This window comes from Rhodococcus sp. BP-261 (genome assembly GCF_019835205.1).
GTDB lineage: Bacteria > Actinomycetota > Actinomycetes > Mycobacteriales > Mycobacteriaceae > Rhodococcoides > Rhodococcoides kyotonensis_B.
On sequence record NZ_JABUCO010000003.1, the window covers coordinates 1 to 57671 of the forward strand.

Here is a 57671-nt window from a genome sequence, read left to right on the forward strand (position 1 = left end):
ACTTCACCGAACTGCCCCGTATCCGTTCCGAGCGTCCCGCGTTCGAGCTGCACTACCCACACATGGTCGAACGCATGCGCTCCGAAGCCCACGTCGGACCCGGCAGCCACGGCGGACACACCACCGAAGTACTCGAACAGTCCCGCCGTGCACCTCTGAGCACCAGCGACCACGAACACTCCGGCGACCCCGACGCGTAGTTCGCAGCTCTCTCAGATCGTTCTCAGCAGCGAAAGCAATACTCGACCGATGTCCGACTCCCCCGCGCCGAGGCTGTCGGCATGCCGATAGCCCGACGCGGGCGGTCGCCGCATTTCTCTCTGCACAGTCGGATTCGCCTGCTGATCATGAGCGTGGCCGCGTTGGCGGTCGCCGTCAGCGCGCTCGCGATCTATGCCGTCACCGAACAAGCCCTGCGCGCTCAGGTCGCCGATCGGGTCAGTCGCAACGCGGACGCGCTGATCGCCAGCGCAACATCGGGCGTGACGGCCACGCTGTTCGGTTTCGGCGTCGGTAGTTCCGATGGACCGGCGATCAAGGTCGCCCTCGTCTCCGTGGACGGCGAACTGATCACCTTCACCGCCGAGTCCCGTCCGTTCACCGGAACGAGCGGTGTCCTCGACCCACCCGAACAAGCGGTGGCCGACGGCAATGCCGAGACGTCGCTCCGCGAAGTGCGCGGCTACATGATCTCCGCGAAACGAACGGTGTCGGGAGAGACCGTGATGGTGGCCGAATCTCTGGACACCAACGCGCCCTTACTGGGCAAGCTGACGCTCGCACTCGTGATGATCGGCGCATTCCTCGTCGCGCTCGCCGGCATCGCGGGCGCGGCCGTCGCGCGCACGGGTCTGCGTCCGGTCAAACGACTGCGCAACGCAACCGAACGCATCGCCCGAACCGGCTCGCTGGAGCCGATCGCAGTGACGGGCGACGACGAACTCGCCTCGCTCGCCACGAGTTTCAACGAGATGCTGCTCGCGCTCGACAAATCGGGTGCCCGGCAGAACAAATTGATCACCGACGCGGCCGAAGAGCTGATGGAACCGCTGAACACTCTGCGGTCCAGGATCGACATCCTGATGTCCGTCGACACACAGAACCCTCCCCTCACCCCGGCCGAACACGACGAACTGCGCGCGGGAGTCATGGCCGAGATGGACGTCATCATCCGACTCGTCCAGGAACTCGTCGACCAGGCCCGAGAGGTTCCCGAGTCAACGAATGCGTGACTCTTTCTCGACCCGGTGGACGTCGACGTCTCCGAGAACACCGTCGGTGATCGTCGCCGTCATATAGGTGCAGTAGGGCTGACGACGACGGTCGGTCGGCGAGCCTGGATTGAGCAAACGCAGACCGGTATCCGCCACCGTGTCCCACGGAATGTGGCTGTGCCCGAACACGAGTACATCGGTATCCGGATACAGCGCAGCCATTCGTTTCTCGCGTCCCGCTGCCGCACCGGTCTCGTGGACGACCGTCAACCGCAGCCCGTCGAGTGTCACGTCGGCCCGTTCGGGCATGACGGCCCGCAAGTCGTCACCGTCGTTGTTTCCCCAACACGCGATCAGTCGCTTCGATCGGGCGGAGAGATCGTCGAACAATCCGATTTCGACCCAGTCACCTGCGTGGATGACGACATCGGCGTCGTCGACGGCTGCCCACACCTGCTCGGGCAACGCCCGGGCTCGCTTGGGAACGTGCGTGTCGGCCAACAGAAGTAACTTCACGACGACCAGTGTGCCCGTCAGCGCGCGTAGACCGCAGTTCTGTTGCCGTCGATCGTGTGCACGCGGACCGACGTGTCGAAGACGTCACTCAGAATGTGATCCTGCATCATCTCGTCCGAGGTACCGCCCGTCACGATGATTCCGTCACGCAGTGCAATGATGCGATCGGAATAGGCCGCAGCGAAGTTGATGTCGTGGACGATGAGCACGATGGTCTTGCCGAGTTCGTCCGCTGCTCTGCGCAGCTGCTTCATCATCAGGACCGAGTGCTTCATGTCGAGGTTGTTCAGCGGCTCGTCGAGCAGCACGTAATCGGTGTCCTGCGCCAGCACCATCGCGACGAATGCTCGCTGACGCTGACCTCCGGACAGCTGGTCCAGAAACCGGTGTGCCAATCCGTCCAGTTCGAGGAACGCGAGCGCCCTGTCGACATGTTCGGTGTCGGCTGGGCCGAGCCTCCCCTTCGAGTGCGGGAACCGACCGAATCCGACGAGTTCACGCACCGTCAGACGCGCGGTGATGTGGTTGTCCTGCCGCAGGATCGACAGGTGCCTGGCCAGATCCGCCGATCTGGTCGTTCGAATGTCCATGCCTCCGACCGTGACCGTCCCCGATGTGGGGTCGAGCAGCCGACCGATGACTGTGAGCAACGTGGACTTGCCCGCGCCGTTGGGGCCGATCAGCGATGTGATGCCCCCTTTCGCGATGGTGCCGGTGACGGGCCCCAGCACACGGTGGTCCTGATACGACATGGCAACGTCGACGAATTCGATCACAGCTTGCCCTTACGAAGTATGACGGCGAGAAACAGTGCGCCGCCGACGAATTCGATGATGACCGTCAGGAATCCACCGGCGTAGAAGATATGTTGCATGACGAATTGGCCCAGCACGAGCGTCAGCAAGCCGAGCAGGAAGGCCATCGGCATGACATACACGTGCTTGTAGCTACCGGCGAACTGATACGCCAGCGTTGCGACGACGAAGCCGTAGAACGTCATCGGGCCCACCAACGCCGTCGAGAATGCGACCATCACCGCGATCAGAATCAGCATCAGCGTCAGTTCGCGTTTGTGCGAAACCCCGATGCCCATCGCCGCTTCCCGGCCCAACAGCAACGCGTCGAGATGATGTCTGCGCTTCCACAGAATCAGACCGATCACGATGCAGACGCCGAAGGCCAGCGGAAGGTAGTCCCCCTTGACCGCGCTCAGCCGACCGAACAGCTTGACCGACAACATGTCGTACTCGGTCGGAGACAGCAGACGCTGGAGGAACGTCGAAATGCTGTCGAACGCAAGGCCGATGACGACCCCCACGAGCAGCATCAGGAACAGGCTCCCGAGTTTGCCCGAGAACATCCAGCGGTACAAGATCGTCGCGAAGACGACCATGAGCGCCGTCTGGGCAAGAAGTTTCGGAATGCCCTCGGTGTTCGCTATGACCGTGCCGCCGAAGACGAACACCATCAGCGTCTGCATCAGCGTGTACATCGAATCGAAGCCGATGATCGACGGCGTCAGAATTCGGTTGTCGGTCACCGTGTGAAAAACCACGGTGCCGACTCCCTGCGTGAACGCGGCAATCACCATGGCGCCCAACATGTTCAACCGTCGTGGAAACGCGAATGCGAAGGACCCACGGACGAACAGAAAGAGAAAGCAAGCGATAAGGGCGACCAGAACCACCGACACCAGCACGAGCCGGACACCGGGACTGAGGTACGGGCGCGGTATTCGCCGTCGCACCGGCGCGCGACGCGACGCGACGCGAGATTCAAGCACTGACATAGCGACGCTGCCTCACTATCAACAGAACGAACACGACCGCACCGACGACACCCAGAATCACCGAGGCCGGAATCTCCATGGGCTCGACGACGATTCGTCCGACGATGTCGCACGCCAACAGCAAACCGGCCCCGATGAAGGCAACCCACGGCAGATTCTTGTGCACGTCGTCGCCGAGGATCATGGACACGAGATTCGGCACGATCAATCCGAGGAACGGTATGAAACCGACGACGACGCTCGTGACGCCCGTGGCGACGGCGACCATCGTGACGCCGACGAACACGATCTGTTCGTAGCGTAGACCCACCGACGTCGCGAGGTCCTTGCCCAGACCGGCGACCGTGAACCTGTTGGCCAGCACGTACGCCAGGACTGCGATGACCAGGACAGCCCATAGTGGTTCGTAGAAACCGCGCACGACACTGCTGAATCCGCCGGACCGCCATGCGGACATCGATTGCAGCAGATCGAAGGTTCCCGCAAGGAACGTCGTCACGGCGCCGACGACGGCCCCGAGCATGATTCCGACGAGGGGAACGACCAACGACGACCGTACCGATACCTGACGAAGCACGCCGACGAAGATCATCGTGCCGACGAATGCGAAGCCCGTGGCAACGATCATCTTGACCATCGGGGTAGCGCCCGGCAGCACGATGAACGTGAACAGTACTCCGAGTCCGGCCCATTGAGCCGTGCCTGCCGTGGTCGGTTCGACGAACTTGTTCTGCGTGATCATCTGCATGATCACGCCGGAGATGCTCATCGCCATCGCCGCGAAGATCAGTGCGAGAGTACGGGGTACACGCGATATGAGGAACATGTTGCGCGCCTCGGGATCGTCGAGCAACGTCCGAAGGGTGATGTCGTAGCCGCCGACGAACAGCGAGAGGACGGCGAGACCGAGAACGGTCACGACGATCGCGGTGAGAAGCAGTGTTCGATGCTTGGTCATGGAGATACCCGTGTGCCGCGGCTTTCGACGGAAAGCCGCGGCACAGCCGGCCGACGAATCAGGCGGCGTTCGCGAACGCGGTCGAGATTCCCTCGAACGCCTCGGTGTACGCCTGGATGCCCTCGCGGGTGTAGAAGTACGGGTCGAGGTAGATGATCTGATCCTGCGTCGTGAACGTGGTGTTCGCGAAGGCCTCCTGTGCTGCGAACACAGCCCCAGCCGGGGACGCACCCTCTTCGCCTGCGGCGGCGTCGCGGTCGAGCACGATGACCCAGTCGGGGTTGGCCTGCGCGATGGTCTCCGGCGCCAGACCCGAATCCCCGTGCACGTCACCGGCTTCTCCGGCGAAGACGTCTCGCAGGTTCAGCGGCTCGAGAAGACGGCCGATGCGCTGGGCACCATTGTCGATCTTGCCGCCGTTGACGTTGGCGAGGAACACAGTCTGCCCGGTGGTCTGGGCGGCAGCGTCGGCCTCGGCTGCGTCGAGGGCCGCGATGATGTCGGCGGCCTGATCCTCCTTGCCGAAGATGGTGCCGAGCTTCTCGGTCTGCGCCTTCAGCGACTCGACGTAGTTCTCGTCGGTCGGCGAGATGTCGATCGTCGGGGCGATTTGGCTGAGCTCGTCGGTGTACTCCTGGAAGCGGTAGCCGCCGATGATCAGGTCGGGTTCGGCTTCGCTGACGACCTCCAGGTTGGGCTCGCGGTGCGTACCGACGTCGAGAATGGCGTCGTTCGAGATCCACTCCTCGAAGCCCTCGTCCGGCATCAACGGCTTGGGGAGCGCGACCGGCTCGATCCCGAACGCCTGCAGCGTTTCGAACGACGTGTTGTCGAGCGCGGCCACACGCACTGGGTTGGCCGGAATCTCGACAGGACCGTTGGCGGTCTCGACGCTGACCGTGTCCGAGGACGAAGCGCTGTCGGCGTCGGTCGACGATTCGCTGCACGCCGACAGAACGAGCATCGACGCAGCGGCGCCGGCCATGAGCAGCATCGACGTACGAGAGATCTTCACGCGTTTCCTCACCAAGGTTTGTTTACGAAGTCTTTAGTCGACGAGAAAAGTAATGGTTTAGGTGAGGCTATGCAAATCATAACGGGGTGACGCCGATCACTGAAAATCTCTGGACTTGGAACGGACACGGAGGTCCATCAGCTGCAGATGATCGGCCACGACGGTGACTGCGCCCTCGGCGTTCTGGACCTTGCCGCGCACGAGCAGAGCCGGTGCCGTGAGGGCCAGTTTGCGGAACTTGGCCCACAGTCCCACCGAGCAGACGACGTTGACCATGCCCGTCTCGTCCTCGATGTTGAGGAACGTGACACCCCCTGCCGTCGCCGGCCGCTGACGATGCGTCACCGCGCCGCCGACGAGAACACGATCTCCGTCGGGCACCTGCAGCAATCCGTTGGCCGGGACGACACCCATGTCGTCGAGTTTCTCCCGGAAGAACTGTGTCGGGTAGGAATCGGGCGAGACACCGGTCGCCCAGACGTCGGCCGACGCGATGTCCAGGTCGCTCATGCCCGGAAGCATCGGTGCCCGCGTCGACGCGCCGAGACCCGGTAGCAGATGCGACCTTTCCCCCGCGGCCGCACCCGCCGCCCACAGAGCCTCTCTTCTGGTGATGCCGAAACATCCGAGAGCGCCTGCAGTGGCAAGAGATTCGGCTTGCGACGTCGACAGTTCCACTCGTCCGGTCAGATCGAGGAACGACGCGAACGGGCCGTGCAGGACGCGAGATTCGACGATGCGTTCGGCGAGGTCCTGCCCGATGTGCCTCACGTCGGCGAGGCCCATTCGGATTTCGAGGCCGGAGCCGGTGAGATCGGCGTACCACGAACTGGCGTTGACGTCGGGACCGTGCACCTGGACTCCGTGACGACGCGCATCGGCAACGAGGGACTGCGGCGAATAGAAGCCCATCGGCTGCGCGCGGAGCAGACCCGCGCAGAACGCCGCGGGATGATGCAGCTTGAACCACGACGAGTAGAACACCAGCGACGCGAAACTCTGCGAATGACTTTCGGGGAAACCGAAATTGGCGAATGCGGCAAGCTTCTCGTAGATCCGGTCCGCGACGTCGCCGGTGATACCGTGCAGGTTCTGCATGCCGTCGTAGAACCGATCACGCAGCTGGTTCATCTTCTCCGGAGACCGTTTGGACCCCATGGCACGACGCAACTGATCCGCCTCGGCAGGACTGAATCCTGCGACGTCGATGGCCATCTGCATCAATTGTTCCTGGAACAGCGGCACCCCGAGAGTGCGTTCGAGCGCCTTCTTGAGCGACGGGTGATCGAACGTGACGGGTTCGAGTCCGTTGCGGCGCTTGATGTACGGGTGCACCGAACCACCCTGGATGGGGCCGGGCCTGATCAGCGCGACCTCGACCACGAGGTCGTAGAACTCGGACGGCTTCAGCCTGGGCAGCGTCGCCATCTGCGCGCGGGATTCGACCTGGAACACACCGACCGAATCCGCGCGTTGCAGCATGTCGTAGACAGCCTTCTCGCTCAGATCGATGTCGGCGAGATCGACATGGAGGTCCTTGTGCTCGGCCACGAGGTCGATCATGTAGTGCAACGCCGACAGCATGCCGAGCCCCAGCATGTCGAACTTGACCAATCCGACTGCGGCACAGTCGTCCTTGTCCCACTGCAGCACACTGCGATCGGCCATGGTCGCCCATTCCACCGGACACACGTCGGCGATGGGGCGATCACAGATGACCATGCCGCCCGAGTGAATTCCGAGATGCCGCGGAAACCCCTCGATCTGTTGCGCCAACTCGAGGACGGACGCAGGAATCTCACTGTCCTCCTGATCCCCCACCTTGGACCATCGGGTGACCTGCTTGCTCCAGGCATCCTGTTGTCCTTGCGAAAACCCCAACGCGCGAGCCATGTCTCGCACCGAGGACTTTCCTCGATAGGTGATCACATTGGCGACCTGCGCCGCGTACGTGCGGCCGTACTTCTCGTAGACGTGCTGAATGGCCTCCTCACGCCGGTCCGATTCGATGTCGATGTCGATGTCGGGCGGGCCGTCCCGTTCCGGTGCGAGAAAACGTTCGAACAGCAGCTTGTTCGCCACCGGATCCACGTTGGTGATGCCGATGGCGTAACACACCGCAGAGTTTGCCGCGGAACCTCTTCCCTGACACAGGATGTCGTGTGTCTTGCAGAAGTCGACGATGTCGTGCACGACAAGGAAGTAGCCGGGAAACTGCAGCCGTTCGATGATGTCGAGTTCGTACTCGATCTGCGCGTAGGCGGACGGATGCTGTTGCCGCGTACCGTACCTGCGGGCAGCGCCGTCGAACGACAGTGCCCGTAGATAGCTGATTTCGGTATGCCCCGGTGGCACGTCGAACGGCGGGAGCTTCGGCGCGATCAGACGAAGATCGAACACACACTCGCGCCCGAGTTCGACCGCGCCACGCACGGCGCCGGGGTGATGCGCGAACAACCGTGCCATCTCCGCCCCGGATCGCAGATGCGTGCCCCCGGTCGGAGCGAGCCACCCGGACGCATCGTCGAGACTGCTGCGGGCGCGAACCGCGGCCATCGCCATCGCGAGTCGGCCGCTGTCGGGTGTCGCATAGTGAGCAGCCGTCGTCGCGACGATCGGGAGCTCGTATCCACGTGCCAGTTGTGCGAGGGCGTCGTTGCGCTCGTCGTCCTCCGCAATGCCGTGATGGGTGAGCTCGACACTGACACGGTCCGCACCGAACCGGTCGACGAGGTCGGCCAACGCCGCGTCGGCTGCCGACAGGCCCCCGGTATCCAGGGCTCGTCGAACATGACCCTTGCGGCACCCGGTGAGAATCTGCCAATGCCCGCCCGCGGCGTCGGACAAGCCGTCGATGTCGTACTGCGGTTTGCCTTTGACGCCACCGCGCAGATGCGCCGCCGCGATCTCGCGCGACAGCCGTCGATACCCTTCCTGTCCCCTGGCCAGGACCAACAGATGGGAACCGTCCGGATCCAGCTCTCCCGCGCGAGACCGCGCCGTGCCCAGGGACAGCTCGGCCCCGAAGATCGTCCCGATACCGAGCGCTTTGGCTGCCCCGGCGAAACGCACCACACCGTAGAAACCGTCGTGATCGGTGATCGCGATGGCCTCCAGGCCCAGCCGCACCGCCTCTTCGACCATCACCTCCGGCTGGCTCGCGCCGTCGAGGAAACTGAAAGCAGAGTGAGCGTGCAGTTCCGCGTACGCCGTCGTCGACACCGCCGGACGTGTCACCTCGTTCTCGTATGCTTCGCGTTTACGCGACCACGCCGGACTGTCGCCGCCGTCGCCGACGACCTCGGGCACCGGCCGCGCCGGGCGGCCCGACAGCACACGTTCCATCTCCGACCACGTGGGTGGGCCGTCGTTCCAACCCATGTGCACCTCCGGTCAGTGTTCGAACGTATGTTCCCATTACACCTCGAGCCACCGACACGAATCAATCGTCGGCTCGCGACACCGATAGGCTCGCCCGGAACACATGCGCGGCCCCCTTCGATCAGATCCGGAGATCTCGAGTGACACGTTGGGCTTCATTCGTCGTGGCCAGGAAGCGATGGGTGCTCACCATCGCCGTCGTCCTCGTCGCACTCGGTGGCATCTGGGGACTCGGGGTGTTCGGCAAGCTCAGCGAAGGCGGCTTCATCGATCCCGGTAGCGAAGCAGCCCAGGTGAGCTCGCTCGTCTCGGGACTCGGACAACAGACACCCGACATCGTGGCCATCTACACCCCGCCCGAGGGCAAGACCATCGACGACATCGGCCCCGAGGTCGAGGCCGTGTTGAACGACTTCCAGAGCAAGTACACCGTTCAGAACGTCACGTCGTACTGGACGGCGGAGAACCCGGCAGCCAAAGAGCTTCTGGTCTCGAACGACGGAACGAAGGCACTCGCCACCGTCACGCTCGGCTCGAACTCGGGTGTCACGTTCTCGACGTTCGGTCAGCTTCCGCCGCAGCTCGAAGTGCCAGGGGTGACCTCGCAGTTCGCCGGGGGTTCGGTCGTCGGCGTCTCGTTCAGCACGACGCTGCAGAGCGATCTGGTTCGCTCCGAGGCCATCGCAATCCCGATCACGCTCGTCCTGCTGATCGTGATCTTCGGCGGTGTCGTCGCCGCGGCGGTCCCGGTGTTCGTCGGCATTCTCAGCGTCGTCACCGCTCTGACGATTCTGCACGTGCTGACGACGATCACCGAGGTGAGCTCGTTCTCGATCAACGTCGCATCGCTGCTCGGTCTCGGTCTCGCCATCGACTACGGCCTGTTCATCGTCAGCAGATTTCGAGAAGAGATGCGCGACGGCAAGACCCCGGCCGACGCGACCGTGCGCACCGTTCTGACCGCGGGACGAACGATCGTCTTCTCCGGTCTGCTCCTGATCTGCGCGTTCGCAGGCATGCTGGTGTTCCCGCAACCGGTCGTCAAATCGCTCGGCTTCGGCGCGATGGCCGCCGTCGCGGGCGCCGCAGTTCTGTCGCTGACGGCCGTGCCCGCCCTGCTCGCGATCCTCGGGCCGCGAATCAACTCGTTGACGTGGAGCAAGACCGCCTCCGATCGGGGCGACGCACGCGCACAGAAGTTCTGGGGAGGCGTCGTCACCCGGGTGATGCGCAAGCCCGGCATCGTCGCGACCGTCATCGTCGCCGGACTGCTCGTGTTGTCCGCGCCGATCCTGAAGGTGACGCTCGGCGAGGTCGACTACACCGCGCTGCCCGAACACGACCCGGCACGCGTCGCCGTCGAAACCCTCAGCAGCGAGTTCCCGTCCACCGGCGAAGGCGCCGTCGTCGTCCTTCGTGGCACCGACGGCACGAAACCGCAGGGCTCACCGATCGCCGAGGTCACCCGCGAAGCCGGTGAGGTCGACGGTATCGGCAACGTCCAGTTCCGTGGATCGACCGACGACGTCGTCGTTCTCCAGGCAACGTACAGCGAACCGGCGGACGGACGGACCGAAGCCGAATCGCAGAGCGCTGCAGTGCAAGGACTGCGCGACATCACACCGCCGGAGGGCACCGAGATCCTGGTCGGCGGCAACAGGGCCTTGACCGACGACGGGAACGCCGCGATCGCGACGTGGTTACCCGCGATGATCGCGATCATGGTGATCTCCACCCTGATCCTGTTGTTCCTCGCCTTCGGCTCGATCGTGCTGCCGATCAAGGCCGTGCTCATGGCCGGACTCAGCCTCGGCGCGACGTTCGGAGTGCTGACCTGGGTGTTCCAGGAAGGACATGGTGCCGAAGTACTCGGGGTGACGCCCGCACCGCTCGAAGCGACCTTCGTCGTCCTCATCCTCGCCGTCGTGTTCGGTCTCTCCACCGACTACGAGGTGTTCCTGATGTCGCGGATGGTCGAAGCACGAGCAGCAGGTGCGACGACCGAGGAAGCCGTCGTCCTCGGCGCCCAACGCACTGGACGCATCGTCACCGCGGCCGCTCTGATTCTCATCGTCGTGACCGGAGCGTTCACGATCTCCGAACTGTCGATCATGCGATTCCTCGGCCTCGGCATGATCGTCGCGCTGATCGTCGACGCCACCATCATCCGCATGCTCCTCGTGCCGTCCCTCGTCAAGCTCATGGGCGAGGCCAACTGGTGGGCGCCTGCGTGGATGAAGAAGGTGCACGACAAGGTGGGGATCGGGCACTGAGCCGCCCCATCACGGACCGAATGTCACACGCGGTCACGTGGAGTGAGCACGGGGCGCCCTCGCCCCGTCCCGGCCGCGCGGCGGGTCGGAGCGAGGGCGTCCCTCGGTCACTTCACGTAACCGAGGGTGACATTCGGTCACTCGGGGCGGGACGAACCGAACTGGCCACAGAACTTACTTCGGAGTAAGTTGACGCCCATGGCGAACTACATCGTTACCGGCGGTACGGGATTCCTCGGGCAGAACGTGCTGCCACTGCTGCTTGAACGTGACCCGTCGGCGCAGATTCATGTACTCGTTCGCCAGCAGTCCCTCGCGAAGCTCGAGCAGCAGATCGCCGCACTCGACGGCAAGGACCGCATCCACCCACTGGTCGGCGACCTCACCGAGCCCGCACTCGGCCTGCAGACCACACCTGCGAACATCGACCACATCGTGCATCTCGGGGCGATCTACGACATGACCGCCGGCGACGAACAGGCCGCCACCAATGTCGACGGCACCCGTTCGGTCGTGGAACTCGCGGTACGCACCGGCGCCCGGCTTCACCACATGTCGTCGATCGCCGTCGCGGGCGATTACACGGGCACGTTCACCGAGGACGACTTCGACAAAGGACAGGGCTTCCCGACGGCGTATCACCGCACGAAGTTCGAATCGGAAGCGCTCGTTCGCGAATCGGCGACGGACTGGCGCGTCTACCGTCCGTCGGCGGTCGTCGGACGCTCGGACACCGGCGCCATCGACAAGGTCGACGGCCCCTACTTCTTCTTCCCCCTGTTCGCCGAACTGGCGAAGCTTCCCGACGCGTTGCCGGTCACCGTTCCGGACATCGGCGCCACGAATCTGGTGCCGGTCGATTACGTCGCGTCGGCGATCGTCGAGCTGATTCATCGCAACCCGTTGGAGCAGAAAGTCTTTCATCTGGTGAACCCCGAGCCCCAGTCGATGGTCGAGGTCTACCGGGCATTCGGCCGTGCCGCGGGATCGAAGGCGAAGGTCGTCGGACTACCGGGTCTCGTCGCTGCACCTGTCGTGTCCCCGCGGTTCGACGTCGTGAAGACCGGCCGCGACGCGCTCGTGTCCCGACTCGGCGTGCCGCCGGTGATGCTGGACCATCTGACACTGCCGACGACATTCGATTCGTCGGCGACACGAAACAGACTGCGCGACAGTGGCATTACTCCACCTCCCCTGGCCGAGTACGCCGACGCACTGTGGACCTACTGGCAGAAAAATCTCGATCCGAACCGGGCTCGTCGTCAGGATTCGCGCGGACCGCTGGTCGGACGCCACATCGTCATCACCGGCGGCTCGTCGGGTATCGGTCGGGCAAGTGCGGAAGCTGCAGCCCGCAAGGGTGCGACGGTCATCCTGCTCGCCCGGGGAGCCGAGCAGTTGGCATCGGTCGTGGAGGACATTCGCGGACAGGGCGGTGACGCCTACGGCTACCCGTGTGACGTCACCGATTCGGAATCGGTCGACCAGACCGTCAAAGCCATTCTGAGCGAACACGATCACGTCGACATGCTCGTCAACAACGCGGGCCGGTCGATCCGTCGCTCGCTGTACCGCTCGACCGATCGGCTGCACGATTTCGAGCGGACCATGGCCGTCAACTACTTCGGCGCGGTTCGGCTCGTGCTTGCACTGCTTCCCCAGATGCGCGAGCGTCGCTTCGGTCACGTCGTCAACATCAGTAGCGCTGCGGTGCAAGGACATACGCCGAGGTTTGCCGCCTACGTCGCCAGCAAAGCCGCTCTCGACGGGTTCGCCGATGTCGCCGCAGCCGAAACGCTCTCGGACGGCATCACGTTCACGACCATCCACATGCCTCTCGTCGCAACGCCGATGATCGCGCCGACCGGAGACAAGAACGTCGGCCCGGTCGTGTCACCGGAGAAGGCTGCAGCCATGGTGATTCGAGCGCTCGTCGACAGACCGAAGCGCATCGACACCCCGCTCGGAACACTGGGGCAGTTCAGCAGCATCTTCGTTCCGAAGCGCAAGGACCGGACGATGCATCAGTTCTACCGTCGATACCCGGACTCCGCCGCGGCGAAGGGCGAGACGACCGAGACCCCGCCGACGCTCGCCGGCTACGAGCAACGCGCGCAATACGATTCGTCCACCGCAGCCGCGCAGGTGGCGAAACTGGCCCGTCGGCTCGGACGTCTGGTGCCCGGCGCGAACTGGTGAGTGCGCTCAGCGTCGAAGCGCGCGCGACCACACTCCGGTGAACCCAGCGCTCAGGTAGGCCAAGCATCCGAGCGCCAGAACCCATTTGCTCACGCTCACCACGGTCGTCGCACGAACGACCTTGTCGGTGATGTGCTCGGGATGATCGAGCAGATGCAGTCCGACGACGTTCTCGATGTAGTCACCGGCAGCGGAGATCACCGGCGTCGTCGCGAGAATCCGCGCGGTCCGCGGATCGAGTTCGGTGAGCTCACCGAGTCGTGCGGCGCCGGCGCGCAGCGCCAGTGCGTAGAGCGCCGGATGCACCATGTCCGGGTAGTAGTGGCTACGGAAACGGGCGGTCGTGGTCGTGTCCATCGAGTCGAGAATCTGCCGATAACGATCGGCCGACCAGGCCGTCTGAACCTCCAGAACGTGCGGCCCCGCCGGACCGAGCAACCTCACGATGTTCGCCTGCGATGCAGCGAACACGGCCGACCAGCCGATGAGTCGCACATCTCGTCTCCCCAGTCCCATACGCAGATCGTAAAGGGTCGTGTGTCAGTTCCGATGTCGCATCAGAAATGGCATCACAGCTGCTTCGAACTCCGCGTACTTGTCGCGGTGGATGCTGTGTCCCGTCCTGAACGACACGACCGAACAGTCCGGAATCTCGCCGGCCAACAGATCGAGACGCGTGTCGTCCATCATTCCGCCTGGGCCTCCGCGTAGCACCAGCGTCGCCGCGGTGATGTCGGCCAGCTTCTTCCACCATTCGGAGTTGGGGCGACGAAACTGCGCGAGTGCGGGCCCGGTCATCGACCGGTCGAACACGAAGACGGCACGGGGATGGCGAAGGATACTTGTTGCCGCATGCCAGAGTTCGGTGATCGACGGAAGGCGGCCGGTGAGTGTCGGCTCGGCGTCGCCCTGCCGAATGGGAATCGGCATCTCCTCGATGACCAACGACCGAACCGAGCTCGGACGCTCCTGCGCGACCAGCGTCACTGCGTATCCGCCGAGCGAATGTCCCACCAGATCCACCTCGGTCAACCCCAGATGATCGAGGACGGCGACGATGTCGCGACCGAACGACGCGAACGAATAGTCGTCGGTGTGGGAACTTCGGCCGTGGCCACGCAGATCGACGGTGACGACGCGTCGCCCGGCGGCGACCAGCGCCGTCGCGAATCGATCCCATGTGCCGCTGTCACCGCCCATTCCGTGCACCAGCACGACCGGGATGGGCTCGGTGCCGCCGAAGTCTCGGTAGGCGATGTCGACTCCCCCCACATCCAGATGGGCGACGCGCACTCTGTCGGGCTTCAGACCGATCTCCTCCTCATTCGTAGATTCCCTCGACGTGCCATCCTTCCGAGTCGTACGCCAACAGAAGTACCCGGTTCTCGTCGATGTGCACTTGGACCCGCGCGCCGCGGTGACCGACTGCAGGATCCCACCACCGTTCGTCGACCGACCACGGCCCGGCCCATCCCGTCACCGCCCACTTCTTGCTCCCCCATCGCAGGACTGCGGGCGCACGGTCGAAGTCGCCTCGTTCCGAGGTGTGCACCGACGATCCGAGTGCATCTTCGAGCAACACCTCGGGACGTGACTCCATCACCGCCGCGGGCGCCGGCTGCGGCAGCTTCCCCGGCCACGGCGCCGACGGATCGCGCAGCGGAACGAGCTCGTCGCCCAACGAACGAAGCGTCACCTGTTCGACGGGACCACGCCCACCGCTGAGCACACCGATCTTCACCGCGTCACCGCCGAGAAGTCCTTGCACCCGCACCAGAGCGCGACGCGCCCGTTCGTCCTCGTCGCCGACGCTTCCCCACAACCCCAACTGGAGTTCGCCTGCCGCGACGACCTCGACGGGTTCGAGCCGAAGCGTCGTGATGCCCGCGGTCGGCTTGTTCTCACTGCGCCCGGTGAGCCATCCGTCGAGCTGCCACCGCACGCGATCGGCCGTGCCCTCGGGGGTCAACGGCTCGGCACAACGCCAGATGCGCGACAGGTTCTCGCCGTTCCCGGTCGATGCATGAACGAGCAACCGCGTACAGGCAACCCCGGCCGCCGCCAGCTTGGTGTGCAGCTTCATGGCCATGCCTCGACCGGCGAACGCTGCGGCGTCGACGCGGTCGATCGGCGGATCACACGAGTGCTCCACGTTCAGGTCCGGCGGCAGCGCACGAGCGGACGGCGGACGTTCCGGTTCGCCTCGGGCACTGCGATGCGCCAACACGGCATCGGTCCCGAACCGGGACGCGACGTCACCGGGCGTGAGTGCGGCGAACGCCCCGATCGTGCGGAGGCCGAGGCGTCGCAGCAGATCGATCAACTCACCTCGCTCCTGCGCGGCGAGACTCGGCTCTGCGGCGAGTTCGGCGACCGGCAGCGCGGACAGGAACTGCGCACCCCCACCGCGCGGAACGACAGCCGCGTGACGTGCAGCGATGACGGCCGTCGTCAATTCGTCGGCAATGCCGATCTGGCACTCCACCCCGGCGCTCGACGCCTGGTCGATGAGCCGTTCGGCGGCAGCGTGTTCCGAGCCGAAGTACCGACTCACTCCGCGAGCACCGAGTATCAGCAACCCGGGACGCAGAATTTCCACACCGGGTGCGACGGCGTCGATGGCAGCCGCGACAGGTTCGAACAGACGCCCGTCGCGATCCGGATCCGCCGTCGCGACGTGGACGTCGGGGCACCGCGCCTGAGCCTCCCGTTTGCGCAGTCCCCGGCGAACGCCCTCGGTGCGGGCCGTCGCCGAACACGCGATCACCCGGTTGGCCGACGTGACCGCCACCGGATGCGTCGCGGGAAGATCCGCGACGGCGGCAGCGGCCACCGCAGGCCAGTCCGGACACCACAGCGCAAGAACGCGGCTCATGCCAGTACCGCGAGATCGTCGGCATCCGAATCCACTGCCGCACGACGAATCTCAGGTGCGACGGTCCACTGCACCCGCCCCTGCTCGGACCGGAGATCGACACGCGTGGTGCGCGGACGCATCGCCTTGCCCTGCGCCCGCACTTCCAACTGCAGGGTGCGCAGCCGTCCACGTCCCGATCGCGCGCCGGTGCCGACGCCGCCGTAACTCCGCACGACCGCGTCGAGACGCAGTTCGATGCCGTCCCACTGCCCGTCCGTCACCAGCAGCGTCGCCCCTTTGCTTCGGGCGCGCGCCACGACGGCACGGGCACGTGACGGCGGCACCGACCGCCCACCGAGACCGAGTACGACGAGGTCGAGCCCGTCGAGCAGGATCGCGGCCACCTCGACCGGGTCCTCGCCCGGATCGGGAACGACGGCCAGCCGATGCAGCTCGGCACCCATCTCGGCAGCCGCGAGCAGACCGAACCGTGGCTGGCCGATCACCGCGACGTGCTTGCCCGACGCAGTGACCGCAGCCACCATGCCGAGCAGCAACGAACCGGCTCCCGACACCGCGGCCACCGACCCCTGCACCAAACCGCCGTGCGGAAGGATCGACGCGAGAGCATCGGGTACGGCCAGCACCGGCTTGCGAGGAACTTCCGGCTGCGATGGGTGTCGATGTCGGACCATGGGTGCAGGATGGGATCCGTCACTCCGAGATGCGGGAGCCGAAATCTGGACCGGGTCCGCGCGCGTCTCACCACGCGCAGGGACCGACGCCATGCGTCGTCTCAGGTACTCGACTCGCTCCGGCAACGACATGTCTGCCAGAGCTGGGTCACCAGCTGGATCACCGGCAGGAACGGACATGCTTCACTCCCCGAAAATAGACGAACCCACGACACTCGAGCCGGTTCGAAAGGCACGGGGAAGTCTTGCCTTTCGAACAGACTTTCGAACTGCTATCCAGTAAAGCCGGTGCATCGCCACTCGTCAAGACGGCCCCGTATCCGCAGGTAGAGGCGTCGATACGACCCGCCGAGACACCTCGTCGGCACAGAGTGCAGCAGTCAACTAACCTATGGTCGTGACAGAGCAGAAGCGCGCCGCCCGGGTCGTGGGACCCGACTATCTCCTCGCCGGTCGATACCGTCTCGCCTACAAACTCGGCGGTGGTGGAATGGGTGCGGTGTGGCTCGCGCAGGACACACTCATGGGCCGCAAGGTCGCCGTCAAACAGGTCACGTCGACCGTCGGACTGAGCGACAAAGCCGCACGCGAGATCCGCAACCGCGCGATGCGTGAGGGCCGCATCGCCGCACGCCTGTCGAGTGCACATGCCATCGCGATGCACGACGTCGCGATCGAGGACGGCGAACCGTGGCTCGTCATGGAGTACATGCCGTCACGCAGCCTCGCGCAGGCGCTCAACACCGTCGATACGCTGCCGCCGTACGAGGTCGCGCAGATCGGCGCGCAGATCGCCGACGCCCTGACCGAGGCACACGAGGCAGGCATCGTGCACCGCGACATCAAGCCGGGCAACATTCTGATCGCCGATCGCGGGCGCGAACTCGGCGTCGTCAAGATCAGCGACTTCGGTATCTCCCGCGCGAAGGGCGACGTCGAGGAATCCGACTCCTCCGTCATCACCGGAACGCCCGCGTACTTCGCCCCCGAGGTCGCACGCGGACAGGATCCGACGGAGGCCAGCGACGTCTTCTCGCTCGGCGCGACGCTGTACACCGCCATCGAGGGCAAGCCTCCGTTCGACATCGATCAGGATTCCATCGCGTTGCTCCACCGCGTCGCGAAGGGGCAGATCATTCCGCCCACGAAGTCGGGCGATCTGACGAATGCGTTGCTGCACATGCTCGAACCGGATCCGGCTCGGCGCCCGACGATGGCGCAGGCGCGTGACGAGATCATCGTCGCGGCGATCAGCAGCCGGGGAAGTATCGCCCAGATGCGGGGCGTGCCACTGACTTCGGCCGACGGCACCGTGCCGCGGTGGGCACACCGGTCGACGCCTGTCGCCGACACGCGTCGTGCATCGCGCGAATTCGGAAGCACCATCGCAGGATTGCCCGCGGTGCGCTCGGACGGTCTCACCGACTCGCCCAAACCCTATGCGCCGCCGCCCTTCGACCCGCCCAAGAAGAAGAATCCTCTCGATCTCGTCCTCGACTGGATCGACGACGTCGTCGGTGACAAGACCGACATCGAACCGGGAATCATCCTCGCCGGCGCCGTCGCCCTGGTCGTCGTGATCCTCGTTCTGCTCGTCGTTCTGCTGTGATCACGCCCGTCGAGGGCACTCCGGTCAGTCGATGCGACGCTTGTGCGCCCACCGGGTGAGCGCATTTCGGTTGGACTGCTGAGTCTTTCGCAGCACGTTCGACGCGTGGGTCTCGACGGTCTTGACCGAGATGAAGAGATCCTCGGCGATTTCGCGATAGGTGTATCCGCGCGCGAGCAGCCGTAGGACCTCGAGTTCGCGAGGCGTCAGCGAATCGAGTTCGGGGTCGAGCGGAGGTTCGGGTGCAGCGGACTTGCCCGTGAACGAATCCAGCACGAACCCGGCGAGGCGAGGCGAGAACACCGCATCTCCCCCGGCGACGCGTCGGACACCGTCGGCGAGTTCGGAACCGGAGATCGTCTTGGTGACGTAGCCTCGCGCACCCGCTCGAATGACGGCGATGACGTCCTCCGCGGCGTCGGACACCGACAACGCCAGGCACACCGGGCCGTCCGAGATGCGACCCAACACCGCGACGCCCCCACCGTCGGGCATATGCACGTCGAGCAGCACGACATCCGGCTTGGTCGACTCGATCCCGGCTACCGCGTCGGCGACGCCACCTGCCTCACCGACGACCTCGATGTCGGTCTCCCGACCCAATTCCGCGCGTACACCCGAACGAAAAACTGCGTGGTCGTCGACGAGAAAGACACGAAAAGGGTCGGTCACCTGTGCTGCTCCTGCGGTCGAGGTTCTGTCGTCTCGGTTCGATTGTGCTTGGAAGTGTCCTTGCTCGCAGAATCCCGGCCACTACCGCCCCGTGGCATCATGATTCGAACTTCGGTGCCCTTGCCGACGCCGGAGCGCACCGACACCTCTCCTCCTCGCCGTTCGATCCTGCCGCGAATCGATTTGGCGAGGCCGCGGCGATCCTCGGGCACCTGGGACTCGTCGAACCCTGTACCGCGGTCGCGGACGAACACGGTGACCTTGTCGTCCTCGGTCTCGGCGAACAGGTCGACGTTGGTCTCACCCGAATGCTTGGCTGCATTGACGAGCGCCTCACGGGTGGCACCGAGTACCGCGGTGAAGGTCTCGCGCGTCAGACCCGCGCTCGAATCGTCCAGCGCCAACTGCACGTCACCGACGGTGATGGGGCGTACGGTGATGCCGTGCTGGTCCTCGACCTCACCCGAGATGGTCTTCAGTGCTTCGGCAAGCGACGAGTGATCGGGATCGCCGTCCTCGAACAGCCACTTGCGCAGTTCACGTTCCTGGCTGCGCGCCAACCGCATGACCTCACCGGGCTGATCCGACTGCTTCTGAATCAACGCCAGTGTCTGCAGAACCGAGTCGTGCAGATGCGATGCGATCTCCTCGCGCTCGTCGTTGCGGATACGCGCGGAACGTTCGGCGTTCAACGCGCGCCACATGCGCAACCACACGGGAACCGTTAACAATGCGGCGCCCACCAACGTGACGATGACCGCCAGCAGCGACGAGCGCAACGACGCAAGATCCACCCTGGCCAGCACGACGACGCCGAGCCCCAACACGATGAGCGTCGCCCCGCCGACGACGCGTGCCCACCCGAGCACCGTCGGCTTCTTCGCCAGGCCGAGAACAGAACGCGGTCCGTCCGAGTCGAACTCACGCCAGACCAGTGCCGCTCCGACGACCACGACGACGATCGGTACCAATGCCGACGCTGCCGTGCCGTCGAGCAACCAGGCCACCGCTGCCGCCAGTCCGAGACCGACGGCCGCGAGACCGAGTGCCCGTTGACGCTCGACGCTGGTCGGCCGATCGACGTCGTCTCCCGCGGGGCTGAAGATCCACAGCAGTCCGTACGCGAAGATTCCCGCGCCTGCCATGATGGCCAGCAGCACGAACGCGACACGCACCTTGAAGACGTCGACGCCCAGATGGTCGGACAGCCCACCCGCGACTCCACCCACGATGCGTCCACCACCACGCCGGTGGAACGTGGCGGGTTCGTAGCCTCCGGGGGCGGCCGGCTGGTCGACAGGGTGCACTGTTCGATCCTGGCACGAATCGGACACCGTTCGCATCAGGGTCTCCCCTGATCTTCGTTCAGGCGCGCCACTCCGCAGGGCGTTCCTCGGTCGCTTCCGTGAGTGCGGTCGTCACGCCGTCGGCGTCGTAATCCTTGCCGTAGACGGGAGTACCGGGCTGCTGACGCCACGACTCCTCGAGCGTGCCGCCGTCGACCGGGTCGAACCCCAGCTGATCGACGACGTCGAACACGAGCTTCTTGCCCGCGCCGTCCGCGCCTGCGATCGGAAGCGCGATGCGTCCTTCGGATCCTGCGGGAACGCCCTTCTCGAGCAGGTGCTTCCAGTAGATGCCGTTGAAGACCTTCACGACGTCACCACCGCGCGCACCGAGATGCCGTGCAACCCAGACACTTTCCGGTGTGCCGTTCTCGATCTCGGCAATCAGGCCGTCGCGCTGCTGCGGGTAGTAGTTGTTCGTTTCGATGATCGGTGCGCCCGGGTTCGCCGAATCCACGATGTCCGACGGCAGATTCGGGGTGTTCTTCTGCGGAATACTCACGATCACGAGATCGGCGTCCTGCGCCGCCTCGGTGCTCCAGACCGCCTGTGCGCCCGTTTCGGCGGCGAGTTCGGAAAGTGTTTCGGGTGCACGGGAATTCGAGACCCGAACCTCGTGACCCAACTCCGTCAACCTGCGGGTCAACGTCCCACCGATGAATCCAGCTCCGATGATGCCGATCTTCACGTCGATAGCTCCTCGAGAATCGCGATACAGTTCCTCTGCTTCCAAGCCGTTCGGGCGCCGGTTCATTCCGACCCCGACGACCGAAGATCAGGGCGATCCCTGATGCGACAGTCGGCGCCGCGGGCCACGATGGTTCCATGAGCAACGCAACCGTCTCCGATCAGCTACAGCAGATGTGGCGCACACGTCCGTATCGGTTGCCGCAGCGGGGCCACATTGCGGGTGTCGCGGCGGGCATCGGGTACCGCTACAACGTCGATCCGGTCCTGATCCGGGTCGCCTTCGTCGTCGGCACGATCTTCGGCGGCGCCGGGATCGTCCTCTACCTCGCGGCCTGGCTGCTCTTCAGCAAAGCAGGCGACACGGCCTCTCCCGCAGAATCTCTCGTCGGCAAGGGAAACAGCTCCGAGTCCAACACCAAGATCGTGGTGCTGATCGTTGCGCTGATCATCGCCGTCACGACGCTCGGGCCGGTAGGAGTCGGACTCGGCGGTTCCGGCGTCATCAGCGTGCTGGCACTGCTTGCCGGGTGGTGGCTGCTGCACCAGCGGCAACCGGAGCCACCTGCCTTCCTCCCCGGCGGAACCGTCACATACCGACAGCAGGGATTCCCGATCTCGTTCGACAACCCGTACAACCCGTGGGCAGGGGCGAACTACCGTCCGCCGCAGTTCGAGCAGCGCACGACGTCGTACCAGCAGTACACGCCGTACACGCGGCTCCCGAAGAGCTACGTTCCGACGCCCCCGCCCGCCAAGCCCGTCTCCACGCCTGCTGCGGATTCGACAGACCACGTCGACCTCACCAAGCACGACACCCCGGCCGAACCGGCGCTCCCCGAGTCGCCGACGCCACCGTCGTGGGACCCGCTCGGCGTGGCACCGTTCGCCTGGGATCTTCCGGAACCCACGTCGACGACGGTTCCCGCCGTCCCCGAGAAGAAGCGGCGGTCGAGATGGACGTCCAGCTTCATCGGCCTGGCACTCGTCGCGGCCGCGATCACCGGAGCCGTTGCCGCAGCGACCGATTCGGAATGGTTGACGCCGGCCCGTATCGCCGCCGTCGCACTCGTGGTCGTCGGTACCGGTCTCGTGCTCGGCGCGTTCCTTCGCAAGGGCTACGGGTTGCTGATCGTGACGGGTCCGCTCGCGGCATTCGTCGTCTTCGCCTCGATCGTCGGGCCGGTGCAGTTCGACGGCCGGTACTCGGGCCAGCAGAACTACGCGCCGACCACCGTCGCCGGACTGCAGCCGACGTACACCGTGCAGGGCGGGGACCTTCAGCTCGATCTTCGCGGGCTGACGTTGACCGAGGACAAGACGATCGAGGTCGACGTCACGGCAGGCAACGCCACCATCACGTTGCCCCCGAGCATGAACTACCGCACCGAGTGCGTCGCGATCGCAGCGAGCACCACTTGCGCGGAACCTGGTGTGCAGCAGGGAAATTCACCGGACAACAGCGCAGTTCTGACGATCGACGCCACCGCACGCGCAGGAAACCTGGAGGTCATCCGTGGCTGAGACATGGCAGTACGGCGACAGCGACACCGACACTCCCGAGGAGAACAAGGCGCGGACTCGCCCGTCCGCACTTCTGTTCCTCGTCGGACTCGCAGCGCTCGTCGTCGGCATCAGCGCTCTGATCGGACCGTCCGCGATCGAAGCCCTGGGGGACGTGCAGTTCCGCTGGGTGTTCGTCGTCGCGGCGATCGTCGTCGGCCTGGCGCTGCTCATCGCGCCAGGCCGCTCACGCGGCTAGCGCGTCACTCCCACTCGATGGTGCCCGGCGGCTTGCTCGTCACGTCGAGAACGACTCGGTTGACCTCCGACACCTCGTTGGTCACCCGAGTCGAGATCGTTTCCAGGACGTCGTAGGGCAGTCGCGTCCAGTCGGCCGTCATCGCGTCCTCGCTCGACACGGGACGCAGCACGATGGGGTGACCGTAGGTGCGGCCGTCGCCCTGCACGCCGACGCTGCGAACGTCGGCCAACAGCACCACCGGGCACTGCCAGATCTGCTGGTCGAGACCGGCGGCGGTCAGTTCTTCGCGCACGATCGAATCGGCTTGACGCAGCGTCGCGAGGCGATCCTGCGTGATCTCGCCGACGATGCGGATCGCCAGACCCGGGCCGGGGAACGGCTGACGGTTCACGATGTCCTCGGGTAAGCCGAGTTCGCGGCCCACCGCCCGCACCTCGTCCTTGAACAACGTGCGCAGCGGCTCGACGAGCGTGAACTGCAGATCCTCGGGCAGCCCGCCCACATTGTGGTGGCTCTTGATGTTGGCCGTCCCCGACCCTCCGCCGGATTCGACGACGTCGGGGTACAGCGTGCCCTGCACGAGGAACTCGACCTCGGCGCCGTGAGATGCGTTCTCCCCCAACACCTCCGACACAGCGCCTTCGAAGCTGCGAATGAACTCGCGGCCGATGATCTTGCGCTTCTCCTCCGGGTCGGAAACGCCTTCGAGAGCCGACAGGAAGGTGTCGACGGCGTCGACGGTGACCAGCTTGGCCCCGGTCGCCGCGACGAAATCCTGCTGGACCTGCTCCCGCTCACCCTCGCGCAGAAGGCCGTGGTCGACGAACACACACGTCAGACGGTCGCCGATCGCGCGCTGCACCAACGCCGCTGCCACGGCGGAGTCGACGCCGCCGGACAGACCGCAGATGGCCTGACCCGTCGGGCCGACCTGCTGCTGCACCTGCTCGACGAGTGCGTCGGCGATGTTGGCCGCGGTCCACTCGCCCTTGATGCCCGCGGTCTCGTGCAGGAAGCGGCTGAGCACCTGCTGTCCGTGCGGCGAGTGCAGCACCTCGGGGTGGTACTGGACACCTGCGAATCGACGTTCCGTGTTCTCGAACGCCGCGACGGGCGCGCCCGCACTCGTCGCCGTGACGATGAATCCCTCGGGGGCGTCGGTGACCGCGTCGCCGTGACTCATCCATACGGGCTGCGTCGCAGGAAGACCGTCGTGCAGCACGCCGCCGTCGACGGACAGCTGCGTACGGCCGTACTCGCGAGTCCCGGTGTGCGCCACCGTTCCACCGAGCGCCTGCGCCATGGCCTGGAATCCGTAGCAGATACCGAAGACAGGCACTTCGAGATCGAACACGCGAGGATCGAGCGCAGGCGCACCCTCGGCGTACACGCTCGACGGACCACCGGACAGCACCAGAGCGGCCGGATTCTTCTCGGCGATCTCTTCGACCGTCGCGGTATGCGAGATGACCTCGGAGTACACGTTCGCCTCACGCACACGACGTGCGATCAGCTGGGCGTACTGGGCACCGAAGTCGACGACGAGTACTGGCCTGGGCAGCGCGGGATCGGGCTGTTGCGTAGCGGTCACCGGGTCAGTCTAGTTGCGTACGCGTCGTGCACTTACGCTGCACCCGTGGTGGCAGGCTTGTCGCGGCGAACCGGGGTGATCGTGAGCCGCAGTGCCGCCGGCGCGGACACCGGCACGACCGGATTGTTCGGTGCGATCGGTTCGATGCGCTCGTACGGCAGACCCTGCCGCGGACGTAGGTCCTGCTCGCCCTTGTTCGGCCACAACGCCGCCGAACGCTCTGCCTGGGCGCTGATCGTCAACGACGGGTTCACACCCAGATTGGCCGACACGGACGAGCCGTCGACGACGAACATCGTGGGGTAGCCGTACACACGGTGATACGGGTCGATGACACCGTGCTCCGCGTCCGACGCGATCGCACAACCACCGAGGAAGTGCGCGGTGAGCGGGATGTTGAACAACTCGCCCCACGTGCCACCTGCGATTCCGCCGATCTTCTTCGCGATGCGTCGGGTGGCGTCGTTGCCCTCGGGAATCCAGGTCGGGTTCGGTTCGCCGTGTCCCTGCTTGCTCGACACCGTGCGGCCGAACAGTCCGCGCTTGGTGAACGTCGTGATCGAGTTGTCCAGGTTCTGCATGACCAGCGCGATGATGGTCCGCTCACTCCAGTTCTTCACGTTCAGCACTCGCACGAAGTCGAGCGGACGCGCGACGACCATGACGAGGAATTTCAGCCATCGCGGGATTCGACCGCCGCCGTCGGTCATCAAGGTCTGCAACATGCCCATGGCGTTCGACCCCTTGCCGTAGCGCACCGGCTCGATATGCGTGCTCGCCGACGGGTGGAACGACGACGTGATGGCCACTCCCCTGGTCAGATCCACGTTCGGATCGACCTTCATCTTCGCGGCGCCGACGATGGACTCGGAGTTGGTGCGGGTGAGTTCACCGAGCGTGTCCGACAGCCGGGGCAGGGCACCCTCGTCCTTCATCTTGTGCAGCAAGTTCTGTGTGCCCCACGTGCCCGCGGCGAGTACGAGATTGGCGGCCGTGTACGTCGTGGGGCGTTTGCGCATCCAGGCACCCGTCCGCTCGGTGGCGACGTCCCAGGTGCCGTCGGGCAAGGCTCGAACGCCCGTGACGGTGGTCATCGGGATGATCTCGGCGCCTGCGCGCTCGGCCAGGGCCAGGTAGTTCTTCAGCAGTGTGTTCTTGGCGCCATGACGGCAACCCGTCATGCACTCGCCGCACTCGATGCACCCGGTGCGCTCGGGGCCGACGCCGCCGAAGTACGGGTCCGCGACCTTCTTGCCCGGCTCGTCACCGAAGAACACACCGACGGGCGTCTGAATGAACGTGTCGCCGACGCCCATGTCTTCTGCGACGGACTTCATGACCTCGTCCGCGGGCGTCATGTGCGGGTTGCGGACGACTCCGAGCATGCGGGTGGCCTGCTCGTAGAAGGGAGACAGCTCGCTGTTCCAGTCGGTGATGTGGGCCCACTGCTTGTCCTTGAAGAACGGCTCCGGCGGCTGGTAGAGCGTGTTGGCGTAGTTCAGCGAACCGCCGCCGACGCCTGCTCCCGCGAGTATGAGGCAGTCACGCAGCAGGTGGACGCGTTGAATGCCGTAGCAGCCGAGCTTGGGCGCCCACAGAAATCGCTTCAGATCCCAACTCGTCTTGGCGAAGTCCTTGTCCTCGTACCGCCTTCCGGCCTCGAGGATGCCGACCTTGTAGCCCTTCTCGACGAGTCTCAGCGCAGTGACGCTGCCACCGAAGCCCGATCCGACGATCAACACGTCGTAGTCGGTCTTGCGAGCCTGTGAACCCATGTTCGACCTCCGCCTCTACGCGCCCACCCCGACGTGTGACCGGAGCCACATTTTAGGCGACATTTCTTTCGAAGTGCCAACAGTCCTGTGACAGCCGGCACAAACCACTGTAGCTGTAACCCGGAGTATCACCAAGTGCGGCTACGACACCCGTGCACGGATAGTTGCAACCTGGGCCGACTATGCGCGCACGGGTGGCGCAGCCGCATGAAAAAAAGCGCGCATCCCGAAGGGACACGCGCTTCTTTCGTGCGGCTACGACGCCTTATGCCCGAACGTTCAGTCCGACCTTCTGGAACTCCTTGAGGTCCGAGTAGCCCGACTTCGCCATGGACCGACGTAGACCGCCGACGAGGTTGATGGAACCGTACGGATCGTTCGACGGCCCGTGCAGCACCTGGTCGAGACTTGGACGGTCGCCTGCCGCGACCGGCAGGAGGGCGCCACGCGGCATCGACGGGTGCGCTGCCGCCGACGGCCAGTACCAGCCACCGCCGGGCGCTTCGGCAGCAACGGCGAGCGGCGCGCCGAGCACAGCGGCGTCGGCGCCGCAGGCGATCGCCTTCGCGAGGTCGCCCGAGGAAACGATGTCGCCGTCGGCGATGACGTGGACGTAACGTCCGCCGGTCTCGTCGAGGTAGTCGCGACGTGCAGCTGCGGCGTCGGCGATGGCCGTCGCCATTGGTACGCCGATTCCGAGCACCTCGCCGGTGGTGGTGCCGCCCTCGACGGATCCGTACCCGACGATGACGCCCGCCGCACCGGTACGCATGAGGTGCAGCGCGGTGCGGTGGTCGCTGACGCCGCCCGCGATGACCGGAACGTCGAGATCGGCGATGAACGTCTTCAGGTTCAGCGGCGTTTCATCGCCGTGCGCGACGTGCTCGGCGGAGATGATGGTGCCCTGGATGACCAGCAGGTCGATTCCGGCCGCCACCAGCGCGGGCGTCAGGCTCGCCGCGCTCTGCGGGCTCACTCGAACCGCAACAGTCACTCCGGCGTCACGCACCTGTGCGACGGCGGCAGCCAGCAGATCGGGCTGCAGCGGTGCCGCGTGCAGCTTCTGCAGGAACTTCACCGGCGCGTCGGCGTCGAACTCGTTCTCCGCGATGGCCACCAGCTCGTCGAGCTTCGCCTGAACGTCGGCGTGCCGACCCCACAGACCTTCGCCGTTGATGACACCGAGGCCACCGTGCTTACCCAGTTCGATGGCGAACTCGGGCGAGACCAGCGCGTCGGTCGGATGCGCCATCACCGGAATGTCGAACCGGTACGCGTCGAGCTGCCACGCCGTCGACACCTCCTTCGACGAACGAGTACGGCGCGAAGGCACGATGTCGATGTCGTCGAGCTGGTAGGTACGCCGGGCTGCTCTGCCCATGCCGATTTCAACGAGGTCGCGCACGCGCGCCCCTTTCTCGAGAGGTTCGGGAACTGTTTCTGGCCGGTCGGGTCAGCGCGTGGTGTAGTTCGGCGCTTCCGCGGTCATCGTGATGTCGTGCGGGTGGCTTTCCTTCAGACCGGCCGCCGTGATCTGCACGAACTGCGCCTCCTGCAGCTGCTCGATCGACGTCGACCCGGTGTACCCCATCGCAGCACGCAGACCGCCGGTCAGCTGGTGAATGACCTGCGACAGCGGACCGCGGTAAGGAACCCGGCCTTCGATACCCTCGGGCACCAGCTTGTCCTCGGCCAGCACGTCGTCCTGGAAGTAGCGGTCCTTCGAGTAGGACTTGGCGGCGCCACGTCCCTGCATCGCACCGAGCGAACCCATGCCGCGGTAGCTCTTGAACTGCTTGCCACCGACGAGGATCAACTCACCGGGCGATTCGGCGGTACCTGCGAGCAGCGAGCCGAGCATGGCCGTCGACGCGCCCGCTGCGAGTGCCTTCGCGATGTCGCCGGAGAACTGAAGGCCGCCGTCGGCGATGACGGGAACGCCGTGCGGCTTGCAGGCTGCGACGGCCTCGAGGATGGCCGTGATCTGCGGCGCGCCGACGCCTGCGACGACTCGGGTGGTGCAGATCGAGCCGGGTCCGACGCCGACCTTGACCGCGTCGGCCCCTGCCTCGACGAGCGCCAGTGCGCCCGCGCGGGTCGCGACGTTGCCGCCGACGACCTGCACGCGCTCGCCCACCTCGGACTTGAGCTTGCTGACCATCTCGAGCACGCCCGAGTTGTGCCCGTGTGCAGTGTCGACGATGAGGACGTCGACGCCCGCGTCGGCCAGCGCCATCGAACGCGCCCACGCGTCCTGTCCGACGCCCACCGCGGCACCGACGAGCAGTCGGCCGTCACGGTCCTTGGTGGCGTTCGGGTGCTGCTCGGTCTTGACGAAGTCCTTGACCGTGATGAGCCCGGTGAGAGCTCCCTGGCCGTCGACGATGGGAAGCTTCTCGATCTTGTGGCGACGCAGCAGACCGAGCGCCGCTTCGGCGGTGACGCCTTCCTGCGCCGTGATGAGCGGTGCCTTCGTCATCACATCGGCGACGCGACGGTTCTGATCGACCTCGAAGCGCATGTCGCGGTTGGTGATGATGCCGACGAGTGCACCGGTCTCGTCCGTGACGGGGAGGCCCGAGATGCGGAAGCGGGCGCACATGGCGTCGACCTCGGCAAGCGTGTCGGTCGGCTTGCAGGTGACCGGATCGGTGACCATGCCGGCCTCGGAGCGCTTGACCGTCTCCACCTGGGACGCCTGGTCCTGCAGTGACAGGTTGCGATGCAGGACCCCCATGCCGCCTGCACGCGCCATCGCAATGGCCATTCGCGCCTCGGTGACGGTGTCCATCGCGGACGAGACCAGCGGAACCCGCAGCCGGATCTCCTTGGTGAGCTGGCTGGACGTGTCGACCGCGCTGGGAATCAGATCCGACGCAGCAGGAAGCAGCAGAACGTCGTCGAACGTGAGACCGAGCATGGCGACCTTGTTGGGGTCGTCGCCACCGGTACGGACATGGGCTCCGGAACTACTCATCTAAATCTGGCCCTCCCTAGAGCCGGGTGCCTCTCGGGCGCACGGACGGCGGCACCAGAGATAGGCGTGTTCGAGAACGGATGGAGACAGTGCGGGATCGAAACATGGACGCGGGCGCGCGGCGCCTCGGTCCATGGTATCGGCTCCGATGTGCCAGCGTGAACGCGCATCGGGCACGCCGCTGCATGCACCCGGAACCCTTGCCGACGTCCCGGATATTCTCGCGCGGGAGCCGAACAGCTGGCGCATACCCACCGATCCTGCGTACCGTGGAGGCGTGCGCGATCAATTGCCTCCAGGTCTACCGCCGGACCCCTTCGCCGGAGACCCAGCCGACCCCTCGGCCGCCCTCGATGCCATCGAGCCGGGCCAGCCGCTGGATCCTCAGGAGCGGCTCGCCGTCGAGGAGGATCTTGCCGACCTCGCCGTCTACGAGGCACTCCTGGGCCACCGAGGCATTCGCGGCCTCGTCGTGTGCTGCGAGGACTGCCAGCAGGACCACTATCACGACTGGGACATGCTGCGAGCCAACCTGCTGCAGCTGCTCGTGGACGGCACCGTCCGTCCCCACGAGCCCGCCTACGACCCCGTCCCTGACGCGTACGTCACGTGGGACTACTGCCGCGGCTACGCCGACGCGTCGATGAACGACGCGCTGCAGGGCGACGGCTTCGAGAACTAGCACTTCGGACACGAAGAAGCCCGGCTCCGATGTTCGGAGCCGGGCTTCTTCGTGTGTCGAGCTCTGGGTCGGCTGATCAGCCGCCGTTCTGAGAGGTGTCGATACGCGGCGACGAGACATCGGCACCGGTGGATCCGCTCGCCGACGCCGTGGTCGGGCTCGGCTCGTTCAGAATCGTCGGAACAGGCGGCACAGTGATCTGCGTGACCTGAGGCAGCGACGGCTCCTGGCTGATCGGACCGCTGGTGTCCGTCGGCGGTACCTGACCGGTCGACGTCACCACGGGCGGAACAGCCGGGACCGACGTCGTCGGAATCCCCGGCAGAATCGGAGACTGCAGCACATCGGGCGACGGCAGCTGCGGGATCACCGTCTGCACGGGCGGGAACGTCGGGATCAGCGCCTGCAACTGCTCGTTGAGTCGCTGCAACCAGATCTCCAGGTCCGACTTCTGGCTCGGGTCGATCACGCCGCCGCTGGTCTGCGATGCGCCGTCGAGCAGCGCGCGTGCACCGTCGACGTCACCGGCAGCGATCAGCTCCTCTGCCTGAGACAGCTTCGTCGTCGTATCGATCTGCGCGACAGTGGAATCCGCCTGCTGCGAGAAGACGACCGACTTGACGCTCCACAGTGGATCGCCCGGCGCAGAGTTGTACGAGAAGACCACGAGCCCACCGAGGACCACGGCGATCGCGGCGGCTGCTCCGGCGACCGGTCGCAGCAGTCCGGAACGGGTCCGCGATCGAGCCTTGCGGTTCATTCCAGCGGCACGGATCTCTTCGTCCACCGCGGCGGCGACGTCATCGAGCGAGGGGCCGGTAGGTAGAGCCGGTGTCGTGACCTCGGCTCGCCAGCCCGCGAGCAGCAGCGCGAGCTGGTACTCGTCGGCATTGTCGGTGGCGATGGGGCCGTCGCCGCGAATGGCTTCGATGAACTCGTCGTCCCGGCGTACCGACGCGATGTCCACGGGACCCGTCTCCGACGCCGAATCCGCGTACGCGCTGTCGGCGGGAGTGGCAGCCGACCCGTCGGGTCGACCGATACGGGGAATGCCATCGCGGCCGTTGTTCCTAGCCATACATTTCACCCGCCTTCACGACTTCGTTCTTCAACTTCGCGATGGCTCGGTGTTGAGCCACGCGGATGGCACCTGCAGTACTGCCCACCGCGGCTGCTGTCTCCTCCGCCGACAGTCCGACGATCAAACGAAGCACGAGAATCTCTCGATGCTTCGCCGGGAGAGTGTCCAGCAATGCGGTCATCTGTCTACTCGACTCGGACTCCAGAGCACGCTGCTCGGGACCGTGTTCCGTGGACACGACATCTGGTACTTCGGCGGCCGGGTCCGATTTGTTACGCGACGCGCTTCGATGCGCATCTGCGACCTTGTGAGCGGCAATTCCGTATACGAATGCCATGAACGGCCGACCTTGATCCTGGTACCGCGGCAGGGCGGTCATGACTGCCAAGCAGACCTCCTGCGCAACGTCGTCCGCCGAGAGTTGACCACGCTCGGCGGACCCGACTCGCGCACGGCAGTACCGCACGACGAGTGGACGGATTATTTCCAGTACCCGGGAGAGTGCGGCACGCTCGCCCTGCGCTGCGGCAGCGACGAAGGAGTCCAACTCCTCACCCGTGTTGTTCATCGCTCAAGGAATCCCCGCGTTACAGCGACGCCGTCGGCCTTCGACAGGCGTATCCACCCCAGGTGGAACCTTGTAAGGATAGCGACCTCGCCGCTCCCGGATCGAACCATGCGGTCCGCAATCTCACGAAGCAGCGACGAAGCCACCGCGGTGCGCGAGAAGCGCCCGGCACTCCGCCACGATCGACTGCGCAGGCGTTACCTCACCGAGACCGCACAGCAGCATCGCCGACGCCCACGCCAAGGGAACGAGCCCGTGCTCCGAGCAGGCCTCGAGCACCGCCCTCGCGCCGTCCACCGCCGTCCGAACCTCGCCCGCGGAACTCAGGGCCGCGGCCACTATCAGATCGGTCTTCACCCTGTGACGTAACGAATCGGTATCGGAGGCACGGTCGCGCGCGTCGTACGCGTGCCGGACGGCGGCGGGCCCGTCGCCCGACATCATCGCGAGTTCGGCGGACACCCAGAGCTCCCGCAACCGACACCGCCACAGGCCGTCGGATTCGGCGTCGCCCAGGACTTGCCTCGACCTCGCCAGCAACATGGCAGCACGGGCGAAGCCCCCTGACCCGAGTGCGTCGGCGGCGAGTCCGGTCAACGCGTCGCAGCGTGCTTCCAGAACGAGGAGCGACGACGGCTCCCGAGGCAGACCCACTCGAGCGATAGCGGACCCGTCGTGGCGTGCGGCGTCCGCGTGTCGGCCGACCTGGCGCAGCCACGACGCACGCGTCGACGACGCGAGCGAGGCCAGGGCGTCGTCGGTCCGCCCGACGCGTTCGAGCGCGTCGAGTTCCGCAGCTGCCTGGCTGTATCGCCCTTGGCCGCCGAGTGCCACGGCACGGTCCCATCGCTCGGACGGCGTACGGGCCGACGGCAACGGCCACGCACCTGGAACGTGCCCCCACGCAGCGTCTCGCAATGCCACTGCCGCACCTGTCACGTCGGCAACAGTACTGCGCCCTCCGCCCGATCCCGGCCGTCGCGGTCGATCGGTACCCGGTATTCGGTCGAATCAACTGCTTCGCCGAGATTGTCCGGCCGTTTCACGCTTTGTTTCATGGAATTAACAAAAAGGGCGAGTTACGCGCAGATGAGCATTTTCTGACATTCATGTGGCCGTCAGGTTAATCGCCGACGTCGCACTGCTCCGAAAAAGACCGGCTTCGATTCGAGTCTCGCGCGGACGCTCATCGACGACAGGACGGTTTCCACCGCGTCGTGTGGAGATCGCATGCGGAGAACGCGGCGTCGACCGACTGCGCCAGAACGGCGTCGAGCAGCGGAAACACAAACAGCGTCGATATCGTCAGCGCCGACGTGACAGGTGCCCGGTCCTATCGAGAACGCACCCATGGTCTCGCGACTCCACGACTTTTTCAACACGAAACGCACGCACGAAATCGTCGCGAAGTAAATGTCCGGCGCGTTAATTTATCGAGTTCGCCTATGGAAATGGCCACGTTCGCGCGGCATTGACGTCATTTCGCCGCCCAACATAACGTTGTTTCCGTTCGACAGAGATTCGAGAAGTCTCCCGCGAATCACGACAGCAGAAACGGCCCCTGCGGCTCATGAGGCGTCAGCGGCACCACACCGAGGTGCGGCTGCTCCACACGAGGCAAGCACAACACCCTAGGAGTTCCCATGCCACAGCCGAACCACCTCCCTGGGCCCAACGCCGACATCTGGGATTGGCAGATGCACGGCGTGTGCCGTGGAGTCGACTCGTCGATGTTCTTCCATCCCGACGGTGAACGCGGACGCGCCCGCGCACAGCGCGAGATGCGCGCCAAGGAGATGTGCCGCACCTGCCCCGTACTGGCTCAGTGCCGAACGCACGCACTGAGTGTCGCCGAGCCCTACGGCATCTGGGGCGGAATGTCGGAGACCGAGCGCGAGATGCACGCACGGCACGCGCGCCGCCGCATCGCGGTCTAGACGAGCCAGGCGCACAACCGATCGACCACCGAGAACGGCCCCCTTCGTCACGGAAGGGGGCCGTTTTCGTTCGGCCACTCGGTGGTCGACTATGGGTTCGCTCACATACCACCCTGATTTGAACGGTTCCAGAAACCGATTGCAGGGCTTATAGCCGGGCGCTATCGAAGATCGCGGGATCATCGATTGGTGCGATCAATCTTCGGTCGTTAGGGTCGAAAACCGACACACCAACAACCGAGAACGAATGAGGCTGTACATGTCGCTCATCAACAAGAAGATCAAGCCCTTCACCGCGGAGGCCTTCAAAGACGGTGCGTTCGTGACTGTTTCGAACGAGGACATCACGGGCAAGTGGGCCATCTTCTTCTTCTACCCGGCCGATTTCACGTTCGTGTGCCCCACCGAATTGGGCGATCTCGCCGATCACCACGAAGAACTGCAGCGCCTCGGCGTCGAGGTGTTCTCCGTCTCCACCGACACGCACTTCACGCACAAGGCGTGGCACGCGTCGTCCGACACCATCGGCAAGATCAAGTACACGATGATCGGTGACCCGACTCTGAAGATCAGCACCGACTTCGAGGTGCTCCGCGAAGAGCAGGGCCTCGCAGACCGCGGCACCTTCCTCGTCGACCCGGACGGCGTCGTCCAGTTCACCGAGGTCACCGCAGAAGGCATCGGCCGCAACGCTGCCGAGCTGCTCCGCAAGGTCAAGGCCGCGCAGTACGTTCGCTCGCACCCGGGCGAGGTCTGCCCCGCGAAGTGGGAAGAGGGCGAAGACACCCTGGCCCCGTCGCTGGAGCTCGTCGGCAAGATCTGATCCACGCGACAGCAAGCATGCGGCGGCACGGGGCGTTCGTCCCGTGCCGCCCGCATCTTCCCTGTTCGGATCGCTCGGCTCGAGCCGAGAAGTTCGCCGACCGAAGTGACCGCCCTTTCAATCACAGGAGTAACACTCGTGCTCGAAGCCGCCCTCGCCACTCAACTGAAGTCGTTGCTGGAGAAGGTCACTCAGCCCATCGAGCTGGTGTCCTCGCTCGACGACAAGCCCAAGTCCGTCGAACTCGGAGACCTGCTCGACCAGATCGCCGGCCTGTCCGAGTCGGTCACCCACTCGCGCACCGGCACCGATCCTCGACGTCCGTCGTTCGCTATCCGTCGCGTCGGCACCGACATCGAGGTGCAGTTCGCCGGCATCCCCCTCGGTCACGAATTCACATCCCTCGTGCTCGCGCTTCTGCAGGTCGGTGGACACCCCTCCAAGGAAGACGCCGCTCTGCTCGCTCAGGTGCGAGACCTCGAGGGCGACTTCTACTTCGAGACCTACTTCTCGCTGTCGTGCCAGAACTGCCCGGACGTCGTGCAGGCACTGAACGTGATGGCCGTCCTCAACGCGAACGTCAAGCACATCGCGATCGACGGCGCCCTGTTCCAGGACGAGGTCGACGATCGCGGCGTCATGGCCGTGCCGTCGGTGTTCCTCAACGGTGAGCCGTTCGGATCCGGACGCATGACTCTCGAACAGATCGTCGGCAAGCTCGACACCGGTTCCGCCGAGCGCACCGCGACCGCGATCTCGGAGAAGGACCCTTTCGACGTCCTCGTCGTCGGCGGAGGCCCTGCAGGAGCGACCGCGGCGATCTACGCCGCCCGCAAGGGAATTCGCACCGGTGTCGTCGCCGAACGCTTCGGCGGACAGGTGCTGGACACGATGGGCATCGAGAACTTCGCGTCCGTCGCCTACACCGAAGGCCCCAAGTTCGCAGCCGAGCTGGAGAACCACGTTCGTCAGTACGACGTCGACATCATGAACGTCCAGAACGCCACGAAGCTCACCCCCGCGGCCACCGAGCAGGGCCTCGTCGAGATCGAACTCGAAAGCGGTGCACGCCTGCTCTCGCGCAGCGTCATCCTGTCCACCGGTGCCCGCTGGCGTTCGATGAACGTCCCCGGCGAGACCGAGTACCGCAACAAGGGCGTCACGTACTGCCCGCACTGCGACGGCCCGCTGTTCAAGGGCAAGCGCGTCGCGGTCATCGGTGGCGGTAACTCCGGCGTCGAGGCCGCCATCGACCTCGCGGGCATCGTCGAACACGTGACCCTCGTCGAGTTCGACAGCCAGTTGCGCGCCGACGACGTGCTGCAGCGCAAGCTCCGCAGCCTGCCGAACGTCGACATTCTGCTCAGCACGCTGAGCACCGAGGTCATCGGCGACGGCGCCAAGGTCACCGGTCTGGCCTTCACCGATCGGACCACCGACACCTCTCACTCGGTCGCTCTCGACGGCGTGTTCGTCCAGATCGGTCTGCTCCCCAACACCGAATGGCTGTCCGGCAGCGTGGATCTCACTCCTCGCGGGGAGATCGTCGTCGACGATCACGCTCGCACGTCGGTGCCCGGTGTGTTCGCGGCCGGTGACTGCACCACGGCCCCGTACAAGCAGATCATCGTCGCCGCCGGATCGGGCGCGACCGCCGCTCTCGGCGCGTTCGACCACCTGATCCGCACCAGCACCCCGGCCGAGGAATCGGTCGCGGTCGGCTGACCCGTAACGATCCGACGACCCGGTCCGCATGTGCGGGCCGGGTCGTTATGCTTTCGGGCTTCCCACCCGTCGAAACCGGCAACTACCCTGGCGGCATGGACCCGCTGACGACGCGGTACGTCCAGCGCGACGGTCACGCACTCGCCTATCAAGCTGCGGGTGCAGGAAACAGTGCAGTCGTGTGGTACTTCGAGATCGGCCTGCACCCCGACCTGATGTGGACGGACCCACATCTCCACTACCTGCTCGACCGGATCGCTGCACAGAGCCGCACATTCGACCTGCAACGCCGGGGCCTCGGAATGTCCGACCCGGTCGACCGCATCCCCACGCTGGACGAGCAGGCAGAGGACCTGATTGCCGTCATGGACGCGGAAGAGCTCGACTCCGCTGTGGTCTGCGGGACCGGAAGTACGTGCGGTCCCTGTCTGCTCGCAGCCGCACTGCATCCCGACCGGATATCCGGACTGGTGTTGAACACGCCGTTGGTCGAAGGGCTCGTGCGCTCCGACGGCACCGTCCCTCCCGGATGGGAAGGACATGACCTCGCCGGCTATGTGTCGGGCTGGCAGGACGCGTACGACGCCTGGGGTTCGGGGAGCTCTCTGTCCATGTGGGACTCCACGACGAATTCGCCGTTGAACCGCCGCTTGATGGGCTTGCTGGAACGGTCCGCAGCGTCTCCCGCAGTTGCTCGCGTGCACCTCGAATGGACGCTGCGACAGAATCTCTGGGACGTTCTCGGCTCGGTGCAGTGCACCACGCGAATCCTGCAACCGGGTGGATCGCCGCGTCCGCAGTCCGTCGCACAGCGGATAGCCCACGCAATCCCCGGCGCGACGCTGCACGTCCTTCCACCGCCGAACCCGGCGCAGCGCTCGGCGAAGCATGGCTGCCGGTTCTCGAGAACGTCGAGGCGGTGCTCGCACGGGAGGACGCTCGGCCGGTCGACATCGATCGTTTTCTCGGCTGCGTCCTGTTCACCGACATCGTCGACTCGACTTCACTGCTCGCGACGCTCGGTGACCACGACTATCGAGACCTGCGCTCGGCACACGAGCGCGATGTCCGCCTGGCCGTGGACACTGCGGGCGGCCGGTTGGTCAACGTGACCGGTGACGGCACGTTCAGCGTCTTCGACGGCCCGACCGAGGCAGTGCGCTGCGCCGAGACCGTCTGCCGTGATGGCCGGAACCTAGGCTTGGAGGTCCGCGCGGGCGTGCATTCGGGCGCTCTCGAGCGCAGCGGATCCGACCTCACCGGAATGACCGTGCACACCGGGGCACGCATCGGCGCCCTGGCCGGGCCGGGTGAAGTCCTCGTCTCCGGTACCGTCCGGGACCTCACGGGTGGTTCCGGCCTCACCTACACCGAGCGAGGTACGCACACCCTGAAAGGCGTTCCCGGTCGATGGCCTCTCCATGCGTTGACGGCCGACGTCGCCACCCCGGTCCCGCGCCGACGCCCGCGACTCACAGCCGTGGATCGTGCTGTTCTCGCCTCGGCCCGACGCATACCGTCGGCGCTTCGGGCGGCCGCACGCGTCGCGTACGTGTGGCAGCGACGACGCAGCCATCGACAGTGAACACGCAGAACGGCCCCCTTCCGGGTTCGGAAGGGGGCCGTTCTGCGTGTTACGAGTCGATCAGTGGCTGTGACCGTGGCCGGCAGCCGGCTCTTCCTCGTCGGCAGGCTTCTCGACGACGGCGCTCTCCGTCGTAAGGATCATGCGTGCGACGGAAGCAGCGTTGACGACGGCGGAACGCGTCACCTTGACCGGGTCGACGACGCCGTCGGCGAGCAGGTCACCGTAGGTGAGTGTCGCTGCGTTGAAGCCGTGCCCTGCACCCAGCTCGGCAACCTTGGAGACGACGACGGACCCGTCGATGCCCGCGTTGGTCGCGATCCAGAACAGCGGCGCGTTGAGTGCGTCGCGAACCACGGCGACACCGGTGGCCTCGTCGCCCGACAGCCCGAGGTTGTCTGCGAGCGACAGAGCAGCCTGCGTCAGGGCGGTACCGCCACCGGGGACGATTCCTTCCTCGACAGCAGCCTTGGCTGCGCTGACCGCGTCCTCGACACGGAACTTGCGTTCCTTCAGCTCGGTCTCGGTGGCAGCGCCGACCTTGATGACGGCGACGCCGCCCGACAGCTTCGCAAGGCGCTCTTCGAGCTTCTCGCGATCCCACTCGGAGTCGGTGGCTTCGATCTCACGACGCAGCTGACCGACGCGAGCGTCGATGTCGTCCTGCGTGCCCGCGCCGTCGACGATGGTGGTCTCGTCCTTGGTGACGACGACGCGACGTGCCTTGCCGAGGAGCTCCAGACCGGCTTCCTTCAGGCTGAGGCCGACATCGGAGGTGATGACCGTACCGGCGGTGACGACGGCGAGGTCGTCGAGGAACGCCTTGCGACGGTCCCCGAAGAACGGCGCCTTCACGGCGACGGCCTTGATCGTCTTGCGGATCGAGTTGACGACGAGCGTCGACAGAACTTCGCCTTCGGTGTCCTCGGCGATGATCAGCAACGGCTTGCCGCTCTCGGCGACCTTCTCGAGCAGCGGAAGGAAGTCGGGAAGCGACGTGATCTTCTCGCGGTACAGCAGCACGAAGGCGTCTTCGAGGACTGCCTGCTGCGCGTCGACGTCGGTGACGAAGTACGGCGACAGGTAACCCTTGTCGAACTGCACGCCCTCGGTGACGGCCAATTCGGTGTTCAGAGTCGACGACTCCTCGACCGTGACGACGCCGTCCGCGCCGACGCGGGTGAGCGCCTCGCCGACGAGCTCGCCGATCTCGGGATCGCGCGACGACACGGTGGCGACCTGCGCGATCGCTTCCTTGCCGTCGACGGGCGTCGACGCGGCGAGAAGCGCCTCGGCAACCTTGTCGGCCGCTTTCGCGATGCCGGAGCCGAGTGCGATCGGGTTCGCGCCCGCCGCGATGTTCTTCAGACCGCCGCGGACGAGAGCCTGCGCGAGCACGGTCGCGGTCGTCGTTCCGTCACCGGCGACGTCGTTGGTCTTCGTCGCGACGCTCTTGACCAGCTGCGCGCCGAGGTTCTCGAACGGGTCTTCCAGTTCGACCTCGCGAGCGATCGAGACGCCGTCGTTGGTCACCGTCGGGCCACCGAATGCCTTGGCCAGTACGACGTGCCGTCCACGCGGGCCGAGCGTCACCTTGACGGCGTCGGCGAGCTTGTCGACGCCACGCTCGAGAGCGCGGCGCGCGTTCTCGTTGAATTCGATTTGCTTGGACATCTCTTGGGGCAACTCCTTCGAGGAGGAAAGTACGTGAACGCAGTCCGCCCCGGGACCGAGTGAGTCGGGCTCCGGGGCGGAAGGCGTGAGGCTTACTTGGCGATGACAGCCAGCACGTCGCGTGCCGACAGGATCAGGTACTCCTCGCCGGCGTACTTGATCTCGGTGCCGCCGTACTTGCTGTAGATGACGGTGTCGCCTTCTTTGACGTCGACCGGGATGCGGTTGCCCTTCTCGGTGACACGGCCTTCGCCGACGGCGACGACGGTGCCTTCCTGAGGCTTTTCCTTGGCTGTGTCGGGGATGACCAGACCAGAGGCGGTCGTCGTCTCGGCCTCGTTGGCCTGGACGAGGATCTTGTCCTCGAGCGGCTTGATTTTCACGCTCGCCACGTTGAGCCCTCCATTGGGTACGGGGTACGCGTTCGGGGTCGGATCCCCGAACTGCTGTATCTGTCTTCTACTTCGACGGCTCTGTGCTCGTTCCCGTCGTCGCGGGTGCCGGGACTTCGCTCAGCGCTGACTAGCACTCTATACACGCGAGTGCCAGCACTCAAGGTTTAGGTTCGCCAGAATCGCCGACGGCGCTACGCCTCCAGCGAAAATCCCGCCATCGCGTCGCGCACACGCGGCGCAACTTCCTTACCGAGCAATTCGATCGCGCGCAGCACCTTCTCGTGCGGAAGTGTCCCGACGCTGATGTGCAGCATGAAGCGTTCCAGTCCGAGTTCCTGCGCCGTGCGCACGATCTTGTCGGCCACGACGTCGGGGTCGCCGATGAACAGCGATCCGTCAGGTGAGCGAGAGTCGTCGAACGACGCCCTCGAGATCGGCCCCCATCCGCGCTCGCGGCCGATGTGCGACATCGCGACTCGATAGGGAGGAAAGAACTCGTCGGCCGCGGATTCGGTGTCGTCGCCGACGTAACCGTGCGCGTGAACGGCGATCGGTGCCGGGCTCATGCCGTACTCGGTCAGCGCCTGACGATGCAGATCGGCGAAGGGAGCGAACCGTGCCGGCTCGCCACCGATGATCGCCAGTGCCATGGGCAGACCGTACGACGCCGCCCGAATCACGGATTCGGGATTGCCACCGACGCCGACCCACACCGGCAGCGGATTCTGGAACGGCCGCGGATAGACCGCATGATCGACCAGCGCACTCCGATGCGTACCGGACCACGTCACTCGCTCGGAGTCGCGGATGGCCACGAGCAGGTCGAGCTTCTCGGCGAACAGTTCGTCGTAGTCGGCGAGGTCGTATCCGAAGAGCGGGAACGATTCGACGAACGAACCGCGACCGGCGATAATCTCCGCACGTCCGGACGACATCTGGTCGAGCGTCGCGAAATCCTGGAACACACGGACGGGATCGTCGGAACTGAGAACGGTGACCGCGCTCGTGAGACGGATCTCGCGCGTCGACCCGGCGATGACTCCGAGTACGACAGCGGGCGACGACGCCGCGAAGTCCTCACGGTGATGTTCACCGACGCCGTAGATGTCGAGCCCGCCTGCTTCGGCCTGCTGCGCTTCCTCCACTACTTGACGCAGACGGTCTCCGTGGGAGGTGGTCAAGTTCGTCTGCGGGTCCGGATACGTCTCGACGAAAGTGGTGACACCCAGTTCGAAGGGCTGTGTACTCATGACACGAGGTTAGTGTTTGCGGCGCGCCTGTCCTCGTCGGATGGCTGCGACGAACAATCTGCCGCCGAGCGCGATGATCAACAGATTGCAGACCATCTGCACGGTGACGATGGCGCGCGTGAAATCGGTCGAGGCTGCGATATCGCCGAATCCGACGGTCGCGAACACCGACATCGTGAAATAGAGGCTTCCCATTCTGGAGACCGGTTCGGTGAAATTCTGAGAGGACGCTGCATAGGCCAGGTAATAAATGGTCGAAAAACCGATCAGATATGCCGGAATCACGGCCGCGAGGGCTTCGACGGCCTGAACCGCCGGATAGTCGGATCGAATCACCCTGACCACCTGCCACGCGCAGACGACACCCACGACGACGAGTACCAGCGCGAGCAGAGCCACCGTCGTGATGTCCCTGATGTCCTTCATCGGAACGACGAAGTAGACCGTGGTCAGGACGAGGGCGGTGACGAGCGGCCGTGCGATCGCGCGTCGCAACAATGCTCGACGCTGCTGGTCGGTCAACGCCGAATAGGGGTTGCGTTCGTCCATGATCACCTCGATGGCTCCGACGAAAACAGCGAACTTCCTTGTCATAGCGTTTTTCGAGTGCCGAGTTTCACATACGCGGGAATTGTTCTGTAACGTTAAGATAACGGGGCGTGATAGTCGGCGCAGAGCTGTGCGCGCGAAAAGCAGAAATTCTCGGGGCGCGATGACCGACGAACAGGGCAGGAGGTGCACGATGCGAGTCGGACTCGGAGTCTCGACGGGAACCGAAGTCGTGTGCGCCGCCCTCGTCGTCGCCGAGGACGACGGCTCGACCACCGTCGAGTACCGCACGGTGTCGGCCGATTCTCAAGCGAACACCGACATCGGGGAGCTCGTGGCCTCCGCCGTCGAGCTGATGACGTCGTTGGCGCCCGTCTCTGCCGGTCACGGCACACATTCGACCGAACGGCACCAGCCGGACGCGATCTCCGTGTCGTACCGCACTCCCGAACAGGCAGCGTCGATACGGTCGGCACTTGCGCAGTCCCGCCGTACCGTCGCCTTGATTCCGGAGACCACCGCCGCCCATGCGTTCCTGGCCGAATCCGGTCTCATCGCCCGCTACGGCAACGTCGCGATCGTCGACGTCGGCGCGTCCGGCACCACCGTGTCGATCGTGGAGTCGTCGTCGGGCGTCGTACATGCAAGCGAGCGCACCGACACCTTCGGTGGTGACGTCGTCGACGCCCTGGTCAAGGACCTCGTTCACGGCGATCCCACCCGCCGCCGCGACGTGCGTGACGACCTTCGCGACGAACGCGGCGTCGGTTCGGCCCGCTACCGCTCGACGAAGGAACACCTGTCCACCCACGATTCGGTCGACCTCGGCACGTCCACCGTGAGCCGGGCAGATCTCGATGCCGCGATGCGCCCGCTGGTGACGACCGTGGCGCAGACTGCGGCGCGTCTCGCCACCGATCACGACGTCGATGCAGAGGCCGTCGTGCTGGTCGGCGGCGGCGCGAACACGCCGTCGATCCGCACCGTGTTCGAGGCAGTGCTCGGCGTGCCGGTTCTCGTGGTGTCCGAACCCGACACGGTTCTCGCACAGGGAGCCGCGCAGGTGTCCCTCACCGGAACCGGGCATCTGTACCCCACCATCGGTGCGCGCGGCGACGGCCAGACGAAGTCCGTCGGTCGCTTCTCGGGCGCACTGGTCGGCGCGCTCGTCGTCGGCGGAATCGTCCTGGCATACGGCGTGCAGATGTTGGTGCCGTCCGACGACGCGGGCTACTCCCCCGCAGGCTCCGCTTCCCCGTCGCAGCCGCAGACGTCTCAGGTCGGCGAGGAGGTGCCGAACGCGACGACCGGCACTTCGTCGGCAGCCACGTCGCGTGAGCCCGCCCCCGCCCTGTCGACCGACAGCGATGCGTCGTACTCGCCGCGGCCGACGTCGCCAGATGCCGTCCCGGCCACGCCTGCTCCGTCGTCGACCCGCACGCCGACACTGCATCCGGCGCCGGACCTGCCGCTCATCCCGTACCCGGCACAGCCGACCGAGCCGTCGCCGCCGCCGGTGACCCGGACGCCGGAATCGTCGACGCCTCCTCCGCCCGAGAGCACGACCGAACCCGTGAGCCCCACGCCGTCGCCGGGAGGACCGACAGAAAGCCCGTCCGACACACCGCCGAACTCGTCGACGGAGCCGACGGAGCCGACGGCCATCGTGACCGTGCCGTCCATACCGACCACGGTCGTCGACAGCTCACCCACGTCACCGGAATTGGCTCCGCCGCCCACCGTGTGGTCCCCGCCTGCACCCACGCCCAGCGCGTCCGCGCAGCCTGCGCCCACGACGGCGTCGCAACCGAACCCGACCACCACGTCGAGCGAGTAGGTACTAGTCGCGCCCCGACACGATCGAGGTGGACACTTCGAGTCCCGGATCGGTCGCGGCACGCAGGTCCGACGGCGCGGCTCCCCCGGCGACGAGGTGCGCACCCAACGACGCGATCATGACCCCGTTGTCGGTGCACAGACGCGGCTTGGGGATGCGAAGCGTCAAACCTGCTGCTGCACAGCGTGACTCGACCAACGAGCGAATACGCGAGTTGGCGGTTGCGCCGCCACCCAGAACCAGGGTGTCGACCCCGACGTCCTCGGCCGCGCGCACGGCCTTCATCGTAAGGACGTCCGCGACGGACTCCTGGAACGACGCGGCGATGTCCGCCACGGGGATTGTGTCACCGGCACGCTTGCGCGCTTCGACGAATCGGGCCACCGCCGTCTTCACACCGGAGAACGAGAAGTCGTAGCGGGCGTCCCTCGGACCGGTCATGCCACGCGGGAATGCGATGGCGTGCGGATCGCCCTCGCGCGCAGCGGCATCGAGCGCGGGCCCACCAGGGAAACCGAGGCCCAGCAACCGCGCCACCTTGTCGAACGCTTCACCCGCTGCGTCGTCGACGGTGGTGCCGAGCTCGGTGATCGGCGAGCCGAGATCCTTCACGTGCAATAGATGGGTGTGGCCGCCCGACACCAGCAGCGCGACGCACGACGGCATCGGACCGTGCTCGATCGTGTCGACGGCGACGTGTCCGCCGAGATGGTTGACGGCGTAGAAAGGCACTCCCCATGCTGCCGAATATGCTTTGGCTGCAGCAACTCCCACCAGGAGGGCACCGGCAAGACCAGGACCGATCGTGACTGCGACGGCGTCGGGACGGTCGATGTCCGCGGCCGCGAGTGCACGACGCATCGTCGGGACGATCGCCTCGAGATGCGCGCGCGACGCGACTTCGGGCACGACGCCGCCGTAGCGCGCGTGTTCGTCGACGCTCGATGCGACCTCGTCGGCGAGCATCTCGCACACACCGGGCTCGCGCCACCGAACGACTCCGACACCCGTTTCGTCACACGAGCTTTCGATTCCCATGACGATCACGACAGTTCACCTTCACTTCCAGCTGCCGGACGCCGCATCGTGTACGCGTCCGCGCCGCTCGGCTGATAATAGTTGCGCCGGGTGCCGACGACGACGAAGCCTTCGCGCACATAGAGTTCGATGGCAGCGGTGTTGTCGGTGCGCACTTCGAGGAACACCGGGCCGCCGTGCCGATCTGCCGCAGCGAGAAGGTCGTTCATCAACGCGCCGCCGACTCCGCGGCGGTGCATCGACGGGTCGACGCCGATGGTGTGCACTTCGGACTCCGCAGATTCACCCCGCCCGAGCAGGGCGATACCGGCATACCCCACCAACAGGCCGTTCTCGCGCGCCGCAACGTAATGATTGTGCGGCGCAGCGAGTTCCGACAGAAACGCCTGTGCCGTCCACGGGTCGTCGCCGGGAAACAACACCGTCTCGAGCTCGGCGCACGCCTCGGCGTCGGCTGGTGTCAACGGCGACAGCGTCACGGTCACGACGACGCCTTCTTCTCGGCCGCGCGCTCGTCGAGAGTCTTGGCGTCGGGCCTGCGCAGATACAGCGGAACGAGCGGAGCCGGGTCGATTCCGTCCGTCAGCAGATTCTGTGCTGCCAGAACGAGTCCCGTCGGGCTCGGCGACGTGATTTCGCGCGCGGGCAGATCGAACAGCGCGGTGTGCGGCGGCGAGCCTGCGGTCGCTGTGGCATCCGCGACATCGAGCGCACCGGGGGCGCAGACGTCCGGCCCTGCCACGCGGACACCGTCTCGGTAACGCGCCCAATAGATTTCGCGTCGGCGAGCGTCGGTGATCACGAGCAGCTCCGACTCGTCGGCGAGTTCGGACGCGATGCCGTCGAGACTGCAGACGCCGTGGACGGGGATGGACAAGGCGTCACCGAATGCGGCCGCGGTGGCCATACCGACACGAAGACCGGTGAACGGTCCCGGTCCGACGCCCACGACGACGGCACCCAAGTCACCGGGCGCCAGGCCGGCGTCGGACAGACATTCGAGAATGTTCGGGGTCAGGATCTCGGCGTGCAGGCGAGCGTCGACCACCACGCGCTGCGAGACAGGAACGACGGTTCCGTCGGTGAGCCGCACCACACCGGCGGTGACGGCGGGCGTGGAGGTGTCGACGGCGAGAACAAGCACGGTTGTTCAGGGTACCCGCACGTCAGTGCGCCTACGACGCCGCATCGGACGACTCGACGCGGCGCACCTGCACGGTTCGAACGTCGGATTCGGGGTCACGCCGGATTCGCACCGACACGTGCCCGTCGCTCAGCTTCTCGACCAGCCCCTCGCCCCACTCGACCACGACCACCGCACCATCGAGGTCGGTGTCGAGATCCAGGGCGTCGAGTTCGTCGAGAGCCGACTGACCCGTCATGCCCAGTCGGTACGCGTCGACGTGCACGAGAGCCACCGGGGCATCCCCGTTCGGGCGCACTCCCGGTCGATGCTCGCGCGCGATGATGAACGTCGGCGAGCTGACACGGCCCCGCACGCCGAGGCCGGCCGCGATACCCCTCGTCATCGCGGTCTTGCCCGCGCCGAGCGGACCGTCGAGCACCACGAGGTCACCCGCAACGAGTTCTTGCGCGAGCCGGTACCCGAACGCTTCGGTGTCGGCTGCCTCGGGCAGCAAGATCTCCCGCCCGTCGAAGAACAGCTCGTCGTGCTCAGCCAATGCCCCGCCGCCCCGCACGTCGTCGACTACGCAATTCGGTTGCGCGCGAACCCAATCGGATCAGAGCAGCATTGACCTTGTCGGGGAACTCCAGCTGAACCAGGTGCCCGGCCTGACGGATGCGCACCATCTCCGATTCCGGCAACGCGTCGGCGAGCGCCTGCGAGCTCGCGAACGGAATGATCCAATCGTCGTCACCGCAGATGACCGACACGGGAATGCGCTCGAGTTCGGCCAGAGCATCCTTCTCGTCGTGGAGTTCGAGCGTCTTCAGGAAATTGACGATGGTCACGACGGACGTGTCGTCGATCATCGACTGCGAGAACTCGACGAGGCGTGGACTGACCCGCGTGCCGTACGACGCGGCCCGCAGCACCGGAGCGATCAAGGCGCGCACCGCGCCCCGCCCGAACTGGACCACGCCAGGCGACGTCCGCACCGCGAGCCGGAACGCGTCGACGACGGGATTGTCGAGACTGCGACCGAGGCCCGTCTCGGCGAGACCTGCTGCCGTCGTCGAGATGAGTCCGACGCCGACGACCCTGTCTCGCACCGATTCCGGGCGCTGGCGGACCATCGACAGAATGGACATGCCACCCATCGAGTGGCCGATCAGCATCAGGTGCCCGCGCGGGGCCACGGCACGGATGACGGCGTCCAGATCGAGGCCGAGTTGCTTGATGGTGCAGCTCTCCGGCGTCGGGACACCGGAGCGTCCGTGCCCGCGCTGGTCGTAGAAGACCATGCGAACGGAGGAGCCCCACTCCTGTTCGAGGGCTTGCCTCTGAAAGTGCCACGACGCCATGCGGAGGCAGTATCCGTGCACGAACACGACGGTGATCGGCGCGTCGGAGGGACCCACTTCTCGCACGGCGAGCGAAACCCCGTCGTCGGCCGTCACGATCGACCCGCGATCGGCGTCCATCAGGTCCAGGTTCTCACCTGCCAGCGGATCCTTGTTCGACCTCAGAACCGTCTCGCGCAAGGCGATGCCGACGCTGCTGACGATGCCGAAATTGGACGACCACTTCACGCCTGCACCTCCCCCGCTGCAGTGTTGCCCGCTCCGACTCCCCCGAATTCGCGCTTGATTCGCCCGCCGATGCCGGTGACCACCTCGTAGTGGATGGTGTCCAACGTGTCGGCCCAGTCCTGCGCGACCGGCTCGCCGTTCTCCCCGGAGCCGAACAGTACTGCAGTATCGCCGACCGCGACGCCTGCGCCGTCGGACCCGAGGTCGACGACGAATTGATCCATGCAGACGCGTCCGACGGCGGGGAACCGACGGCCACCGATGCCGACGTCGAAGCGGCCGCTGAGGTTGCGTCGGACGCCGTCCGCGTAACCCATCGGAATCAGGGCGACGACGGTGTCCTCCGGCGCGCTCCAGGTGTGCCCGTAGGACACTCCCTGCCCGGCACGGACCTTCTTCACCAGCGCGACCTTCGTCGACACGGTCATGGCCGGCCGCAGACCGAAGTCTCCGAGTTCGGGTATCGGCGACAGACCGTAGGCAGCGATTCCGGGTCGCACGAGGTCGAAGTGCAGATCCGGCCGTGTCAGAGTGGCCGCGGAGTTCGCGAGGTGAGTGACCTCGGGGTGCAGGTTCGCCGCGCGAAGCCTCGCCACCGCGGCGCGCAACGACTCGGCTTGCTCGTCGTTGGCCGGATGATCGGGCACATCGGCGCACGCGAGATGGGAGAACACACCGCGCAGCCGGGCCGTGCCGTCGGCCACTGCGCCGCGGAGCACGTCGATCACGTCGTCCAGGTCCGCGGGGTCGATTCCGTTCCGGTTCAGTCCGGTGTCGATCTTCAGCGTGACCGTGGCTGCCCTGCCGACCGATCGCGCGGCGGTGAGGACCGCCTCGAGCTGCATCGTCGACGACAGCCCCAGTTCGACATCCGCGACGATCGCAGGCGCGAAATCGGTGTCCACGTGGTGCAGCCACGCCAGGATCGGCGCAGTGATGCCTGCGTTGCGCAGAACGAGAGCCTCGTGGACCGTTGTGACGCCGAGTTCCCGCGCCCCAGCTCCGAGAGCCGTGCGAGCCACCTCGACAGCACCGTGGTTGTAGGCGTCCGCCTTGACTACGACCATGACCCCGGCGCCACCCGCGTGGTCGCGCAGAATTCGTACGTTGTGCGCTATGGCGTCGAGATCGACGAACACCGTGGACACGGCATCCGAATCACCGCGATCCCGGTCGATAGGTTCCGTCGTTCCACTCTGCACAGCATTCGATAGTGCCATTCGACCCCGCCGAAGCCCCATTCGACCCGACGAGCTGCTTCTCTCGTTACTCGCCGGTGGTGACGGACCGCACAATCCTGATCGCATCCGGTAGTGCCGACAGCAGCGGACTCGCCGAGATGGGGGCGGCGAACTCGCCGTCGACCCCATGGGCGGCCGTCGCCGCGGCGAGAGCGTGCACCCGCGCGCCGCATGCCGCGGCCGTCGACGGGGTCATGCCCGACGCCAGCAGCGCGCCCAGAATGCCGGACAGCACATCTCCCGAGCCGGCCGTCGACGCAGCCGACCCACCCGCGTCGTTGACGTAGGTGTTGCCGTCGGGATCCGCGATGACGGTCGCCCTGCCCTTGAGCAGCACGGTCACACCCCATTCGGCAGCCAACGCGCGAACCGGGGCGACGCGGTCGGGGCCGGGCGCCTGTCCCGTGAGCCGCTCGAACTCACCTGCATGCGGGGTCAGCAGCGTCGGCGCCGTCCGGGCCCTCACGAGCTCGGGGTTCGACGCCAGGACGGTCAGCCCGTCGGCATCGACGACGACGGGGAGATCGGTGGCCAGGATGGTCGTGAGCCACTGCGTGGAGACGTCGTCGGTGCCGAAGCCAGGCCCGACCGCCCAGGCCTGCACGCGGCCACTGCTCTGTGGGTCGGACGCGGCGATGACTTCCGGGTAGTGCGACACGACCTCTGCCGCAGCACTTCCCACGTATCGGACCATGCCCGACGTCGCCGCGACGGCCGCGCCCGTGCACAGCAATGCCGCGCCCGGATAGCGATCGCTACCCGCCGACACTCCGACGACGCCCTGGGTGTACTTGTCGTCCGTCGCTCTCGGAATGGGCCACAGGGCACCGACGTCCGCGGGCTCGAACGCGGACAGATACGGATCCGGCAAATCCAGGCCGATGTCGACGAGTTCGACTCTGCCGCAATACGGTACGGCCAGCACGTGCGCGGGCTTGCGCGCGCCGAACGCCACCGTGACCGCAGCGCGCACGGCCGGGCCGTCGACACTGCCGGTCTCCGGGTCGACGCCGCTCGGGATGTCGGCGGCGACGATCGGTGCGTCGAGGGCGGATACGAGTGCGTCGGCGTCGGGACGCAGCGGACCCTTGCCGGAGATTCCGACGATGGCGTCGACCACGAGGTCCGGCTGACCGGGAGACTCGACGACCTTGCCGCCCGCTCTCCGGAATGCGGCGAGGCCCTCGGCATGCGCGCGATCCGGCTTCAGCAGAACGGCTTTCACCGCGACGCCGCGTTGTCGCAGCATCGCACCGGCCCACAAACCGTCGCCGCCGTTGTCTCCCGATCCGACGAGCACGCAGACCTCACGGCCGACGACGCCGCCCGTCCGGGCGAGCAGTTCGCCGACCACGACGTTCGTCAGGCCGTATGCGGCGCGGCGCATCAACGCCCCGGGCGGGCCCGCCTCGAGCAGCGGTCGTTCGGCGTCGCGGACCTGGTCCGGTGTGTAGTAGCCCCGCATGGTCGTCCTTTCGGGCGGCTGCGCCACCCGTGCGCGGATAGTCGGCCCAGAGTCCGACCATCCGCGCACCGGCGCCGCAGGCGCATCACTCGACGGTGACGGATTTCGCCAGGTTGCGCGGCTTGTCGACGTCGTACCCGCGTGCCTGCGCCACCTCGGCGGCGAACGCCTGCAACGGAACGGTCGACAGCAACGGCTGCAGCAGCGTGGGTGCCGCCGGGATCTCGATGAGGTGGTCGGCGAACGGACGCACGGCCTCGTCGCCTTCCTCCGCGATGACGATGGTCAGAGCGCCACGTGCCTGGACCTCGCGGATGTTCGACAGCAGCTTCGAATGCAACACCGCGCGGCCCTTGGGCGACGGCATCACGACGATGACCGGGACGCCGTCCTCGATCAGCGCGATCGGACCGTGCTTGAGCTCGCCTGCGGCGAATCCCTCCGCGTGCATGTACGCGAGTTCCTTGAGCTTCAAGGCGCCCTCCAACGCGACCGGGTACCCGACGTGCCGTCCCAGGAACAGGATGGTCGACGTGTGTGCCAGCTCGCGGGCCAGAGCGCGGATCGGCTCGACGGTGTCGAGCACCCGTTGCACCAGCTTCGGCATCGCCTCGAGGTCGGCGTACTCGCGAGCCACCTCGTCGGGGTACTTCGTGCCGCGGGCCTGCGCCAACGCGAGTCCGACGACGTAGTTCGCGGTCACCTGGGCGAGGAACGCCTTGGTCGACGCGACGCCGATCTCCGGACCGGTCCGCGTGTAGACGACGGCGTCGGCCTCACGCGGAATCTGCGAGCCGTTGGTGTTGCAGACCGCGAGGACGCGCGCGTTCTGTTCCTTCGCGTGCCGGACGGCTTCGAGAGTGTCCGCGGTCTCACCCGACTGCGAGATCGCGACGACCAGAGTCGACCGGTCCAGAACCGGGTCGCGGTAGCGGAACTCGCTGGCCAGTTCGACCTCGACGGGAAGACGCGTCCAGTGTTCGATCGCGTACTTGGCGAGCAGGCCCGAGTGGTACGAGCTGCCGCACGCGACGACGAAGACCTTGTCCACGTCGCGGAGCTCCTGTTCCGACAACCGCTGCTCGTCGAGCACGATGCGCCGGTCCTCGAAGTGGCCGAGCAGTGTGTCGCCGACCGCAGCGGGCTGCTCCTGGATCTCCTTCAGCATGAAGTAGTCGTAGCCGCCCTTCTCCGCGGCCGCGAGGTCCCAATCGATGTGGAACGGGCGTCCCGACGCCTCGTTGCCGTCGAAATCGGAGATCTCGTAGCCGTCCGAAGTGATGACGACGACCTGGTCCTGCCCGAGCTCGACCGCGTCGCGCGTGTGCTCGATGAACGCCGCGACATCCGATCCGATGAACGTCTCGCCGTCACCGACGCCGACGACCAGCGGCGTCGAACGACGTGCCGCGACGATCGTGTCCGCGTGATCGGAATGCGTGAACACCAGCGTGAACGCGCCTTCGAGTCGGCGCAGCACCGCCTTGGCGCTCGCGACGAAGTCACCGGCCGTCGGACCGCTCGCGTACGCCAGCGACACGAGGTGAACGGCCACCTCGGTGTCGGTGTCGCTCTTGAACTCGACGCCCTCGGCTTCGAGTTCGGCCCGCAGCGGACCGAAGTTCTCGATGATGCCGTTGTGGACGACCGCCACCGAGCCGGAGACGTCCCGGTGCGGGTGGGCGTTGCGATCGGTAGGACGACCGTGCGTCGCCCACCGAGTGTGGCCCATACCCGTCGTCCCGACGAACTTCTCGGTTCCGACCTCGTCGAGCTCGGCCTCCAGATTGGCGAGTCGGCCCGCCTTGCGCTCGATGGCGGTGTTGCCCTGACCGTCGAGGATCGCAATGCCTGCGGAGTCGTACCCCCGGTATTCCATACGCCGAAGCGCCTCGACAACGACCCCGAGAGCGGGGCGATGGCCGACGTATCCCACGATTCCGCACATGGTGGTTCAGGCTACCCGCGCCGGAACCGTCAACCCGAATCCGTTCGTCGTGGGTCACTTTCTCGCCACTCGTCGGCGGCGCTCACCCCCACACTTCCGGCTATCCGATAGCGTCTACTTCCGTGGCGACATCCAGCAAGCTCGCAGCACAGTTGACCAAGCGCGGCCCGCACAAGGTGCTCCGCGGTGATCTCGCGCTCGCCGGACAACCCGGTGTCGTCTACACCCCCGCCGAGGGCTACAACCTCCCTGCCGTCGCGTTCGGCCACGGCTGGATGCTCGGTGCAGCTCGCTACTCGGACACGTTGAAACACCTCGCGTCCTGGGGCATCGTCGCCGCGGCACCGGACACCGAGCGCGGCCCGATGCCGTCGCACCGCGGGCTGGCAGCCGACCTCGGCACCGTCCTCGACATCATGACCGGGGTGCGCTTGGGCACCGGAGACATCAGCGTGCACCCGGAGAAGTTGGCCGTCGCCGGACACGGCATGGGTGCCAGCGTCGCCGTCCTCGCGGCTGCAGCACGATCGGACGTCAAGGCCGTCGCCTCGCTCTTCCCGGCACCGAGCACCCCCAGTGCGGAAGAAGCCGCTGCCGGACTGACCGTTCCCGGTCTCGTGCTGGGCGACGCCGCCTTCACCGACTCGCTCGACGACAACACTCTCGCGCTCGCGGGCGCCTGGGGCGGACCGTCCGTGCTGCGCCGGATCGACAAGGCGTCGTCCGACGGCATCGTCGAAGGCAGGCGACTTCTCGCGCCCATCGGCGTCGGCGGCACCGAGAAGTCGACGGTCAAGAGCGTGCGTTCGCTCCTGACCGCGTTCCTCCTCTTCCACATCGCAGGCGAGAAGAAGTACGAGGAGTTGGCGGGAAGCGTGGAACTGAAGGGCAGCCGCGTCATCGACCCGCACGCGCCCATCGAAGAGCAGCCCAAGCCCAGTCCCCTGTCGGCTGCACGCGCCCTCATCGGTCGCTGATCAGACCAACCAGCCTGTCGACGGTTCGTCGGCCGCGGGCCGGGGAGCGACCCGGCGGGTATCCAGGTTCGCCGGGAGCAGGAACGATGGCTCCGATTCGTAGGCCGGTTCGATAGACGGCGGCTTGTCCGGCGGCGATCGTCTCGACGCGTTCTCCAGCCGTGTCGACGCTCTGCCCACCGCGTGTCGATGGGCTTCGCGAACGACGTCGAGTTTCGCCTGCCATTCGTTCACAGCGGACCTGCCTCGACGAGTCGTGCGCCCGATGAGCTGTCGGGTGGTGGTGATCCTGTGATCGATTCAGCCGGAACCGGCTCCGGCTCGGCAGGCTCCGGAGGGCAGTGCGCGACCGCTGGCGCGGGCTCGGAGTCCGGCTCGAGATACGGCGCCGGCGCCGCATCCGGCAGCGGGCTCGGCTGGGGTGCGACGGGTGTCCGGTCGACGACCGGCGCGGGCGGCTGCTGACCAGGTGCCGTTTCCGGTACGGGTGGAGTCACCTCCGGCGCGACGTCCTCGTCGAACATTTCGACGACGACGGGCAGACCCATCGGACCGATCCGCAACTCGAACCGCCTGCTCCCACCGTCGGGTGTGCCGAGATTCAAGGACAACGTGCCGTCGTGCGCCAACGCGACACGGGCGTGGTAGCCGTCGAGCTCGGCTTCGAGGTGCCCGCGTTCGGTGCCGTCACCGGGCAGCCCAGGAGGCGGCGGAGGGCCCGGCTGCGGGTTCGGTTCGAGAAGTGAATCATGTTGCGACGGTTCATCATCGGCGGATTCGGGTGATGTCTCCGGTCGTTCGACGGCGGGCGGTGCATCGCCGGACTGCCGGTCGTCGTCGAGTGGAGCCGCGTACTCCGACGGTGCGGCATGCTCGTGTTGCTGCCGGAAGTCGTCCAATGCAGCTCGTATCTGTTCGCCGATGTCGTCGGCGACCGTCGCGACGGCGGCCTCGACCACCGCAGCGAACTCGGCGAGACTCGGAATCCGTTCGAGCGACGGGGATTCGAGCGCACGGACGTCGGGCATCTGCGAACCGGATGGCGAAGGCTTGGACTCCGGAGACGGCAGCGTCGCAGCGGGCGTGGACGTGGGCGCCGAATCATGCTGCTGCACAGCACTTTTGTTCCCGCACGACGGAGCAGGCTCCACCGATGCAGGCCGCACGGGCGCGAACTGCGCATCCGGTGCCGTGGGGAAAGCCGATGCGTCCACCGCCTCGGCGGCCTGCGCGACGACCGCCAACGCGTCGCGCACCGCGGTGTCCGTGCCCGCGCAGAGGTCGACGAACGCGGCACACGTCTCGATCACACAGGTCGCGAACACGGACCCCAGCCAGTCGCGGCACAGTTCCTGCACCTGCCGAAGTGCGGCGTCGTCGAGTCGGTCCCGCTCGCCGACGTAGTCGGCGACCGCCGGGAGCCACCGCGTCAGCATCGGCACGTCCAGGTTGGCGACGATGCCGATGTTCGCGCCTGATCCGATCGTCGTCGTCCCGTACTTCACGATCGCGGCCACGGCCGACGCGGGAACTCCGTCGATCTGCGCGTCGTCGATCCGTCCGCACGTGTCCGCCTTGTCGCGAACGCTTGCGGCGATCACGTCGGCAGCGTCATGCATCGCCACCGACAACTGCCCCGCCGCGTCGACGCGATCGGCGGCGTTGCGCGCATCCTGGCGGGCATCCTCGACCGCAGCGACGCCGCCCTCACCGATCCACGACTGCCCGAGTGCCGATGCGAGGCGTTCCGACTCGTCGACGTGGCGCCGGGCCTCCACGACCATCCGACCGAGCGCATCTGCATCGGCCCGCAGCCTCGTGAGGTCCAGCCCTCGCTGCTGGTCGTAGCGAGCGCACAACTCCGGGTAGGTCCAGTCGGTCTCCTGGCCGAGCATCTCGAGCACGGGCAGGTTCCGCTCGAAGTACTGCAGACCGTGCGCGCCTGCGTCGAGAAGGTGGTCGACCGACATGCCCTGCACGGGCGAACTCACCGCGGTGCGCCGATCGATGCCGCACTCTCGACATCCGCGGCGCGATACGCGTCGACGCTCACCCGTAGCCGTCCGGCGTTCTCGTCCAGCGCCTCACCCCATCGACGAAACGCCGACGCGACCTGCTCGTACCCCGCGACGATGCGGACGGCCACATCACCGTAGCCGCGTCCCGCCGCCGCGCGGCCGAAGGCGAATCCGGATACCGAGTCCGCCAGAGCCGACACCGACCGCGCCGTGCCCTCGACCGTGGTCGCCACCTCGGTCACCGCGTCCACATCGAGTTCCATGCCGTGCCCCACTGGACCCACCCTCTCGCTCACCGTCTCTGTGAGGTTGGACGCATCCCCGGTGACACAGGTTCCACCCAGTCGGCTAACGTCCGACAAGAGAAACTCGGGTCACAGATAACGCTCACACCTGCGAGGAGTCCCATGCACATCGGAACGATGCTCAATTACTCGGGCGGTTTCACCGAAACCGTCGCCGAGGTTGCAGAACTCGAGAAGGCCGGGCTGGACATCATCTTCGTCCCCGAGGCCTACTCGTTCGACGCCGTGAGCCAGCTGGGCTTCCTGGCGGCGAAGACGTCGACGATCAAGATCGCGTCGGGCATCTTTCAGATCTACACACGGACGCCGTCGCTGACTGCCATGACGGCAGCAGGCCTCGACTACGTCTCGGACGGCCGTTTCGTGCTCGGCCTCGGAGCCTCCGGACCCCAGGTGGTCGAGGGATTCCACGGCGTCAAGTACGACGCCCCGATCGCTCGCACGCGCGAGGTCGTCGAGATCTGCCGCCAAGTGTGGCGTCGGGAGAAGGTCGAGCACCAAGGCAAGCACTATCAGATTCCGCTGCCCGCCGAGAAGGGCACCGGCCTCGGCAAACCACTCAAGCTCATCAATCACCCTGTGCGCGAACGCATTCCGGTGGTCATTGCAGCGCTGGGGCCGAAGAACGTCGAGCTGACTGCCGAGATCGCCGAAGGGTGGCAGCCGATCTTCTACTTCCCCGAGAAAGCCGATCAGGTCTGGGGAGACGCGCTGGCAGCCGGTCGAGCCAAGCGGGACGAGTCACTCGGTGACCTGCAGATCTTCGCCAGCCCGACGCTCGCCATCGGTGAGGACGCCGACAAGTACCTGCCGTGGGTCAAGCCGCACCTCGCGCTGTACATCGGCGGCATGGGCGCGAAGGGCAAGAACTTCTACAACGACCTCGCGCAGCGCTACGGGTACGAGGCCGAAGCCGAGACGATCCAGGATCTTTACCTGGCAGGCAAGAAGGAAGAGGCCGCCGCGGCGGTGCCGGACGAACTCGCGCGCGCGGTCAACCTCATCGGTCCCGAGAGCTTCGTGAAGGAGCGCGTCGCGGCGTTCGCCGAAGCAGGCGTGACGACCCTCAACGTCGCGCCGCTCGCGGAGAACACCGCGGGCCGCGTCGCGCAGCTGACTGCGCTCCGCGAGCTGACCGACTGACCCTCCGGCTCAGACCTGCCCGACCCGGTCCGCGAGATCCTGCGCGAGCCGGCGGGCCAGGTCGGGCTCGGAGGCTTCGACCATCACACGCACCAGCTGCTCGGTTCCGCTGGGACGCAACAGCACCCGACCGTTGTCCCCCAGCTGCCGTTCCACCTCGGCGACGCCGTCGACGACGATCTTCGACGACGCGACGGCGGCCTTGTCGGACACCTTCACGTTGATCAACACCTGCGGCAAGGTCTGCATCACCGACGCCAGATCGGCCAGCGTGCGTCCGGTCTGCGCCATCCGTGCCATCAACCGCAGCGCGGTCAGAATGCCGTCGCCGGTGGTGCCGAGCGCTGGAATCACGACGTGCCCGCTCTGCTCGCCGCCGAGCGAGAAGTTTCCCGCGCGCAGCTCTTCGAGAACGTAGCGGTCACCGACCGCGGCGGTGCGCAGGGCGATCCCGGCCTGACGCATCGCGATGTGCAGTCCGAGGTTGCTCATGACCGTGGCGACGAGCGTGTTCTCGGCGAGCTCGCCGGACTCCTTCATCGCGATCGCCAGCACCGCCATGATCGCGTCGCCGTCGACGACGGCACCCGACGCGTCGACGGCCAGGCAGCGGTCTGCGTCGCCGTCGTGGCCGATTCCGATGTCGGCTCCGTGCTTCACGACGGCGTTCTGCAGATCCTCGAGGTGGGTGGATCCGCACTCGTCGTTGATGTTGAGACCGTCGGGATCGGCATGGATGGCGACGACCGTCGCGCCCGCTGCCGAGTACACCGCAGGAGCAACCGACGATGCGGCGCCGTTCGCGCAGTCGACGACGACGGTCAGTCCGGCGAGGTCGTGGCCCACAGCGGTGCGCAGATGCTCGACGTACTTCTCGCCTGCATCGGCGTCGACGCGAACGCGGCCGATCGCGGCACCGGTCGGTGCGGGCAACTCGCCGTCACCCGTGATGAGCGACTCGATGCGGTTCTCGACGTCGTCCTCGAGCTTGTGTCCGCCGGAGGCGAAGATCTTGATGCCGTTGTCGGGCATCGGGTTGTGCGACGCCGAGATCATGACGCCGAGGGCCGCGTCGTACGAGGCCGTCAGGCACGCCACTGCGGGCGTCGGGAGCACGCCGACGTCGACGACGTCCACACCCGACGCGGTCAGACCGGCGATCACGGCGGCGGACAGCATCTCGCCGCTCGCACGGGGATCGCGGCCCACGACCGCGACCGGACGCGACCCGTTGCGTGGCGCCAACACCGTGGCCGCTGCCCGGGCGACCTTCACCGCCAACTCCGGAGTCAGCAACGCGTTGGCCAACCCTCGAACGCCATCGGTACCGAACAGTCGAGTCATACGCACCCGTCCCCCTTGCCGCAAAACGAAAGTGATCCATCGGTGAAAAGCC

The 57671-nt window shown here is 66.1% G+C and carries 50 protein-coding genes and 1 pseudogene; 16 read left to right on the forward strand and 35 right to left on the reverse strand.

Annotation, left to right across the window (positions count from 1 at the left end; all coding sequences use genetic code 11):
- Together HQ354_RS04205 and HQ354_RS04210 are read left to right on the forward strand one after the other, a co-directional pair.
- Window positions 1-200 (forward strand): annotated as a pseudogene (locus tag HQ354_RS04205) (cytochrome ubiquinol oxidase subunit I); the annotation flags it as partial.
- Between the two features lie 81 nt (window positions 201-281).
- Window positions 282-1232, forward strand: a complete 951-nt coding sequence (locus HQ354_RS04210; RefSeq protein WP_068432107.1) for a methyl-accepting chemotaxis protein — start codon at window positions 282-284, stop codon at window positions 1230-1232.
- On the opposite strand, the gene HQ354_RS04215 is transcribed toward HQ354_RS04210, so the two are convergent.
- The 6 genes from HQ354_RS04215 to HQ354_RS04240 all read right to left on the reverse strand — a co-directional run bounded on the left by HQ354_RS04215 (window position 1218) and on the right by HQ354_RS04240 (window position 8873).
- A complete protein-coding gene (locus tag HQ354_RS04215) occupies window positions 1218-1730 on the reverse strand; it encodes a metallophosphoesterase (protein ID WP_068432110.1) in 513 nt (170 codons plus the stop codon). The two genes, HQ354_RS04210 and HQ354_RS04215, sit on opposite strands and share 15 nt — an antisense overlap.
- Before the next feature lie 17 nt (window positions 1731-1747).
- Window positions 1748-2506 carry an ABC transporter ATP-binding protein gene (locus HQ354_RS04220; RefSeq protein ID WP_068432112.1) on the reverse strand — a complete coding sequence of 253 codons (759 nt, stop codon included), beginning with the start codon at window positions 2504-2506 and terminating at the stop codon, window positions 1748-1750.
- On the reverse strand, window positions 2503-3519 hold the full coding sequence (locus tag HQ354_RS04225) for an iron chelate uptake ABC transporter family permease subunit (protein ID WP_222634242.1): 1017 nt from the start codon (window positions 3517-3519) through the stop codon (window positions 2503-2505). The genes HQ354_RS04220 and HQ354_RS04225 overlap by 4 nt, the downstream gene beginning before the upstream one ends.
- The gene (locus tag HQ354_RS04230; protein WP_222634243.1) at window positions 3506-4477 is read right to left on the reverse strand and encodes an ABC transporter permease; all 972 of its coding nucleotides are present in this window, start codon (window positions 4475-4477) and stop codon (window positions 3506-3508) included. The genes HQ354_RS04225 and HQ354_RS04230 overlap by 14 nt, the downstream gene beginning before the upstream one ends.
- A gap of 58 nt (window positions 4478-4535) precedes the next feature.
- Window positions 4536-5492 carry a siderophore ABC transporter substrate-binding protein gene (locus HQ354_RS04235; RefSeq protein WP_254303672.1) on the reverse strand — a complete coding sequence of 319 codons (957 nt, stop codon included), beginning with the start codon at window positions 5490-5492 and terminating at the stop codon, window positions 4536-4538.
- 96 nt (window positions 5493-5588) lie between these two features.
- Window positions 5589-8873 (reverse strand): error-prone DNA polymerase, encoded by a 3285-nt coding sequence (locus HQ354_RS04240; protein WP_167677422.1) that lies wholly within the window; start codon window positions 8871-8873, stop codon window positions 5589-5591.
- A gap of 140 nt (window positions 8874-9013) precedes the next feature.
- Here HQ354_RS04240 and HQ354_RS04245 point away from each other — a divergent pair, with 140 nt between their 5' ends.
- On the forward strand, window positions 9014-11146 hold the full coding sequence (locus HQ354_RS04245) for an MMPL family transporter (protein ID WP_167677424.1): 2133 nt from the start codon (window positions 9014-9016) through the stop codon (window positions 11144-11146).
- A gap of 198 nt (window positions 11147-11344) precedes the next feature.
- Entirely contained in the window at window positions 11345-13345 is a 2001-nt protein-coding gene (locus HQ354_RS04250) for an SDR family oxidoreductase (RefSeq protein ID WP_222634244.1), read from the forward strand.
- Between the two features lie 6 nt (window positions 13346-13351).
- On the opposite strand, the gene HQ354_RS04255 is transcribed toward HQ354_RS04250, so the two are convergent.
- The 4 genes from HQ354_RS04255 to HQ354_RS04270 are packed head-to-tail and all read right to left on the reverse strand — an operon-like array spanning window position 13352 to window position 17077.
- Window positions 13352-13861 carry a hypothetical protein gene (locus HQ354_RS04255; RefSeq protein WP_068432129.1) on the reverse strand — a complete coding sequence of 170 codons (510 nt, stop codon included), beginning with the start codon at window positions 13859-13861 and terminating at the stop codon, window positions 13352-13354.
- 24 nt (window positions 13862-13885) lie between these two features.
- Window positions 13886-14617, reverse strand: a complete 732-nt coding sequence (locus tag HQ354_RS04260) for an alpha/beta hydrolase (protein WP_308115123.1) — start codon at window positions 14615-14617, stop codon at window positions 13886-13888.
- A gap of 49 nt (window positions 14618-14666) precedes the next feature.
- On the reverse strand, window positions 14667-16220 hold the full coding sequence (locus HQ354_RS04265; RefSeq protein WP_068432135.1) for a DNA polymerase Y family protein: 1554 nt from the start codon (window positions 16218-16220) through the stop codon (window positions 14667-14669).
- On the reverse strand, window positions 16217-17077 hold the full coding sequence (locus tag HQ354_RS04270) for a hypothetical protein (protein WP_157105443.1): 861 nt from the start codon (window positions 17075-17077) through the stop codon (window positions 16217-16219). Before HQ354_RS04270 ends, HQ354_RS04265 begins: the two co-directional genes overlap by 4 nt.
- 211 nt (window positions 17078-17288) lie before the next feature.
- On the opposite strand from HQ354_RS04270, the gene HQ354_RS04275 reads away from it, so the two are divergent.
- Window positions 17289-18506 carry a serine/threonine-protein kinase gene (locus HQ354_RS04275; protein WP_068432138.1) on the forward strand — a complete coding sequence of 406 codons (1218 nt, stop codon included), beginning with the start codon at window positions 17289-17291 and terminating at the stop codon, window positions 18504-18506.
- Between the two features lie 24 nt (window positions 18507-18530).
- On the opposite strand, the gene HQ354_RS04280 is transcribed toward HQ354_RS04275, so the two are convergent.
- Genes HQ354_RS04280 through HQ354_RS04290 form a run of 3 tightly spaced genes read right to left on the reverse strand, consistent with a single transcriptional unit; the run spans window position 18531 to window position 21212 of the window.
- On the reverse strand, window positions 18531-19178 hold the full coding sequence (locus HQ354_RS04280; protein WP_068432141.1) for a response regulator transcription factor: 648 nt from the start codon (window positions 19176-19178) through the stop codon (window positions 18531-18533).
- Complete coding sequence (locus HQ354_RS04285) at window positions 19175-20521, reverse strand: ATP-binding protein (protein WP_157105444.1); 1347 nt, start codon at window positions 20519-20521, stop codon at window positions 19175-19177. Before HQ354_RS04285 ends, HQ354_RS04280 begins: the two co-directional genes overlap by 4 nt.
- Before the next feature lie 22 nt (window positions 20522-20543).
- On the reverse strand, window positions 20544-21212 hold the full coding sequence (locus HQ354_RS04290; protein WP_068432468.1) for an NADPH-dependent F420 reductase: 669 nt from the start codon (window positions 21210-21212) through the stop codon (window positions 20544-20546).
- A 137-nt stretch (window positions 21213-21349) separates the two neighbouring features.
- On the opposite strand from HQ354_RS04290, the gene HQ354_RS04295 reads away from it, so the two are divergent.
- Together HQ354_RS04295 and HQ354_RS04300 are read left to right on the forward strand one after the other, a co-directional pair.
- Window positions 21350-22735, forward strand: coding sequence for a PspC domain-containing protein (locus HQ354_RS04295; RefSeq protein ID WP_068432145.1), 1386 nt, complete (start codon window positions 21350-21352; stop codon window positions 22733-22735).
- Entirely contained in the window at window positions 22728-22973 is a 246-nt protein-coding gene (locus tag HQ354_RS04300) for a hypothetical protein (protein WP_068432148.1), read from the forward strand. The genes HQ354_RS04295 and HQ354_RS04300 overlap by 8 nt, the downstream gene beginning before the upstream one ends.
- A gap of 4 nt (window positions 22974-22977) precedes the next feature.
- On the opposite strand, the gene guaA is transcribed toward HQ354_RS04300, so the two are convergent.
- The 4 genes from guaA to guaB all read right to left on the reverse strand — a co-directional run bounded on the left by guaA (window position 22978) and on the right by guaB (window position 29319).
- The gene (guaA, locus tag HQ354_RS04305; RefSeq protein ID WP_068432150.1) at window positions 22978-24567 is read right to left on the reverse strand and encodes a glutamine-hydrolyzing GMP synthase; all 1590 of its coding nucleotides are present in this window, start codon (window positions 24565-24567) and stop codon (window positions 22978-22980) included.
- A gap of 32 nt (window positions 24568-24599) precedes the next feature.
- Window positions 24600-26342 carry a GMC oxidoreductase gene (locus HQ354_RS04310; protein WP_068432153.1) on the reverse strand — a complete coding sequence of 581 codons (1743 nt, stop codon included), beginning with the start codon at window positions 26340-26342 and terminating at the stop codon, window positions 24600-24602.
- Window positions 26343-26607: 265 nt separating this feature from the next.
- Complete coding sequence (locus tag HQ354_RS04315; protein WP_068432156.1) at window positions 26608-27747, reverse strand: GuaB3 family IMP dehydrogenase-related protein; 1140 nt, start codon at window positions 27745-27747, stop codon at window positions 26608-26610.
- Window positions 27748-27795: 48 nt separating this feature from the next.
- Complete coding sequence (guaB, locus tag HQ354_RS04320; protein ID WP_165839629.1) at window positions 27796-29319, reverse strand: IMP dehydrogenase; 1524 nt, start codon at window positions 29317-29319, stop codon at window positions 27796-27798.
- 277 nt (window positions 29320-29596) lie between these two features.
- On the opposite strand from guaB, the gene HQ354_RS04325 reads away from it, so the two are divergent.
- Complete coding sequence (locus HQ354_RS04325; protein ID WP_068432470.1) at window positions 29597-30001, forward strand: DUF5319 domain-containing protein; 405 nt, start codon at window positions 29597-29599, stop codon at window positions 29999-30001.
- 76 nt (window positions 30002-30077) lie between these two features.
- Here HQ354_RS04325 and HQ354_RS04330 read toward each other — a convergent pair whose 3' ends face one another.
- The 3 genes from HQ354_RS04330 to HQ354_RS04340 all read right to left on the reverse strand — a co-directional run bounded on the left by HQ354_RS04330 (window position 30078) and on the right by HQ354_RS04340 (window position 32589).
- Complete coding sequence (locus HQ354_RS04330; protein WP_222634245.1) at window positions 30078-31079, reverse strand: anti-sigma-D factor RsdA; 1002 nt, start codon at window positions 31077-31079, stop codon at window positions 30078-30080.
- Window positions 31072-31650 carry a sigma-70 family RNA polymerase sigma factor gene (locus HQ354_RS04335; protein WP_068432163.1) on the reverse strand — a complete coding sequence of 193 codons (579 nt, stop codon included), beginning with the start codon at window positions 31648-31650 and terminating at the stop codon, window positions 31072-31074. Before HQ354_RS04335 ends, HQ354_RS04330 begins: the two co-directional genes overlap by 8 nt.
- Before the next feature lie 123 nt (window positions 31651-31773).
- Window positions 31774-32589 carry a hypothetical protein gene (locus HQ354_RS04340; protein ID WP_308115122.1) on the reverse strand — a complete coding sequence of 272 codons (816 nt, stop codon included), beginning with the start codon at window positions 32587-32589 and terminating at the stop codon, window positions 31774-31776.
- Between the two features lie 704 nt (window positions 32590-33293).
- Here HQ354_RS04340 and HQ354_RS04345 point away from each other — a divergent pair.
- From HQ354_RS04345 to HQ354_RS25850, 5 genes are all read left to right on the forward strand, one after another.
- Window positions 33294-33587: a WhiB family transcriptional regulator gene (locus tag HQ354_RS04345; protein WP_068432169.1), complete on the forward strand. Its 294-nt coding sequence runs from the start codon at window positions 33294-33296 to the stop codon at window positions 33585-33587.
- A gap of 259 nt (window positions 33588-33846) precedes the next feature.
- Entirely contained in the window at window positions 33847-34410 is a 564-nt protein-coding gene (ahpC, locus tag HQ354_RS04350) for an alkyl hydroperoxide reductase subunit C (protein WP_068432471.1), read from the forward strand.
- Between the two features lie 138 nt (window positions 34411-34548).
- A complete protein-coding gene (gene ahpF / locus HQ354_RS04355) occupies window positions 34549-36135 on the forward strand; it encodes an alkyl hydroperoxide reductase subunit F (protein ID WP_068432172.1) in 1587 nt (528 codons plus the stop codon).
- A gap of 95 nt (window positions 36136-36230) precedes the next feature.
- Window positions 36231-37247, forward strand: a complete 1017-nt coding sequence (locus HQ354_RS04360) for an alpha/beta hydrolase (RefSeq protein WP_308115129.1) — start codon at window positions 36231-36233, stop codon at window positions 37245-37247.
- Window positions 37214-37720 carry an adenylate/guanylate cyclase domain-containing protein gene (locus HQ354_RS25850; RefSeq protein WP_371828823.1) on the forward strand — a complete coding sequence of 169 codons (507 nt, stop codon included), beginning with the start codon at window positions 37214-37216 and terminating at the stop codon, window positions 37718-37720. Before HQ354_RS04360 ends, HQ354_RS25850 begins: the two co-directional genes overlap by 34 nt.
- 60 nt (window positions 37721-37780) lie before the next feature.
- Here HQ354_RS25850 and groL read toward each other — a convergent pair whose 3' ends face one another.
- The 4 genes from groL to HQ354_RS04380 form a co-directional block, all read right to left on the reverse strand.
- A complete protein-coding gene (gene groL, locus HQ354_RS04365) occupies window positions 37781-39394 on the reverse strand; it encodes a chaperonin GroEL (protein ID WP_068432175.1) in 1614 nt (537 codons plus the stop codon).
- A 92-nt stretch (window positions 39395-39486) separates the two neighbouring features.
- On the reverse strand, window positions 39487-39786 hold the full coding sequence (gene groES / locus HQ354_RS04370; protein ID WP_008718149.1) for a co-chaperone GroES: 300 nt from the start codon (window positions 39784-39786) through the stop codon (window positions 39487-39489).
- Between the two features lie 194 nt (window positions 39787-39980).
- Window positions 39981-41039, reverse strand: coding sequence for an LLM class flavin-dependent oxidoreductase (locus HQ354_RS04375; RefSeq protein ID WP_167677439.1), 1059 nt, complete (start codon window positions 41037-41039; stop codon window positions 39981-39983).
- 9 nt (window positions 41040-41048) lie between these two features.
- Window positions 41049-41633 (reverse strand): potassium channel family protein, encoded by a 585-nt coding sequence (locus HQ354_RS04380; RefSeq protein ID WP_240931167.1) that lies wholly within the window; start codon window positions 41631-41633, stop codon window positions 41049-41051.
- 148 nt (window positions 41634-41781) lie between these two features.
- On the opposite strand from HQ354_RS04380, the gene HQ354_RS04385 reads away from it, so the two are divergent.
- On the forward strand, window positions 41782-43425 hold the full coding sequence (locus HQ354_RS04385) for an Hsp70 family protein (protein ID WP_167677441.1): 1644 nt from the start codon (window positions 41782-41784) through the stop codon (window positions 43423-43425).
- Window positions 43426-43428: 3 nt separating this feature from the next.
- Here HQ354_RS04385 and tsaD read toward each other — a convergent pair whose 3' ends face one another.
- The 8 genes from tsaD to glmS all read right to left on the reverse strand — a co-directional run bounded on the left by tsaD (window position 43429) and on the right by glmS (window position 51832).
- A complete protein-coding gene (tsaD, locus tag HQ354_RS04390; RefSeq protein ID WP_167677443.1) occupies window positions 43429-44472 on the reverse strand; it encodes a tRNA (adenosine(37)-N6)-threonylcarbamoyltransferase complex transferase subunit TsaD in 1044 nt (347 codons plus the stop codon).
- Window positions 44469-44948: a ribosomal protein S18-alanine N-acetyltransferase gene (gene rimI / locus HQ354_RS04395; protein ID WP_068432187.1), complete on the reverse strand. Its 480-nt coding sequence runs from the start codon at window positions 44946-44948 to the stop codon at window positions 44469-44471. Before rimI ends, tsaD begins: the two co-directional genes overlap by 4 nt.
- Complete coding sequence (gene tsaB / locus HQ354_RS04400) at window positions 44945-45607, reverse strand: tRNA (adenosine(37)-N6)-threonylcarbamoyltransferase complex dimerization subunit type 1 TsaB (RefSeq protein WP_222634246.1); 663 nt, start codon at window positions 45605-45607, stop codon at window positions 44945-44947. Before tsaB ends, rimI begins: the two co-directional genes overlap by 4 nt.
- A 31-nt stretch (window positions 45608-45638) precedes the next feature.
- Window positions 45639-46145 carry a tRNA (adenosine(37)-N6)-threonylcarbamoyltransferase complex ATPase subunit type 1 TsaE gene (tsaE, locus tag HQ354_RS04405; RefSeq protein ID WP_222634247.1) on the reverse strand — a complete coding sequence of 169 codons (507 nt, stop codon included), beginning with the start codon at window positions 46143-46145 and terminating at the stop codon, window positions 45639-45641.
- Window positions 46138-47178 carry an alpha/beta fold hydrolase gene (locus tag HQ354_RS04410; RefSeq protein WP_374107293.1) on the reverse strand — a complete coding sequence of 347 codons (1041 nt, stop codon included), beginning with the start codon at window positions 47176-47178 and terminating at the stop codon, window positions 46138-46140. Before HQ354_RS04410 ends, tsaE begins: the two co-directional genes overlap by 8 nt.
- The gene (gene alr, locus HQ354_RS04415) at window positions 47175-48398 is read right to left on the reverse strand and encodes an alanine racemase (protein WP_222634248.1); all 1224 of its coding nucleotides are present in this window, start codon (window positions 48396-48398) and stop codon (window positions 47175-47177) included. The genes HQ354_RS04410 and alr overlap by 4 nt, the downstream gene beginning before the upstream one ends.
- Window positions 48399-48444: 46 nt before the next feature.
- Window positions 48445-49884: an NAD(P)H-hydrate dehydratase gene (locus tag HQ354_RS04420; RefSeq protein ID WP_167677447.1), complete on the reverse strand. Its 1440-nt coding sequence runs from the start codon at window positions 49882-49884 to the stop codon at window positions 48445-48447.
- A gap of 85 nt (window positions 49885-49969) precedes the next feature.
- Entirely contained in the window at window positions 49970-51832 is a 1863-nt protein-coding gene (glmS, locus tag HQ354_RS04425; RefSeq protein WP_068432202.1) for a glutamine--fructose-6-phosphate transaminase (isomerizing), read from the reverse strand.
- 122 nt (window positions 51833-51954) lie between these two features.
- On the opposite strand from glmS, the gene HQ354_RS04430 reads away from it, so the two are divergent.
- The gene (locus tag HQ354_RS04430) at window positions 51955-52809 is read left to right on the forward strand and encodes a dienelactone hydrolase family protein (RefSeq protein WP_068432204.1); all 855 of its coding nucleotides are present in this window, start codon (window positions 51955-51957) and stop codon (window positions 52807-52809) included.
- A 230-nt stretch (window positions 52810-53039) separates the two neighbouring features.
- On the opposite strand, the gene HQ354_RS04435 is transcribed toward HQ354_RS04430, so the two are convergent.
- Window positions 53040-54800, reverse strand: coding sequence for a hypothetical protein (locus HQ354_RS04435; RefSeq protein ID WP_068432210.1), 1761 nt, complete (start codon window positions 54798-54800; stop codon window positions 53040-53042).
- Entirely contained in the window at window positions 54797-55090 is a 294-nt protein-coding gene (locus HQ354_RS04440) for a hypothetical protein (RefSeq protein ID WP_068432212.1), read from the reverse strand. Before HQ354_RS04440 ends, HQ354_RS04435 begins: the two co-directional genes overlap by 4 nt.
- Before the next feature lie 144 nt (window positions 55091-55234).
- Here HQ354_RS04440 and HQ354_RS04445 point away from each other — a divergent pair, with 144 nt between their 5' ends.
- Window positions 55235-56275, forward strand: a complete 1041-nt coding sequence (locus HQ354_RS04445; protein WP_068432216.1) for an LLM class F420-dependent oxidoreductase — start codon at window positions 55235-55237, stop codon at window positions 56273-56275.
- 9 nt (window positions 56276-56284) lie between these two features.
- Here the strand turns inward: HQ354_RS04445 and glmM are convergent, their stop codons facing one another.
- Window positions 56285-57619 (reverse strand): phosphoglucosamine mutase, encoded by a 1335-nt coding sequence (gene glmM / locus HQ354_RS04450; protein WP_068432219.1) that lies wholly within the window; start codon window positions 57617-57619, stop codon window positions 56285-56287.
- Window positions 57620-57671 lie beyond the last annotated feature (52 nt).

Coding starts and splice junctions, on each gene's coding strand:
- HQ354_RS04210 (WP_068432107.1), top strand. CDS start 282: ATGCCGATAGCCCGACGCGGGCGGTCGCCGCATTTCTCTCTGCACAGT.
- HQ354_RS04225 (WP_222634242.1), bottom strand. CDS start 3,519: ATGTCAGTGCTTGAATCTCGCGTCGCGTCGCGTCGCGCGCCGGTGCGA.
- HQ354_RS04230 (WP_222634243.1), bottom strand. CDS start 4,477: ATGACCAAGCATCGAACACTGCTTCTCACCGCGATCGTCGTGACCGTT.
- HQ354_RS04240 (WP_167677422.1), bottom strand. CDS start 8,873: ATGGGTTGGAACGACGGCCCACCCACGTGGTCGGAGATGGAACGTGTG.
- HQ354_RS04250 (WP_222634244.1), top strand. CDS start 11,345: ATGGCGAACTACATCGTTACCGGCGGTACGGGATTCCTCGGGCAGAAC.
- HQ354_RS04255 (WP_068432129.1), bottom strand. CDS start 13,861: ATGGGACTGGGGAGACGAGATGTGCGACTCATCGGCTGGTCGGCCGTG.
- HQ354_RS04265 (WP_068432135.1), bottom strand. CDS start 16,220: ATGAGCCGCGTTCTTGCGCTGTGGTGTCCGGACTGGCCTGCGGTGGCC.
- HQ354_RS04270 (WP_157105443.1), bottom strand. CDS start 17,077: ATGTCCGTTCCTGCCGGTGATCCAGCTGGTGACCCAGCTCTGGCAGAC.
- HQ354_RS04275 (WP_068432138.1), top strand. CDS start 17,289: ATGGTCGTGACAGAGCAGAAGCGCGCCGCCCGGGTCGTGGGACCCGAC.
- HQ354_RS04285 (WP_157105444.1), bottom strand. CDS start 20,521: ATGCGAACGGTGTCCGATTCGTGCCAGGATCGAACAGTGCACCCTGTC.
- HQ354_RS04295 (WP_068432145.1), top strand. CDS start 21,350: ATGAGCAACGCAACCGTCTCCGATCAGCTACAGCAGATGTGGCGCACA.
- HQ354_RS04310 (WP_068432153.1), bottom strand. CDS start 26,342: ATGGGTTCACAGGCTCGCAAGACCGACTACGACGTGTTGATCGTCGGA.
- guaB (WP_165839629.1), bottom strand. CDS start 29,319: ATGAGTAGTTCCGGAGCCCATGTCCGTACCGGTGGCGACGACCCCAAC.
- HQ354_RS04330 (WP_222634245.1), bottom strand. CDS start 31,079: ATGGCTAGGAACAACGGCCGCGATGGCATTCCCCGTATCGGTCGACCC.
- HQ354_RS04335 (WP_068432163.1), bottom strand. CDS start 31,650: ATGAACAACACGGGTGAGGAGTTGGACTCCTTCGTCGCTGCCGCAGCG.
- HQ354_RS04345 (WP_068432169.1), top strand. CDS start 33,294: ATGCCACAGCCGAACCACCTCCCTGGGCCCAACGCCGACATCTGGGAT.
- ahpC (WP_068432471.1), top strand. CDS start 33,847: ATGTCGCTCATCAACAAGAAGATCAAGCCCTTCACCGCGGAGGCCTTC.
- HQ354_RS04360 (WP_308115129.1), top strand. CDS start 36,231: ATGGACCCGCTGACGACGCGGTACGTCCAGCGCGACGGTCACGCACTC.
- groL (WP_068432175.1), bottom strand. CDS start 39,394: ATGTCCAAGCAAATCGAATTCAACGAGAACGCGCGCCGCGCTCTCGAG.
- HQ354_RS04375 (WP_167677439.1), bottom strand. CDS start 41,039: ATGAGTACACAGCCCTTCGAACTGGGTGTCACCACTTTCGTCGAGACG.
- HQ354_RS04380 (WP_240931167.1), bottom strand. CDS start 41,633: ATGACAAGGAAGTTCGCTGTTTTCGTCGGAGCCATCGAGGTGATCATG.
- HQ354_RS04385 (WP_167677441.1), top strand. CDS start 41,782: ATGCGAGTCGGACTCGGAGTCTCGACGGGAACCGAAGTCGTGTGCGCC.
- alr (WP_222634248.1), bottom strand. CDS start 48,398: ATGGCACTATCGAATGCTGTGCAGAGTGGAACGACGGAACCTATCGAC.
- HQ354_RS04420 (WP_167677447.1), bottom strand. CDS start 49,884: ATGCGGGGCTACTACACACCGGACCAGGTCCGCGACGCCGAACGACCG.
- glmS (WP_068432202.1), bottom strand. CDS start 51,832: ATGTGCGGAATCGTGGGATACGTCGGCCATCGCCCCGCTCTCGGGGTC.
- HQ354_RS04440 (WP_068432212.1), bottom strand. CDS start 55,090: ATGGAACTCGATGTGGACGCGGTGACCGAGGTGGCGACCACGGTCGAG.
- HQ354_RS04445 (WP_068432216.1), top strand. CDS start 55,235: ATGCACATCGGAACGATGCTCAATTACTCGGGCGGTTTCACCGAAACC.
- glmM (WP_068432219.1), bottom strand. CDS start 57,619: ATGACTCGACTGTTCGGTACCGATGGCGTTCGAGGGTTGGCCAACGCG.